The organism is Candidatus Solirubrobacter pratensis (genome assembly GCF_000425945.1).
In the GTDB taxonomy this organism is placed as follows: Bacteria; Actinomycetota; Thermoleophilia; order Solirubrobacterales; family Solirubrobacteraceae; genus Solirubrobacter; species Solirubrobacter pratensis.
This window is the reverse complement of the sequence record NZ_AUEK01000020.1, coordinates 1-56,551: the sequence shown is the minus strand read 5'-3', so window position 1 is coordinate 56,551 and position 56,551 is coordinate 1. Positions and strand designations below refer to the sequence as shown.

Below are 56,551 nucleotides of genomic sequence, written 5' to 3'. Positions count from 1 at the left end.
CGGGGTTCAGATTCTGAATAACACGTTCATGGATATGCATCAGACGGATGGGGCGTCGGGGGTGCATGTCGATGGGATTCAGTTGTATGGGTCGAAGAACACGGTGATTCGCGGGAATTTCTTTTATAACGTGCCGGATTCGGTGGCGGCGTGGGATGGTTCTGATCATGAGATGATCGAGGACAACGTTGTGGTCACGGATGGGTATCCGTATGCGATGGCGGTGATGTCGGATACGGGGTCGGTGATCCGCAATAACACGTTGCTGACGTCTTCGGCGGATGGCGGGGCGTGTGATTACAGCTTGCCGTGCGGGATCTTGCGGCTGGGGAGCAAGACGGGGTCGCCGGGTGGTACGGGGACGGTGGTCAAGGACAACATCGTGTCGCGGATCGATGTGCCGGAGGGCAGTCAGTCTTATGGTGAGGAGAATTACAATCTGTTCACCAAGGCGAAGGGTTCGGGGGCTTTTGACGTGCTCGGGACGCCGACGTTTGTCGGTGGGGCGCGGCCGGCTTCGCTGGATGGGTTTGCGCTGACGGCGACCTCGTTGGGTAAGGGCTCGGCGTCGGATGGCGGCGACCGTGGCGCCGCGGTCAACGCGTCCACGACCCCCACGCCGACCCCGACCGCCACGCCGACGCCGACCCCGACGCCGACCGCGACGCCCACGCCCACGCCCACGCCGACCGCAACGCCGACGCGTACGCCCACTCCGACGCCGACCGCGACGCCCACGGCGACCGCGACGCCGACGCCCACTGCGACGCCGACGCCGACGCCGACGCCGACGCCCACGCCGACGGCGACGCCCACGCCGACGGCGACGCCCACGCCGACGGCGACGCCGGCCGGCACGCCGGCCCCGACGGCCACGCCCGCCCCGGACGCACCGGCGCGCGCGGTCTGGACAGCGCCGTCGAACGTGGTGGTCGGGACGCCGGTGGTGCTCGACGGCACGCGGTCGACCGGTGACCCCGCGCTCTCGTGCACGTGGTCGTTCGAGAACGCGACCGGCTCGATCGTGTGGGACACCGCGAAGGGCTGCAAGCTCTCGAAGGCGTTCGAGTCGGCCGACACCAAGTACGTCCGCCTGATCGTCCGCGACATCGACGGCGACACGAGCTCGCAGGTCCGCTCGTTCGCGGTCAAGCCCAAGCTGAGCGGGCGCAGCGCCCGCGCGATGAGCTCGGCTCCGAGCGCCGAGGAGACGGACGGGCTCGTCGCCGCGTACGCGTTCGACGAGGCGAGCGGCACCACGGTCCGCGACGCGTCGACGGCCGACAACGACGGCCGGATCCACGGTGCCAAGCGCACCAAGGTCGCCAAGGGCGGGCGTGCGCTGCAGTTCGACGGCACCGATCGCGTGTCGCTCGATCGCCCGCGCGGGCTGCGTGAGGACTCGCCGGTCACGCTCGAGGCGTGGCTGCGCCCGGCCGCCGGAAGCCGTGCCGGAACGCCCGTCGTGTTCGACGGCGTCGGCGGCGCCGCGGCCGCGGAGGTCTCCGGACGCGCCTTCGGGCTCGCGTTCGCGTCCGGCGCGAGCCGCGACGCGATCGGCGTGCGGGCGTCAGCGGCGGCCAACCGCTGGACGCACCTCGCGCTCACCTACGACGGCGCGCAGGTCCGGGTGTACGTCAACGGTGTGCTCGATCGCGCGTTCGCGCCGGGTGGCGCGCTGCCGGCCGGCAAGTCGGCGCTCAGCATCGGCGGCGCGGTGGGCACGGGCTTCCGCGGCGTGATCGACGACGTGCGCATCTACTCCCGCGCGCTGAGCGCGCAGGAGCTGCGCGGCGACATGCTGACCCACGTGGGCATGGCCGGCCCGGGCAGTTGATGTAAAGAGGCCGCCGCACGTGACGGCGGCCGACCGGCCGATCTGCTTAGATGCGCCACGCCACTATCCGGCGTGGCGCGTCCAAGCGGTCATGGACTGTCGACTGAGGAAGATCCTCGCGCTCCGGTTGCCTGGGCGCGGTCGTATGATCGGCTTCGCCCCGATCGTGGCGGTGCTCGCGTCGGCCGCTCCCGCCGCCGCCGCGAATCTCCCCGCGACGCCGGCCAACTTCGTGCAGGTCTTCGCCTCTGCGACGGCCGGAGACGTCGTCGTGCTCGGCCCCGGCAGCTACGGGCGCTTCACGGGGGCGCAGAAGCCCGGGAACGTGACGGTGCTGGCGCCGCCGGGCGTTACGGCGTCCATGTCGGTCGACTTCCAGCCCGCGTCGAACATCACGCTCGACGGGCTCGCGATCACGGGTCTGACGATCGGGAACGCCGCGTCCAAGAACCTGACCGTGCGCAACAGCCGCTTCGACGGCTCGCAGGCGGTGCTGCGGACGGGAGAGCTGAGCGACGCGAACATCCTGTTCGAGCGCAACACGCACAGCGGGTTCGTCGCGTGCAGCACGTGCTACGAGGGCCGGGTCGAGCTGGCGGGCAAGACGAGCCGGCCGGCGGGCGTGACGATCCGCGACTCGTTCTTCTCCGGCGGCAACTCCGACGGCATCCAGAACGGCGCGCGCGGCGCGCAGATCATCGGTAACGAGTTCACGGGGATCAATCAGCTCGACGGCGCGTCCGGGGTGCACGCCGACTCGATCCAGCTCTATGGATCCTCGGGCACGGTCGTCCGGGGCAACTACTTCCACGACGTCGCCGTCGGCATCATGGCGGCCGACGGTGCCGATCACGAGACGGTCGAGGACAACGTGTTCGCGGTCACCGGCTCGCCGTACGCGATCACGTTGCTGTCCGACAACGGCTCCGTGCTGCGCCATAACACGCTGCTCGACAACGGCACGTGCGACTACAACCAGCGCTGCGGCATCCTCTTCCTCGGCAACAAGGCCGGCGATCCGGCGAGCACAGGGACGATCCTCGTCGACAACATCCTCACCCAGATCTGCCTCTGCGACGGCACCTCGCGCGGCCTGGCCCAGGAGGACCACAACCTCCTCACGAACGCCACGGGCACGGGCGCCGGCGACCTGCGCGGCAAGCCGGCCTTCGTCGGCGGCGCCCGGCCGGCGACCTTCGCCGGGTTCGCGCTCGCCGCCGGCTCGCTCGGAAAGGGCAGCGCGAGCGACGGCACCGATCGCGGCGCGCGCGTCACCGGGACGGCCGGCGGCAGCGCTCCGGGCGGCCCGGGAGGCTCGGCGGGCTCGGGCGGCTCAGGCGCATCCGGGACGCCGGGAGCTGGAACGGGAACGCCGGGGGCAGCGCAGCGACAGGGCAACTCCCTCGCGCCCGGCGCCGGCGGCTCCGCGTCCTCGTTTGGGCTCGTCGCCGCATACGGATTCGACGAGCGGAGCGGCGCCAGGGTGCGTGACGCGTCCGGGATGGGCAACGACGGGCGCCTCCGCGGCGCCGCACGGGTGCGGCCCGGGCGCCGCGGCGGTCGCGCGCTCGCGTTCGACGGCCGCAACGACTCGATGGTGGTGGCCGACGCCTCCTCGCTGCGCCTGACGACCGGCATGACCCTCGAGGCTTGGGTCCGCCCGGCCGGCGGCGCGCGCCGGTGGAGCCCCGTCATCGCCAAGCGGAGCGGGCGCTCGTCCTCGTTCGCGCTTTACGCGGGCGACGGATCGGGACGGCTCGCGGCCCTCAGGCTCGCCGGCGGCAAGGTCGTCCGCGCCGCCCGGCGGCTCGCCGGCGGGTGGACGCACCTGTCGACCACCTACGACGGCATGTGGGCGCGGCTCTACGTGGACGGGCGGCTCGTCAGGCGCGTCCGCTCGAAGCCGCTGGAGCCTGGCCCCGGGGCGCTGACGATCGGCGCGGCCGCCGGCCGGCATTTCAAGGGCCGCATCGACGACGTCCGGATCTACTCGCGCGCGCTCAGCGCGGCGGAGCTGCGCAGCAACATGCGCCAGCCCGTCGAGTGAGCCGCGATCAGGCGGGACGGTCCCAGGCGGCGGGCCCCGCGGGCCGCCGCTCAGCCCATCCGTGACGGGGACCCGCCACCTCGGGCGCGGGCCCGACGTCAGGCGCGGGCTCCTCGGAGGCATCGCCGTCCACCGCGGCGGGGAGCTCGAGCTGGCGAGGGTCCTCGATCGGAAACGCCTCCCACTCCTCCCACTCAGGCCTCGCTTGCGGGGCCGCCGAGGCGGCCCGCCACGCGCGCAGGACTGCCATGGTCGCGAGCAGCAGGCCGCACTGGAGCAGGAAGAGGATGATCGTCACGGCCATCGCCATCGCGGACGAGGGCCCACGCTGCTGATTGCCCGCGCGAGCGGTGCCCAGCCGTTTGAGGACGATCTGGCGATCCGACGGGACGTTCCCGCCGGCCAGTAGCGAGGACAGCTGTGACTCGAGCACGTCCATCGCCGCGTTTGCAAGCCGCGCCGCGGTCTGCGGATCCGGCGCCTGCGTGTTGACGGTGATCAGCGGGAGCGACTCGTCCGTGTGCGCGGTCAGGACGTTGGCTTGCGGGTCGGTCGCCTTGACGCTCGCGCCCGTCGTCAGCTGGTTGTCCACCGGCGCGCCGTCTGTCGGGGTGTCGGCGATCGCGATCAGCCGGTCGGCCGGCACGTTCGCACGCTTGGCCGCCTCGTCCTTGAGCGGCGACGAGACCAGCAGGTTCGCGAGCAGGACGGCGCGCGCGGGCAGGACCCCGGCGTTCGCGTCGTCCTTGACCCCGAGATCCACGACCTGCGAGTTGGGCGTGTCGACGAGCGCACGGGCCGATGCGATGCCGACGCTGTACTGGCGGCTCTTCGGCGGTAGTCCGGGGCGGTATGCGGTGAGCCCGCCGAGCACCACGGCGAGCACCGCGGCGATCGCCACCAGAAGGCGCAGGCGCCAGAGCTGTTGAAGGATGGTGACGAGTTCCATGCGGCTGACTCAGCTGCTCCCTGCCTGAGAGATACACCCTAAGAACGGGGCGGGGACGTGACGTCTTCCGCGAGCGCTCGAAGGTATCGGAGAGCGGGCTCGAGCGGCCGCGAGAACGAAAAAGGCCGTCCGGCGAGAGCCGGACGGCCTGAGACCCGGCGGACGGCACCGGCGCAGGGCCGGTGCCGTTCGTCGGGTGAAGCTAGGCGGCGACCCGCAGCGGGACGTTCTCGACCGCGATCGGCTCGCCGTTGCGGCGCAGCGACTCCTCGGCGGCCTCCATCGCCAGCACGATCTCCAGCCCGAGCTGCGCGTTCGAGCGCGGCTCGGCGCCCGTGCGGATGGCGCGCGCGAAGTCGGCCAGCTCCAGGCTCAGCGGCTCGGCGGCCTCCAGGCGCGGGACGACCATGTCGCCGCTGCGGTAGGTGAGCTGGTACTCGCCGAACGTCTTCGGCGGCGCGAACTCCATGCCGCGGTCGAAGACGCGCACCGCCTCGTCGGCGGCCGTGTCGTCGTACTGCACCATGCGGCTCGAGCCGACGATCGTCATCTCGCGCACCTTGCGCGGAGCCAGCCAGGAGACCTGGATGTTCGCGTTCGCGCCGCTGGCGAAGGTGAGGGTGATGAACGCCGTCTCCGGGACGCCGGCCTGGAAGACGCTGCGGCCGGTGGCGGCGACCTCGACGACCGGCTCGTCGAGCCAGTACAGCAGGATCGACAGGTCGTGCGGCGCGAGGTCGCAGATGACGCCGTCGGCCTGGTACTTGCCCAGGTTCATGCGCGACGAGGTGACGAAGTACACCTCGCCGAGCGTGCCGGCGGAGATCAGCTCCTTGATCTTGTTGACGGGCGGGCTGTAGACGAACGTGTGGCCCGGCATCAGCGTGCGGTCGTGGCGGGCGGCGGTCTCGAGCAGGTCGATCGCGTCCTCGGACGTCGTCGCGAGCGGCTTCTCGACCAGCACGTGCTTGCCGGCCTCGAGCGCGGCGCGGACGATCGCGTGGTGCGTGCGCGGCGGCGTCGCGACCACGAGCGCGTCGATGGCGTCGTCGGCCAGCACGTCGTCCAGGTCGCTGAAGACCGGCTGCCCGTGGTAGCGGGCCGAGAACGCGGCCGCGCGGCCGGCGTCGCGGTCGCACAGGCCGGCGAACTCGAGCTCGGGCCGCTCCATCACGTTGCGGACGAGGTTGGGACCCCAGTAGCCGTAGCCGACGACCGCCGTCCGGAGGGGAGCGTTATTGACTGAGACGAACCTTCGGGCCATCTTGGCTCACTCCTCGGAATCGAAGGACGCCACGGCCGCGACCACGCGAGCGACGTCGTCTTCGGACATGGTCGGGAACAGCGGCAACGTGCAGATCTCCTCCGCCAGCCGCTCGGCGACCGGCAGGCTCCCCTCGGGCAGCGGCCCGTAGGCCTCCGTCCGGTGGATCGGGAACGGGTAGTGGACGGCGCTGGACACGCCGTGCTGCTCGAGGTGCGCGCGCAGCGCGTCGCGCTGCTTGCTGCGCACGATGAACAGGTGGTAGACGTGGTCGCCGCCCTCGAACGCGGGCGAGGGCAGCTCGACGCTCGTGCCCGCCAGGCCGGCGCGCAGCGCGGCGCCGAGGCGGCGCCGGTCGGCGTTGCGGTCGTCGAGGTGGCGCAGCTTGACCCGCAGCAGGGCGGCCTGCAGCGCGTCCAGGCGCGCCGTCGTGCCGACGATGCGGTGGTGGTAGCGCGGTGACTCGCCGTGCGAGCGCAGGAGCTTCACGCGCGCGGCCAGCTCCTCGTCGTTCGTGACGATGCCGCCGCCGTCGCCCCAGCCGCCGAGGTTCTTGGTCGGGTAGAACGAGAAGCACCCGACGTCGCCGAGCGAGCCGACGCGGCGTCCGCGGTGGTAGGCGCCGTGCGCCTGCGCCGTGTCCTCGATCACCCGCAGGCCGGCCTCGCCGGCGAGGTCCAGGATCGCGTCGAGGTCGACCGTCGACCCCATCAGGTGCACGGGGATGATCGCGCGGGTGCGGGGGCCGATCGCCGCCGCGACGGCCTCGGCCGTCAGCAGGTGGCTGTCCGGGTCGACGTCGACGAGCTTAGGCGTCGCGCCGACCCAGCTCACGGCCTCGGCCGTGGCGATGAACGAGTTCGTCGGCACGATCACCTCGTCGCCGGGGCCGATCTCGAGCGCGCGCAGCGCGAGCGAGATCGCCTCCGTGCCCGAGGAGACCCCGACGGCGTGCTCAGAGCCGCAGTAGGCGGCGAACTCCGACTCGAAGGCCTCGAGCTCGGAGCCCATGGTGAAGGCCCCCTTGCGCGCAACGGCCCCGACGACCTCCAGCAGCTGCTCGAGCAGGATCGGATCGGCCTGATCGAGACGGGTGACGGGGATCGGTGCGAGCCCGGTGGACGTTTCAGTGAGGCTCACGCGGCAACCTTTCGAGCGATAGTGGGGGCGCACTCCATCTCGGAGAGCGCGGTACGGAGGGCGCCACGGCCGCGGTGGTGCAGGCCGTGGATCGAGGGCTCGGTGCGGCCGAGGCGGCCGGCGATCTCGCCCGGGGTGAGTCCGACGAGGTGGCGCATGACGACGACCTGCCGCTGCTCCTCCGGGAGCGTGGCGAGGGCGTCGCGCAGCCCGAGGGTGCGCATGCGGCCGGCGTCGTCGTCCTCCTGGCGGGTGTCGAGCTCGCGCACCTCCTCGCAGGGGATGGCGCGGCGCTGGCGCATGTGGTCGACCGCGACGTTGCGGGCCACGCGCAGGATCCACGCCGAGAACGGAACCTCGCGGGGCTCGTACTTGGGCAGCGCGGTCATCAGCTTCGCGAACACGTGCTGCGTGACGTCCTCCGCCTCATAGTCGTCGCGCACGATCGAGGCGACGTAGCCGTAGACGTGGTCGGCGTAGTGGACGTACAGGTAGCGGAGCGCCTCTCGGTCGCCCTGCTTGGCGCGTGCCACGGCCTGGGCGACGGCGCGGTTGCCGGCTTCATCGTCCGTGAGGCGGCCGGCGCGGCGGAAGCGCCCGGTCAGCACTCCCGCCTGTCCAGGATCGCTGCTCTTGAGATACGCGTGGGCTGACATCGTGTCCTCCTGCCTGTCGTCCGTGCGACGTCCTGCGCCCCGGGGAGGGCGTTCACAGGCCGGCGTACTTGGTGCCGGCCTGGTCAGAGCCGGCGAAGCTTGCTGGCGCGGGTCCGGGTCGCTTGGTCTGGCGTCGGAGTCGCGCTGTTTGGTGCGGTGCGGCGGCGGGTGGTCTTAGACGGCTCGCCGTCGCCCTAACCGCACTACGGAGTCTGGTTTTCGGAGGACGCTGCTGGAAGGGGAACCTTGTCTGGGCCTCGCGGGAACTCTTCACCCCGGTACGGGTGAGGGTTGAGCCGTGCGGGGGACGCCGGTGCCCCACGGTGGGGGAGGTCGCTACCCCATCAAGCCGCGTTGGTCGCCTATCCGAACCAACGCGGTGTGGGTAGCCGCACTTGCGCGGTCAGGCGAATGAGGAATCAGGGACGCGGGCGGGCACTCCCGCCACCGTCGCCCCCGCGGGCACGTCGCGCGTCACCACGGCGCCGGCGCCGACGATCGCGCCCGCCCCCACCGTCACGCCGCCGAGGATCACGCTGCCGGACCCGAGGCTCGCGCCGTCCTCGATCGTGGTCTCCAGCAGCTCCCAGTCGTCCTCGGTCTGGAGCGCGCCGCCGTCGGCTGTCGCCCGCGGGCGCTTGTCGTTGATGAACATCACGCCGTGGCCGACGAATACGCCGTCGCCGATCGTGATGCCGTCGCAGATGAACGTGTGGCTCTGGATCTTGCACGCGGCGCCGATCCGGGCGCCTCGCTGGATCTCGACGAACGTGCCGATGCGCGTGTCGTCCCCGATGCTGCACCCGTAGAGGTTCGTGAACGAGTAGACCACGACGTTCTCGCCGAACTCGACGTCGTCGATCAGCCGGTACGGCGCGTCGTTGCTGGGGGCGTCGGGCATCCGCGCAGGGTAGTCCGAGTGGATGGCGTCAGCCGCCGTGGTGGCCGGGCTGTGCGACGTCGATGCTTCCGAGGCGCTCGTGCAGGCCGCCCATCAGCTCGGCGATCTGCTCGGACTCGGCTTGGCGCAGTCCTCGGAACAGGCGGGCGACCTCCGGGTGCCCGTCCTGCGAGGCCTCGAACTCGAACACCCGATAGCGCGCGCGCAGCTCTAGGTTGAGCGTCAGCGCGCGCAGCAGGTTCTGCAGCGTCTGGTCGATCCCGTCATCTCGCAGGTCTCGCAGGCTCGCGCTGGTCGCAGGGTGGCCCGGATGGTTCGGCACGCCCTCCAGGGTGGCGCGTTCGCGTGCCCTGCGAAAGGTGGTGTTCTCCCTCGCCCCTCGGGCCTTTTCCTCCCATGCGTGGGTGGCTGAAGTCACCCGCTGGCCGGATGTCCGATGACGCTGCGGGAGAAAAATCCCCCGAGCGGCCGATCACATCCCTAGGATCTCGCCAAGCAGGGAAGCCGCGGACCAGGAGGATCCGGACTTGATCGACAGGGATGACAACGAAGAGAATGCGCTGCGGACGATCGTTGCGGACGATGATCCGCTCGTTCGCCGCCTGATTCGTGACACGCTCCAGCGTGCCAGCGTGACCGTGATCGCCGAAGCCTCGACCGGCCGGGAAGCCGTAGAGCTGGCGCTCTTCTATCGCCCTGACGTCGTGGTGATGGACTTCATGATGCCCGAGATGGACGGCATCGAGGCGACGCGCCGGATCTACGAGAACGACCCCTCGATCCGCGTCGTGCTGCTCACCGGCGCCGGCGACGACGAGCTCGGGCTTCGCGGCCTGCGAGCGGGCGCGGCCGGCTTCCTCTCCAAGGAGGTCGAGCTCGACGCGCTGCCGCGCGCGCTGCGCGGCGCGATCGAGGGCGAGGCCGCGATCTCGCGCCGGCTCGCGATGCAGCTGATCGAGCAGTACCGCGCCGCGCCGCGTGGCGGCGCCGGCCTGCGCCCGGTGCGCTCGCGGCTGACAGACCGCGAGTGGGAGGTCCTCGACCTCCTGGCGACCGGAGCGACGACCGACGAGATCGCGCGCACGCTCGTGCTCTCGCCCGAGACCGTGCGCTCGCACCTGAAGAACCTCTATCGCAAGCTCGAGGTCAACTCGCGCGAGGACGCCGTGCAGGCCGCTTCGCGCCTGCGCACGCTGTCTGGCCTCGTCGCGTAGGGCGATCCCACCCGCCCCTGTAGCGTTCCGGCGCACATGGGCCTACCGCGCTGGATGGAGCCGCTGCTCGAGGCGGGCGAGACGAAGGAGCTCGACCGCTGGGCGATGCAGGAGAAGGGCATCCCCGGCTCCGAGCTGATGGAGCGCGCCGGCGAAGGTCTCGCCGGCGTCGTGGCGCGACGGGCGCCGGCGGGGCGGATCGCGATCGTCTGCGGCAAGGGCAACAACGGCGCCGACGGCGTCGTCGCCGCGCGCCATCTGCGCGCGGCCGGCCGCGACGTCGAGGTGCTGCTCGTGTGGCCGGCGGAATGGATGGGCGAGGACGCGCAGGCGCAGCTCGAGCGGCTGCCCGGGGCGAAGCCGCTGCCGTTCGAGGCAGGCCGGCTCGACCGCGCGCACGTGATCGTGGACGCGCTGCTGGGCACCGGCTCCTCCGGCTCGCCGCGCGAGCCGGCCGACAAGGTGATCGAGGCGATGGAGGCGGCCACGGCGCCGGTGATCGCGTGCGATGCGCCGTCCGGCGTCGACGCCTCGACCGGTGAGGTTCCCGGCCCGGCAGTGCACTGCGTGGCGACCGCGACGTTCCACCGCCCGAAGCTCGGGCTGTCCGTCCACCCGGGGAAGGCGTACGCGGGCGACGTCGAGACGATCGACATCGGTATCCCGCGCGGCGGGCCGGTGCAGCCGCAGGCGGGGCTGATCGGCGCCGGCGTGCTGCGCGAGATGCCTCGGCGCGGCGCCTCGTCGACCAAGTTCTCCTCGGGCAACGTCTTCATCGTCGGCGGCTCGCGCGGGCTGACCGGCGCGCCCTCGATGTCCGCCCTGGCCGCGATGCGCACCGGCGCAGGCTACGTGACGGTCGGCGCGCCGGCGAGCCTGGAGCTCAGTTTCACCGTGCGGCTGCTGGAGGCGATGATGGTCGGGCTGCCCGAGGACGGCGCCGGGCACCTCGACCCGGCGGGCGTCGAGCCCGTCCTGAAGGCGACCGCGCGCGCCGACGCGGTCGTGCTCGGGCCGGGGCTCTCGAAGGACCCGGACGCGCAGGCGCTCGTCCGGGCCGTCGTCCCGCGGATCGACCTCCCGCTGCTGATCGACGCCGACGGCCTCAACGCGCTCGCGGGGCACCTCGACGAGCTCCTCCCGCAGCGGCGCTGGCCGACGGTCCTGACGCCGCACGCCGGGGAGCTCGGCCGGCTGCTCGAGGTGGATTCCAAGGAGGTCGAGCGCGCGCGCCTGCGTCACGCGCGCGAGGCGGCGGTACGCTCGAAGGCGTTCGTCGTGCTCAAGGGCGACGACACGCTGGTCGCCGCGCCGTCGGGGCGGGTGGCGGTCTCGCGCGGCGGCGCGCCGGGCCTGGCCACGGCCGGGACGGGCGATGTGCTCTCGGGCGTGATCGGGGCGATGCTCGCCAAGGGCATGCCGGTCGCCACGGCGGCGTGCGCCGGAGTCTACGTGCACCTGCGCGCGGGGCAGCTCGCGGCGGCCCCGCACGGGCCGGATGCGGTGATCGCGTCGGACGTGATCGCGGCGCTGCCCGCCGCGCTGAGCGCCTAACCTTCCCGCTCTCATGGCGACGGTGCGCGAGATCATGCAGACCGGCGTCGCGACCGTGCACCCTGACGACACGATCGAGTCCGTCCTGCGCGCGCTGCGCGACCACGAGCTCCCGGGCATCCCCGTCGTCAACGAGGGGCAGCGGTGCGTCGGCATCATCACCGAGGCGGACCTGGTCATGGCCGGCGAGGAGGAGGATCTCCACCTGCCGCACTACTTCGAGCTCTTCGGCGGGATCGTGTTCCTGGAGTCGACCAAGAAGTTCGAGGCGCGGCTGCGCAAGGCGACGGGCTCCCTCGCGCGTGACCTGATGACCGCGAACCCGATCACGATCTCGCCGGACGCGAGCGTGGAGGAGGCCGCGCGCGTGATCGCCCGGCGCAAGCACAACCGGCTGCCTGTCGTCGAGCACGGGCGCCTGGTCGGGGTCGTCACCCGCGTCGACGTCCTCGACGCGCTGATCGCGGACTGATGCCGCTGCGGGCGCTCGCGCGCGTCGACCTCGGCGCGATCTCCGCGAACTGCGCGCGGCTGGCCGCGCTGGCTCCGCTGTGCGCGGTCGTGAAGGCGGACGGGTACGGGCACGGCGCCGTCGAGGCCGCGCGGGCGGCGCAGACGGGCGGCGCTGCCTGGCTCGCGGTCGCGACCGCCGGCGAGGCGGCGGAGCTGCGTGCGGCGGGGATCGGCGGGCCGCTGCTCGTGATGGGCGCGCTGTCGCCGGAGGAGCTGGACATGGCCGTCGCGGCGGGGGCCGACATCGTCGCGTGGCGCGAAGAGTTGATCGCCGCGCTCGCCGCCCGCGCGCGCGCTCCCCGCGCATCCTCCCCCGGCGACATCGGCGTGCACGTCAAGCTCGACACGGGCATGGGTCGTCTGGGCACGCGCGATCCTGACGAGGCGACGCGCGTCGCCGAGCTCGTCGCTGCGACCCCCGGCCTCCGCCTCGCGGGCGCGATGACCCATTTCGCGACCGCCGACGACGACCCCGCGTTCATGGCCGAGCAGCTCGGGAGGTTCCTGCCCTGGGCCGACGCGCTCGCGTCCCGCCACCCGGGCCTGATCCGCCATGCGTCCAACTCCGCCGCGGCGCTCGGCAACCCCATCGCGCGGCTGGACATGATCCGCTGCGGCATCGCGATCTACGGGATGGATCCGTTCCACCGCGACCCCGCCGGGCGCGGCCTGCGCCCAGCGCTGGAGCTGGTGTCCTACGTCGCCGAGATCAAGCGCGCGCGGCCGGGGGAGAGCGCGGGCTACGGGCGCCGCTTCATCGCCGAGCGCGACACGTGGCTCGCGACGATCCCGGTCGGGTACGGCGACGGCATGCCCCGCGGGCTCACCAACCGCGCGGACGTGCTGGTCGGCGGCCGGCGCGTGCCCGTAGCCGGAACGGTCTCGATGGACAACATCACGGTCGACCTCGGCCCGGGCGAGCCGCCGCCGGTCGGCACCGAGGCGGTGCTGCTCGGCGCGCGCGGCGGCGAGCGCATCCTCGCCGAGGAGTGGGCGGCGGCGCTCGGCACGATCAACTATGAGATCACCTGCGGCATCACGCCTCGGGTCCCGCGCGAGTACGGCGCCGCGCCGGCCGCCGCTGGAGGCCGGTGAGCGGCGAGGCGATGGCCGCCGTGCGCGAGGCGCTGGCCGGGGAGCGGGCGTGGCTCGTGGGTGGCGCGGTGCGTGACCGCCTGCTGGGCCGGCCGACCGACGACATCGACGTGACGATGGCCGGCGACCCGCGCGCCGCGGCGCGGCGGCTGGCGAAGGCGACCGGCGGCGCGTCCTTCCGCCTCTCCGGGGCGTTCGGCACCTGGCGCGTCGTCGGGCCCGGGCACAGCTGGCACGCCGACCTCGTGACGCTGCGCGACGGCGAAATCGAGGCCGACCTCGCCCACCGCGACTTCACCATCAACGCGATGGCCGAGCCGATCGGCGGCGGCGAGCTGCTCGATCCCCACGGCGGGCGCGAGGACCTCGCCCGCGGGATCGTGCGGATGGTCTCAGCGCAGGCGCTCGCCGACGACCCGCTGCGCTCGCTTCGCGCGGTCCGGATCGCGGTCGAGCTCGGGCTTGAGATCGATCCGGAGACCGGCCGCGCGGCCGCCGCGCACGCGCGCGAGATGGAGCGCGTCGCGCCGGAGCGCGTGTTCGGCGAGCTCAAGCGCGTGATCAGCGCCGACGACGTCCGCCGCGGGCTCGAGCTGATGGAGGCGTACGGGCTCACGGCCATCGTCCTGCCCGAGCTGCAGGCGCTGCACGGCGTCGAGCAGAGCGTCTTCCACCACCTCGACGTCCACGACCACACGCTCGAGGTGCTCGACGCCGTCGCACTGCTGCAGCGCGACCCGGTCGCCGCGGGCCTGGGGGAGGACGTCGCCGCGCTGCTCGCCGAGCCGCTCTCGGACGAGCTCACGCGCGGCGGCGCGATGCGCTGGGCGGCGCTGCTGCACGACGCCGCCAAGCCCAGCACCCGTGGCGAGACGCCCGAAGGGCGCGTGACCTTCATCGGGCACGACGCCGAGGGCGCCAAGCTTGCGCGTGACGTCCTCGGCCGGCTGCGCTCCTCGACGCGCCTGCGCGACTACGTCGCCACGCTGATCGAGCACCACCTCGACCTCGGTTTCCTCGTCCACCGGGGCCCGCTCGACCGCCGCACGATCTGGCGCTACCTGCAGGCGACTGCGCCGTTCTCCGCCGACGTGACGATCTTCACCGTCGCCGACCGGATCGCCACGCGCGGCCGCAACGCCGGCGCCGCGATCGCCGCCCACCTGGTGCTCGCGCGCGAGATGCTGTCCGCCGACGCGCCGGCGCCGCCGCTGGTCCGCGGGGACGACCTGATGCGCACCCTCGGGATCCGGCCGGGCCCGCAGCTCGGCCGGCTGGTCGCCCAGCTCGCCGAGGCCCAGTACGCGGGGGAGATCTCCACGCGCGAGGACGCGATCGCGCGGGCACGCGAGCTGCTCGGCTGATCAGGCGCCGGCGCCCGCGTCGCGCCCCCGCGCCGCATCGAGCAGCACGCGCGCCGCCGTCGAGGCCGCGGCGAGGAACTCGCGCGCTTCGTAGAGCTCCTGCTCGGCGAAGCGCTCCGGCGCCGGCGCGAGCGGGAGGACGACCTCCTCGCCGCTCGCGGCGACGAGCCACACCGACATCAGGTGGAGGTCGGGGATGCGCAGCATGCGCGGCTCGAACGCCGTGTGCGCGAGCCGCGGCCGCTCGTCGATGTGCTCGAGCGCCGACTCGGTCGCCTCGACGAACGGACTCGTCTCGATCTGCGTGTGCCCGCCGCGATCGCTCACCTCGATCGCCGCGTGCCGCGCGGGGCCGGCGGTCAGGAAGCGCCAGCCGACCGCCTCGGCGAGCTCGCCGACGCTGTCCGCGGACTCGCCGAGGCTCGCCAGCGGCGTCAGCTGCATCACGAACAGGCGCAGCGGGGCGGTCACGTATCCGGCCTCGCCCCGGCGCAGGCGCGGCAGCCACGCGAACGGGCCGCGCACGGCGGCGGTCGCGGCCTGGACGGCGGCGCGCGGCGGGTGCGGCTCTATCGAAGGCATCTCACGGCACGGTCTCGTACGTGTGCGTCCACATGCCGCGGTGGTCGTAGGCGTCCCGGAGCGCGTCCAGCGTCAGCTCGACCGTGCGGGGATACGCCGGATCGTGCACGCGGATCCGCCACGACCCCCACCAGGGCCGGTACCCGTCGACCACAAGGAAGTGCCCGAGCTCCAGCTTCACGCGCACGACGACCGGCCTGCCGCCGTTGAGCTCGCGCACCAGCCGGCGCCGCCGGACCGGCGCCGCGAGCCGGTCCCCGAGGTTCGCGGTGTGCATGAGCGCGTCGTAGACGTTCGCCGTCCGGACGCAGTCAGGGTCGCCCTGGCAGCAGGTGGTCATCGCCAGCGTGGCGTTCGCGACGCCGCACTGGGTCCACGCCGAGGCGGGGTCGTAGAACTTCGACACCGCGGTCGCGCAGGCGGCCCAGCACCAGAGCTCCCGGCGCTGGCGCGCGACGTCGACGTCCAGCATCCGCCCCGCCAGGCCGGCGCGCCTGGCGACCGCGACGGCGAGCTCGCGAGCGATCACGGGCTCACCTCGGCGGATAGCGCTTGGTCAGGCCGTCGGCGAAGAAGCCGAAGAAGATCCCCAGCAGCGCGGCCACGATCGCCACCGCCGCCTGGTTGTCGCTCACGACCGACCAGCGCTGCCAGCCGCTGAACGGCACTGAGAGCGTCCAGAGGGAGAACGCGGCGGCGGCCAGCCCGGCGGGGAGCCAGGTCCGGCGGGGCACGCTCCCGGTGGACGCCCACGCGGCGGCGGGGACCCAGAGCAGCGCACCGACGGCGAAGGCGGCGAGCAGCACCACCGAAGGGCGGGCGTCCTGAGCGGCCGCGAGCGCCGTGACTCCGGCGACGTACAGCGCGAGGACGTCACCCGGAATCCACTTCGTGAGCCGGTCGACCGCGTTCTGCAACGCACGTCCGCCGCCGCTCGTGCCCTGCGCGTCGGCGGCCGGGGCTGGAGGCGGTGACGCCGGGGGCGCAGGCGCGGCCTGCGGCGCCTGGGGCTTCTGGCCGGCCGCCTTGTCGGCGCCGCCCTCCTCGTTTTCCCCCGCGAGCGTCCGGCGCCGTTCTCGCACGCGCTCCGCCGCCATCCCTGTATCCGCTCCGACACGCCACACGCTCACGGGATCTCCTTCCCGAGGCTGAATACCGTCCGGCGCCGAACATACAGGAGGATCGCTGACCGCGGCGAGAACTCTTGATCCGGCAGTGGGTTGCTACACCCTTCTGCATGCGCGCACCGATCACGCTGGACCTCCACCTCCCCAACTTCAACTACCCCGATACGCCGCCAGATCGGCTGTTCAAGAAGCTGGCGGAGATCGCCCAGACGGCCGAGAGCTCCGGCTTCAGCTCCATCACGGTGATGGATCACGTGCACCAGATCCGCGGGGTCGGGCCGCGCGAGAACTACATGCTCGAGGGCAACACGATCCTCGGCGCGCTCGCCGCCGTGACCGAGAAGGCGAGCCTGGGCCTGCTCGTCGGGGGCGTGATCTACCGCAACCCCGCGCTGCTCGCCAAGCTCACGACGACGCTGGACGTCATCTCCGGCGGCCGGGCGGTCCTCGGCATCGGCGCCGCGTGGAACGACGAGGAGTCGCACGCGTACGGGTTCGACTTCCCGCCGCTCAAGCAGCGCTTCGAGGAGCTCGAGGACGCGCTGAACATCGCGCGGCTGATGTTCACGCAGTCGGAGTCCTCCTACGAGGGCAAGCATCACAGCATCAACGGCGCGCTCAACAACCCGCAGCCGCTGCGCGGCGACATCCCGATCCTGATCGGCGGCAGCGGCGAGCGCAAGACGCTGCGCATGGTGGCCCAGTACGCCGACGGCTCGAACGTCTTCGGGGACGTCGAGCGGGTCAAGCACCTGATCTCGGTGATCGAGCGCCACTGCGAGGACGTCGGCCGCGACCCCGCCGAGATCACCAAGACCCGCAACGGCAGCTTCGTGGCCGGGCGCACGCAGGAGGAGGCCGAGCGCAAGCGCGACCGGCTGCTCGAGTCGGGCCAGCTGACCGAGGAGCGCCTCCCGAACACGCTGATCGGCGGCCCCGACGAGCTCGCACGCCAGGCGCAGGAGTTCAAGGACGCCGGACTGGACGGGCTCACCGGGTCGATCCCGGACGTCTACGACCTCGAGGCGATCGAGATCGTCGGCCAGGCGATCGGCCCGGTGTTCGCCTAGCGGCGATCGTCGTCCTGCGCCTGCACGGCGCGGGGCGGGTCATGTTCACGCTCGCGGCGACCGCCGGAGCGTGAACGGTGACCCGCCGCGTGAGCGTGTCCTACGGGTTCGTCGTCGACAGCGTGAACGTGAGCGTCTTCGAGTAGCTGCCCGTCCGCAGCGCGTCGTTGGCGTCGATCCGCTGCTTGAACGCGATCGCGACCGTGTCGTTGGACACCGGCTCGGTCCACGCGCTCTTGGACAGCTCGACCACGAGCGGCTGCGGCAGCGAGAAGGCGCCGTTGGTCATGTGCCCGGGGTCGGAGTAGGACAGCGTCGCGTCGCCCGCCGTGGAGATCACGGTGGCCTTGGTGGACGCCGTGTAGTCGCCCCCGACGCCCGGCGTGAACGCGCCGAAGGACGCCGGCGCGCCGAGCGCGAGCGACAGCGTCGCCGGCACCGTGCCGCCGGCCGTCCCGTCCTTCGCGTCGAGCTTGCCGACCTTCACCTGCGCCTTGGCCGCCGCCATCGCCTCGGGCGTGTTGTCCTGGCCCGGCGTCGCGCCGCCCACCGGCACGTCGCCGTTGGCGAGCCCGAGCGACTCGACCCCGCCGGGCGGCGCGCACGCCGCGCTGCCGGCGATGTTGGCCGCCGTGACGTTGTAGCCGCCGACGCTCACGACCGGGCTGCGAGCGCCCAGCGCGGACGCCGCGTAGGTCTCCGTCACCGTCTGGGACTGCCCGGGCCACAGCGTCACGAAGTTGTCGCTGTAGGTCGCGGGGCGGACCTGGTTGTCGCCCGCGTCGGGCGTCGACCCGGTCCCGCGCCGCACGTCGACGCGCGCGAGGAACGCAACCGTGCTCGAGCGGTTCGTGAGCGTGACGTCGGTCGTCGTCGCGCCGCCGGCCGTGCGCGTCGTCGCGCAGGCGTCGAGCGTCGTCATCGGCAGCAGGCCGTTGATCGGGTCCTGCGCCGGCGTCTGCAGGTTGCGCAGGTCGCCGTAGGTGGACAGGTTGGGGTAGGCGCTGCCGCTGTAGGCCGGCACGTCGTTGACGGTCGACAGCCAGTAGACGTTGCGGTCGATCACCTTCGTGCCGCGCTTGAGGAGCAGCTCGAGGAAGTACGTCCGCTGGGGCACGCCGTTGACGTCGGGCAGCGTCGGGTTCGGGATCGTGAACAGCTGGTTCATCACGCCCTGGCTCGGCAGGTGGATGTTCCAGGCGTCCTTGCTGTCGAGCACCTTGCCGGTCATGTCGTAGGTGCGCGCCGTCACGGTCAGCCCGTTCTGGGGGTGGCCGGTGAGGTTGGCGACGTTGACCTGGCGGTTGCCCGGGTCCGACTCAGGCGCCGCGTAGGAGTAGTACACGTGCAGCGCCGAGTTGGCCTTCTTGGCGCCGAAGTACGTGCCCGACTGGTCGTAGTCGTAGTTGTAGAGATTCCAGAGCAGGCTCGGCATCGGCTTGTTCATCATCCAGTAGACGAGGCCGGTCGACGGCGAGTCGGTCCGCGTCGAGTGGTCGATGTAGGCCTCGAACTGCGCGCGCACGGACTCGTAGTTGAGCGCCTGTCCCTTGCGCACGAAGTCGTTGATGCTCGGGCTGTTGGCGTACAGGCCGGTCGCCCCCGGCGGGTTCGTCGGGCACGTGACCGGCGCCGCCGTCCAGGTGCCGTAGCGCCGGCAGACCGCCGTCGCCAGCACGCCGATGTGCTGGAAGCTCGAGTAGCTGGTGCCGCTGTCGCGCGAGCCGGTCCCGGAGTTGAACAGCCGCAGGTTCGGCGAGGTGACCATCTGCGTCTGCGCCGCGGGCGGCATGAAGCGGTCCAGTGAGTCCTTCGTCGGGACGGTCGAGCCGGGGCTCGCCTCGGTCTCGAACGCCCACGCGCCGCCGCGGTTCACGAACGCCCCGCTCGTGCACGGGTTGGCGCCGCTCGAGCCGGAGCAGTTGAGGCTGTACGCGTAGCTCGGCGGGAACCAGTTGTACGGGCCCTCCTTCATGCCCGACGGCCCGAGCGTGGACGTCGACTTGTACTCCGCCGAGGCGATCAGCGGGATGTCGAAGTCGGCGTCCTTGAAGCCCTGGATGGCGCCGGCCTCCTGCGCCGGCGCGGGCGTGTTGTCGCTCCAGCTCCAGAAGATCACGCTCGGGTGGTCGCGCTGCTGGCGCCCGAGCGTCAGCGCCGTGCGGTAGTTGGTCTCCTGGTCCTTGGCCGTCCAGCTGGAGCCTTCCTCCCAGAAGTTGCAGCACAGGTAGCCGCCATAGACCAGCAGGCCGGCCTTGTCCATCTCGTCATAGAACGAGTCGGGCTGGTCGTCGCCCTCGAGCCGCAGGCCGTTGAGGCCCATCGCCTTGATCAGCGCGATCTCGTTCGACAGCCGCTCCTTCGAGTAGCGAAGGAACATGTCCTGATCCATCATGCCGCCGCCGCGGAAGACGAACGGCTTGCCGTTGACCGAGAACCAGCGCGAGCCGTTGTAGGCGCGCGTTCCGGGCGCCGAGAGCCACGTCTTGACCGTGCGGATGCCGAACGTCTTCGAGACGACGTCGGAGGTGGCACCGGACTGCGAAGCCTTGATCGAGAGGCCGTACAGCGGCTGGTCGCCCATCTGGTACGGCCACCACAGCTTCGGGTGGTCGAGGTGCACCGGGTCGAACGTGACGGTCTTCGTCTCGCCCGCCGCCAGGCTGAGGGCCTGGTGGAGCTTGATGTCGGCGCCGCCGCCCGGCGAGCTGATCGTCGCGTCGACGTCGCCGGCCTGCGGGCTCTGGGTCGTGTTCTCGACCGTGCCCTTGACCGTTAGGTCCGAGCTGGACATGTCGTCGGCGTTCTTCTGGTTGACGTGCGCGTCGCTGAGCTGCAGCGCGTTGGCGACGTGCAGGCGGACCGGGTACTTCAGGCCCGTGTTCTGGTCGCGCGCCGTCTGCGTCCAGTCGTTGAAGTCCTGCGTGAGCATCGCGCCGGGGTCGTTCGGATAGAGCTTGAGCGCGAGCGCGTTGGCGCCGGGCTTGATCAGGCTCGTGATGTCGAACGTGTACTCCGGCTCGGAGCCCTGAAGCTCCGCACGCGTGGCGACCTGGGTGCCGTTGACCCACAGGTCCGCCTGACCCATGATCCCGCGCACCTCGAGCGTCGCGGCCTGGCCGGGCTGGAGGTTCGGCGTGAACTCGGTGCGGAACCACCACGGCACGTTGTACGGCGCGCCGGGAAGGCCGTGCGCGTCGCTGGGCTGGGGCCCCTGGCACGCGGTGATGTTCTCGCCGTAGAAGATGTTGTCGGCACCGCACTGCGCGCTCGCCGGCGTGTTCTGCAACTGGGCGGCGACCTCCGTGCCGACGGCGTTGGCGTCGTTGGTCTTGACGGGCAGCCAGCCCGTCGTCGAGTACCCGGGCTGGGAGAGGCCGTCCCCCGGATCGGTCGCGATCGCGCTGCTCACCACCTGCCAGTCCGGTGCGAGATCGACCGTCGAAGCCGATGCGACGGGTGCCGGGAACGCGCACAGCACCGCCGCCGCGAGCACTGCGCGCAGCGTGGGTCTAGACATCCTGCTCCTTCCCCTCGAATCCGTGGCAATTCGCAAGGATGCTTTCCGAACACGCCCGACCCGCCCGCAGAGCAGCTGATCGGTGACATCTATTCGTTAAGTTCCTTGCTATTTGACCCCGCGGGGAACGTACCACCAATCAGCGCCGTGGGCAATAGAACGGGCCCCGCTTTCGCGGGGCCCGTGCACGTCGAGGTATCGGGATTCGGCTAGATCGGAGACGAGGGCCGCGCGAGGCCCTCGGCGAGGTCGCCGAAGCCCGGGGCGACGATCGCGCCGGGCTGCGCGATCAGCTCCTCGGCCACGAGCGCCTCGGTGGTCAGCAGCAGCGCCGCGACAGACGCCGCGTGCTCCAGGCTCAGGCGCGTGACCCGCACCGGGTCGATCACGCCCTTCTCGAACAGGTCGCCGAACTCGCCGGTCAGTGCGTCCAGGCCGTGGCCGTCCGGCATCGCGCGCACCTGGTCGACGGTCGCGTGGCCGTCGTAGCCGGCATTGGAGGCGATCCAGTACAGCGGCTCGTCGAGCACGCTGCGCACGACCTCCACGCCGCGGGCGTAGTCGCCCTTGAGCTGCAGGCGGTCCAGCGCCGGCGACGCGCGCAGCAGCGCCGTGCCGCCGCCCGGCACGATGCCCTCCGAGACCGCCGCCTGCGTCGCCGCCAGCGAGCCCTCGGTCCGCCGGAAGCGCTCGGCGCGGACCGTATCCGTCGCCGCGCCGACGCGGATCACCGCGAGCTTGGACGCGAGCCGGGCGATCCGCTCCTGCATGATCTCGACGTCGCGCTCATGCACCGCGCGCGCCAGCTCGGCGCGGATCTGCGACAGCCGCGACTCGACCTGCTCGTGCGTGCCGCCGCCTTCGACAAGCGTGGTCGAGTCGGCCGTCACGATCACCCGTCGTGCCGTGCCGAAGTGCTCGCGCCGCACGCTCGTCAGCGACAGGCCGGCCTCCTCGGCGATCACCGTGCCGCCGGTGAAGGCGGCGATGTCGCCCAGGTGCTGGATCCGCCGGTGCCCGAAGCCCGGCGCGCGCGCAGCGACGGCCTCGATCGTCTTGTGCTGGTTGTTGGCCACCAGCATCCCGAGGGCGCCGCCGGAGACGTCCTCGGCGAGGATGAGCAGCGGGCGCTGGTCCTTCATCACCGCGTCGAGCGTCGGCAGCAGGTCGTTCGGGTGCTTGAGCGGCTTGTTGGTCAGGAGGATCAGCGGGTTCTCGAAGACGGTCTCCATCCGATGGGTGTCGCGCACCATGTACGGCGACACCCAGCCGTTCTCGACCACGACGCCCTCGGCGTACTCGACGCCGATGCCGGGCGTGTCGGACTCCTCGAGCGTGACGACGCCCTCGGGCCCGACGCGCTCGAGCGCCTCGGCGACGGCCTCGCCGATCACCTCGTCCTCCTTGGCGGCGATCGTCGCGACGTGCTTGAGCTCCGCACGGCCCTGCACCGGCCGTGCGACGCGCCTCAGCTCGGCAGAGATGCAGTCCATCGCCTCCTCGATCCCGCGCCGCAGGAGCATCGGGTTCGCGCCTTCGTCGAGCGCGCGCATGCCCTCGCGCACGATCGCCTGGGCGAGCAGCGTGGCGGTCGTCGTGCCGTCGCCGGTGAGGTCCGACGTCTTGTTGGCGACCTCGCGCACGAGCTGCGCGCCCATGTTGCGGTACTGGTCGGAGAGCTCGATCTCGCGCGCGATCGAGACGCCGTCGTTGGTGATCGACGGCGGCCCGGCGAGTCTCTCGAGCACCACGTTGCGACCCTTCGGGCCGAGCGTCACCTTGACCGTGTTGGCCAGCGCGTCGACGCCATCCTGGAGCAGGCGGCGGGCCTCGTGGTTGAAGTACAGGCGCTTGCCCATGGGTAACGTTGCCTCCTGGTTAGGCCGGGACGAGAATGCCGCGGCCCTGCAGCCGCCCTTGGTCGAGGTCCGCCATCGCGTCGTTGATCGCGTCCAGCGGATACGTGCTGGTGTGCAGCGTGACCTTGCCCTGCGCGGTCAGCGTCATCAGGTCCTGGAGGTCGACGTAGGTGCCGACGAGGTTCCCGATGAAGGAGATCTCGCGCGAGATGATGTCGATCGTCGGCACGTTGATGTTCTCGCCGTAGCCGATGACGTAGTAGAAGCCGCCGTCCTGCAGCATCGCGACGCCGTCCTCGATCGCGCCCTTCTCGCCGACGAAGTCGATGATCGCCTCAGCACCCATCCCGTCGGTGAGCTCGGCGACCGTGTCGCGCTGCGAGCCGTCGACCTTGACCGTGTGATCGGCGCCGAGCTCCTTCGCGAGCGCGAGCGCCTTCTCGGACGGGTCGACCACGATGATCTCGGTCGGCGTGTAGGCCTTCAGGCACTGGATGCCGATGTGGCCCAGGCCGCCGGCGCCGATCACGACCGCCTTGGTCCCGGCGCCGAGCACTCCGATCGCCTTCTTGACGGCGTGGATCGCGGTCAGCCCCGCGTCGGCGAGGGCGGCGATCTGCGTCGGGTGCAGCGACGGATCGAGCTTGACGACCGAGCGCGCGCTCGTGTGCAGGAACTCGGCGAAGCCGCCGTCGCGCCCGATGCCGGGGAACTCCCCGTTGACGCAGTGCATGTCGTCGCCGCGCCGGCACGGCCGGCACAGCCCGCAGGAGATGAAGGGGTGGACGATCACGGTGTCGCCGACCTCGACGTTGGTCACGCCGGAGCCGACCTCGTGGATCCAGCCGGCGTTCTCGTGCCCCGGCACGTACGGGAGCGCCACGCCGGACTTCTCCGCCCACTGGCCCTCCTGGATGTGCAGGTCGGTGCGGCACAGCCCGGCCGCCCCGATCTTCACGACCACGTCGAGCGGGCCCAGGATCTTGGGCTCGTCGATCTCCTCGACCTTCAGCGCCTCGTGATAGGCGTGCAATCGCGCGGCCTTCATGCAGCCACTCCCTCTTTGTACCGGGTTCTCAGCAGATCGCGGCACATGCCGCCGTTGGTCTCCAGCGACAGCGCGGTGAGGCCGGCGAGCCGCTTGAAGCGCGGGAGCTCGTCCGCGCTGACCGGGTCCCCGTCGCCCTTCACGAACGCCGGCGCACCGTCGCTCGCGTCCAGCCCCAGGGCGCGCCGCAACTCGCGGCAGCGCTCGGCATCGGGCCCCGAGAGCTGGCCGAGCGTCGCGCTCGCGGGGTCCGCGACGGTGGCGAGCAGGCGCCCCTCGCGCGCCACCAGCGCCTTGCGCTGGAACAGCCGGCGCAACGCGTCGAGCTCGCCCTGCGTCTCCCCCGGGAAGGCCTCCGAAAAGCCCTCCCCGCGGCAGACCGCGGCGTTGATCTCATCGCCCGTGTAGTGGTCCTCGAGCTCGATCACCACGCCTCGGACGCCGGCGACGTGCCCCACGGCGGAGCGCGCGTCGGCGGCCATCAGGAACGCGAAGTTGGGCGCGCACTGCGGCGTCGGAAGCCGCAGGCGCACCTCCACGTCGCCGTCTGAGGTCACGACGCAGGAGCCGACGAAGCCGAGCGTGGTGATCGGCTCGTCGAGCTCCGGGTCGTAGACCGTCCCGAGCTGCTCGAGAACTCGGGAGCGGAGACTCACCCCCCGACTCCCACGGCGCTCTCGGGGGAGGCCGGCTCCTCCGCCGACACCGGGATCCGCAGCTCCTCCGGCACCTCGACGCCGTACAGCCTGGCGCCGTTGAGCCCGAGGATCTTCTTCTTGCCCTCGACGCCGAGGCGCGGGTAGTCCGCGAGCTCGGAGTCATCGGGCATCTCCCAGTCGAGGAAGCCCTCGATCTGCCACTTCGGCTCCCAGATCGCGTAGTCGGAGCCGAACAGCATCTTGTCCTCGCCGACCCAGAACAGCAGCTCGCCCATGACCTTCGCGAAGAACTTCGGGCGGGCGTGCATCAGACCGCCGATGACCACCGACAGGCCGGCGTAGACGTTGGGCTCCTGCGTCGCCATGAAGCAGAAGTCCTCGATCCGCGGCAGGCCGACGTGCTCGACGATGAAGTTGAGCTTGCCGTTGTAATCGGTCGCCACGTGATCGATGTCGGAGACGTCGAAGGCGTCCTTGTCCAGCGGCCAGATCGTCGGGCCCTTGTGGACGTGGATGTTCTTGATCCCCAGCTCGACGCACTTGTCGAGGAACGGGCGGGCCTCTGGATCGGTCAGCTTCCAGCCGCGCGAGCCGTTGTGCCACTCGGCCGTGTAGAGCTTGACGCCCTTGAGGTCGTACTTCTCGTTGTCGGCCTCGAGCTGGCGCAGGCCGGCCTCGCCCTCGCGCGGATCCCAGCGGCCGTTGAGGATCAGCTTGCCGGGGAAGCGCTCGAGCAGCGACGCGTTCTGCTCGATGTCATTGAAGCCGTTCTTGTACCACTGCTTGAGATACGTCGACTGGAACACGGCCTTGTCGACGCCGCCGTTGACGAAGACGTCCTTCTCGAAGTCCTCGACCGAGTACTTCTGGAAGTGCTCGATCGACCAGTGCGTCTCCGGCGGTCCGAGCCCCTGATAGGCGTGGAAGCACTCGATCCAGCCCTTGGCGTACTGCTCCTGTCCCTTGACCCAGTTCTCCGGACTGGCGTCCCAGAAGTGGAGATGGCTGTCGAAGATGAAGTACTTCTCGCCGTTCTTCTCGTACATGCAGGACCTCCTAATCGACAGGCTGCAGGTCGAACCCGATGTACTCGGCGGCGTCCTCCGGGTTCGCGAAGAGCACGACCCGATCGTCAAGGACAACCATACGCCCGTAATGGGTCGACATGATCTCCTCGAAGTCGTCGTTGCCGAAGTCGTCCCAGCCGAGCGCCTCCGCGATCTCGGCGTAGTCGAAGTCGATTTTGCCGACGCCGTCGACGCGGATCATCGACGGCAACTCGCTGACGGTGACGTTCTCCTTGCCGCGCATCACGTTCGCGACGACGTAGCCGACCTGGTTGTTCATGAGCGTGACGCCCGCCTTGTTCGAAGACGAGCGGTCGGACGCGAACTGCGTCATGCCTTGACCTCCTTCGGGGCCTCGAGTCCGATGTCGCTCAGCAGGCTCTCCATCCGCGCCCGCGAGCGCTCGAACGAGTCCTCGAAGCGAATGATCTTCTCCGACAGCTGCGACCAGATCGGCTGCAGCTGGCGTCCCGCGTCGACGGCCTGCGGGACGTACTCGGCCAGCCAGCCCTCCATGATCTCGCGGTTGTCGGCGCCGTGCTCGGCGTCGTCGGCGAGCATCCGGAACAGCGCGCGGCCCGAGCGCTGATCGCGCGCGGCGTCGGACTCGCCGGCGCCGATGATCGTCGGCGTCACGAAGTCGCCGTGCGGCGCCGCGACCTGCATCACGAAGCCGGAGCGGAACAGCTCGCCCACGAGCGGCTCGAAGACCGCCGTCGTGGCGAACAGCGCCTCGCCCCAGTCGCGGATGCCGGTGAGCCGCTCGACCAGCTCGCGCGTCGGCTGCCAGATCGGGTCGTTCTGCCACGCCTCCTTGTGCACCGAGCCCTGGAAGCCCTCGATCTCCTCCGACAGCGTGAGGTTGTAGAGGATCAGGTCCTGCGCGAAGCGCAGCTTATGCGCGGCCGCGACGGCCATCGCGTTGTTGATCATGTTCGTCGGCGCGTCGCGCTGCGCCGGCGTGTAGACGTGCAGGCCGAGGCCGTGCTCGGCGTGCGCCCACGCGAAGACGTGGCGCTCGAGCACCCGCACCCACGCGGAGTTGAAGTTCGCGAAGGCGTGCGCGAGGCGGCCCTGCTCGATGTTCTGGGAGATCTGGCGGACGACGTTCGCGTTGTTGCGATAGATCGTCTGCTCCCACTCCTCGTTCGGATCGAGGTACTCGTGCCAATTGGACGACTTCAGCGCCGTCCACTCCTGCGGGTAGCCCGCGTCGCCGTTGGCGAACGCGTAGACCCACCCCTGCGTCAGGTGGCGCGCGGGGTCCGGCTGGACGTCGACCGTGACGTCCTCATAGACGGTGGCCCGGCGCTTGCGCGGGGTGAAGTAGTTGTAGCTGCGGCTGGTCCAGGACGGGAACTCCTGGGCGCCGGCCTCGGCGTCCGTGAAGACCGGCTTGGGGACGCTGCGCTCCTTGGCCTCCGTTGCCATGGGTCTCCTCTCTCACTCGTCGGCGGTGGTGGTGAACTTGTCGAAGTAGATGTGCGCCTCGGGCACGCCCTTGGCCTCAAGGAGGGCGATCGCCGCCTCGACCATCGGCGGCGGCCCGCAGACGTAGGCGTCGACGTCGGAGATGTCGTCCTCCAGGCGCTCGACGACGTCCGTGATCAGCCCCGTCTCGCCGTTCCAGCCGTTGCTGTCCTCCGAAAGCGCGGGGACGAAGGTCCCCGGCAGGGCGGCGAGCTCATCGAGGTGGAATAGGTCTGCCTCGGTGCGCGCGCCGTAGTAGTAGGTCGCTTCTCGCTCGCTCCGGGTCTCCTCGAGCGAGCGCAGCAGGGAAAGGATCGGCGCCATTCCGGCGCCTCCGCCGATGAACAGCAGCCGGCGCGGGGAGCTGGCCCGCAGCGTGAAGACGCCGTAGGGCCCGGTGACCTCCAGCGCGTCGCCGGGCTTGATGGCGCCGTCCGCGAGCAGGCCAGAGAAGCGGCCCCCCGGGTACAGCTTGATCATGAACTCGAGCTCGCCGGGCGCGCTCGAGTGGGTGTTCGCCATCGAGAACGAGCGGTGCGCGTCCTCGTGGCCCGGGACGTGGATGTCCACGTACTGCCCCGGCCTGAACTCGAACGGCTCGTCGTCCTCGACGCGAAGGTGCAGGCGCCGGATGTCGCTCGTGAGCGACTCGACCGCCTCCACGCGGGTCTTCACAGTCCGAGGCGGAGTCCCGCCGTGGAGGATCTCCTCGTCGTAGTTGATCAGCTCGACCTCGAGATCCGAGTACGGGTGCGCCCGGCACAGCAGCGTCCAGCCCTCGGCCTCCTCGAAGTCGGGCAGAGCGAACGTCGAGTAGCGGTCGAGATCGACCTCGCCGTCGAGCAGGAACGACTTGCACGCCGAGCACTGCCCCTCCTTGCAGCCGTGCATGAGCATGATGCCCTGCCGGAAGGCGGCGTTGAGGACGGTCTCCTCCTCATCGACCTCGATCTCGATGCCGACGGGCTCGAAGCGGACGGTGTGCGTGTTCCCCATGGCTGTGTGTGGGGGAGCCGGCGCGCCGCCGGCCCCCGTCGTACTTCGGCTACGCCGCCGCCGGACGGCCGGCCGGGCCGCCGCGCTTGTATTCGGCGATGTGCGCCTCGCGGTCCTCGGGCGACATCGCGTTCAGGAGCACGTTCGGGCTCTGGAGCGTGATCCCGCGGACCTCGTCGAGCGTCCACATCGCCTTGGGATCGAGGTTCAGGTGCGGCTGCGGGACGAGGGTGTGCCCGTCGTCGCGGACGAACCCGCTGTCCTCCATGATCTCGGCCACGTCGCGGCCGTGGTGCAGGGTCTCCCACTCGCGCATGCCGGCGAGCCGGCCCATGCTCGGGGTCGGCCGGCCCTCGTACTCAGGCCGGAAGGCGACCTTGTCGGTCCAGTGGCAGGTCTCCGAGCAGTACGTGCGGACCTGGCCGTCGACCTCGTCCACGACCGTGTCCTCGCGGATCAGGCATGGGACCATGCACGTCCAGCAGCGGTGCGGGTACTGGTAGTCGGCCTCGGGCTCGAAGGCGATCGGCTTGTGGCCGTTCTTCTTCGAGAGCTCGGTGTACTTCTCCCACCACTTGCCGTACTTGTCGTACCAGCCCGGGTACTTGTACTCGAACCACTCGAAGTCCTCGTCGTCCATCCCGTCGATCCGCCAGTAGTTGGCGAACCAGCCGGTGGCGAAGAACTGCGCGACCTCGTGGATGTAGCCCTTGTTGATGATCCGGTTCCACGACTCCTCGACGAGGTCGTGGGGGACCGTCAGGCCGTACTTCTCGAGCGGGACCAGATACGACCGGTAGTAGTCGTCGTAGATCCAGCGGCGCCAGGCCTCGGCATAGGACTCGCGATCCTTGCGCCGGTCCTTGGTGCCGTACTCGATGAACGTGCCGATCGCGGCGTCCACGACGGCGTGGTTGTTCCACCACGCGTAGCGGAGGTCGCGCTCGAGCAGTTGCCGGTTGCGCTCGTCCGCGAGCGCCATGAGGATGATCGAGTAGCCGTTGGAGATGTGCCGGCTCTCGTCGGACTGCACCGAGTGGAACACGGTCGGCAGCAGGTAGTCGCCGTTCGCCGCGGCCTCGCCGGGCATCGCGACGAAGAGGACGTTCGTGAACGCCGTCTCGGCCACGATGGTGAGGTAGACGTTGGCGGCCGTGATCGCGTCGCCGGTGATGAACCCCTCGCCGAACTGGCGGCCGATCGTGCCGGCGTAGCAGTTGGCGAACCCCTTCTCCGTGATGTCGAAGCCCGCGGGGTCGATGTAGTGGTTCATGTACAGCCGCTTGAGGTTCATCTGGATCGTCGAGTGGCGAACCTCGTCGATCATCTGGATGGCCAGCCCGTTGTGGACCTCGGGGTTGGGCACCGCGTTGATCGCGAGCGGCATGGCGCGGGCGGCCGAGATCTCCGGGAACGGGATGATGCTCAGGAACAGCTTCTGCCACTCCATCCAGCGCTGCTGGACCTGGCGGAACATGTTCCCGCGGATGGCGCCGTCCATCGCCCCGAAGACGCGGTTGTCCTTCTCCTCCTCCATCGGGAAGTAGGAGCGCAGGACCTGCTTGAGCGGGTCCTTCTTGGGAGCCTTCTCGAACGTGTAGTCGGTCGGGTACTTGTCGACCGGCTCGATGAAGGTGGGCTCCCAGGAGAGCTCCTGGATCTTCTGATGGGCCTTGGTGATGCTGGCTCGGCTCAAAGCCTTACCTCCTCTGTGACGTCGCCCGACGTCCGGTGAGCGGGGACACCGGGGCGAAACACTCTTTTCACCGCGTCAGCGACGCTAGGCGGCGCTCGGAGTCGGGTGCAAGAACGGTCCGGGCATCCGCAGATGCCTGGAATCTGGAGACGTCGCGAACCGTCTCCTGCAGGGCGACGTGCTCCTCGTCGTAGGCCCGCCGCGACATCGAGATGCCGACGGCGGCGACGAAGTGCCTGCGCGCGTCGAGGACCGGAGCGGCGATGGAGCAGAAATCGCCGTCGAACTCCTCGCGCTCGACCGCGATCCCGGTGCGGCGGATCGACCGGAGCTCCGCCAGCAGCTCCTCGCGCGTCGTGATGGTGTTCGGGGTGAAGGGGCGCAGGCCGAGGGCGAGGTACCGGTTCAGCGCGTCGGCGGGGGAGAGGGCGAGCACGACCTTGCCGAGCGCGAGCGCGTGCGCATTGTCGCGGATCTCGGAGCTCAGGCCGGGCAGCTTGGGCATGCCCTGCAGGCCCCGCTCGATCGCGACGCGCAGCACGCCGTTGCGCACGACGGCGGCGTAGGCGCGCTTGTGCGTGCGCGCCAGCAGGTCCTCGACGATGCCCGAGAGATCCTGCGGGTCGGAGTCGCCGCCGACCGCGCGGCGGAACTCCGGGGCGAGTTGGTAGATGCCGCCGGGGCGCCGCACCGCGACCGTCTCGTCGCACATGCTGGCGAGCACGTTGTAGGCCGTCGAGACGCTCTTGCCGAGCCGCACGGCGACCTCGTCCGCGCGCACCCCGTCCGGCGTCTGCGCCAGCAGCCAGGTGACTTCGAGCGCGGAGCGTGCGGTGCTCAGACCACGGTGGTGCACGACACGAAGTGCACCACCCGGGCGTTACACCGGCGTTGCAGCGGCGCGGCGCAGCTCGCCGACCCGGGCGGCGGCGCGCGAACGGCGCGGATCGTGGAACTGCAGGCGCGTCAGCAGGCGCTTCCAGGCCGGCAGGTCGCGCTCGCCGCCGGGCGTCTGGACCCAGGCCCACAGCGCCTCGGGATCGTCGCCGGTCATCACCGCCTGGCGCAGCCACGCGTCCAGGTGCTCGCGCTCGCGCACGACGCCCGGCGCCTCGGAGGACGGCAGCAGCGGGCCGGGATAGCGCTCGGCGGCGTCGCGCACCCGGCCGCCGGCGAGGAGGCCCTCGACGTGGCGGACGTCGGAGTCCACATCGCACGTGAGGCGGTAGAGGTCGGTGTCGATCCACGGGCCGAGCAGCTTGCGCAGGCGCGAGACCTCGACGCGCACGCTGCCGGGGCTGCCGCCGTCGCCGTGCAGGTCGGCGCACAGCGCCTCGGCGCTGTAGCCCTGCGGATGCGCGCACAGCAGCGCCAGGATCTCGGCCAGGCGCGGGCGCACCTCGGTCGCGGCGCCGTTGAGCTCCAGCAGCGCGCGGTCGCGGCCGAGCAGCGCGAGCTTGAGCAGCGGGCGCGCGGTCCGCGAGCGCCTGGCCTCCAGCGCGTGCACGACGAAGGCCTCGTGCGCGCTGCTGACCGGCTCGGCGACGGCATGCGCGCCGGACGGCAGGAGCAGCTCGCCGCCGCCGGCCGGGACCGCGAGGCGGCCCTGCGCGCGCCAGCTCTTCGGCAGCTGCGTGATCGCGCGGCCGGAGGGCGCGACGAGCGCTTTCCCGGGCGCCACGCGGTCGCCATAACGCGCGCGCAGGCGCGCGTCTATCTCCTGCAGCTCGAGCCGCAGCGTCGCCTCGACGGCCTTCGCGGTGGCGGTCGCGACGGCGAGGCTGTGCGGGTGGACCGTCGAGAAGTCTCCCGTTAGATCGATGACGCCGAGCAGCTCGCCGGTGTCCGGGTCGTGGATCGGGGCGGCGCTGCACGTCCAGCGCTGCACGGGCTCATTGAAGTGCTCGGGGCCGAAGACCTGGACGGCGTGATCGGCGGCGATCGCCGTCCCGATCGCGTTCGTGCCGGCGCCCGGCTCGCTCCACAGCACGCCCTCGGCGAAGTTCATCATCTCGGCGGCGCGGCGCCTGACGGCGCCGGCGCCCTCGATGCTCAGCAGGACGCCCTTGGCGTCGCTGATCACGATCAGATAGCCCGCCTCTTCGGCCATCTCGGCGAGGCAGGCGTGGACGAGCGCGGCATGACGGCCGAGCGGGTGCTCCTCGTAGAGCTCGTGCACCTCCTCCTCGTCGGCGATCACCGGCGCGAGCCGGCGGCCCGTCGGGTCCACGCCCGCGGCGAGCGAGCGGCGCCAGGAGTCGGCGATCGGACCGCGAACGGACGGCTCGCCTTCGTCATCCTCGCCGAGGAAGCGCTCCCAGGCGAACCGGAGCTCCTGGGCCCGCACCGTCGGCGCCGTTGCGGCGTCGATCGCTAGCCACGTATTCGAGCCGGTCTGGCTCACGTCCACTCTCTCCTCTCGGACGCTTCCACACTAGCGCCTGTTCGCAGCATGATGGATCTTCTTGACCCGAGGCTAAGGAAGCTGGAGTTTGCGGCACCATGGCGGCACCGGTCCGTTCGATCTCGCAATCCCTGAGGCACTATCGGATGCTCATCGGCGGTGAGTGGGTGGAGTCCCGCTCGGGTGAGACGTTCGAGAGCGTGGACCCGTTCACGGGGCGCCCGTGGGCGATCGTGCCGCGGGCGGGCGCGGAGGACGTCGACGCCGCGGTCGCGGCGGCGCGGGCCGCCTTCGACGGCGGGCCGTGGCGCCGGATGCCCGGCGCCGAGCGAGCGCGCCTCATGCGCCGGCTGGCGGAGCTGATCGCCGTCAACGCCGAGCGCATCGCGGTCGTCGAGACCACCGACAACGGCAAGCTGATCCGCGAGATGGAGGGGCAGCTGCGCGGGCTGGCCGACTACTACCACTACTTCGCGGGCGCGGCGGACAAGATCCACGGCGAGACGCTCCCCCCGGACCGGCCGAACTTCTTCATCTACACCCTGCGCGAGCCGGTCGGCGTGGTCGGCGCGATCACCCCGTGGAACTCGCCGATCCTGCTGATGAGCTGGAAGCTGGCGCCGGCGCTCGCGGCGGGCTGCACGTTCGTCGTCAAGCCCGCCGAGCAGGCGCCGGCCTCCACCCTGGAGTTCGCGGAGCTGGTGGAGCAGGCCGGCTTCCCGCCGGGCGTCTTCAACGTGATCACCGGCTTCGGCGAGGACGCGGGCGCGCCGCTGGCCGCGCATCCGGGCGTGGACAAGGTCGCCTTCACGGGCTCGACCGCGGTGGGGCGGCACGTGATGAAGGGCGCGGCCGACCACCTGGCGCGGGTGTCACTCGAGCTCGGCGGGAAATCGCCGAACATCGTGTTCGCCGACGCGGACCTCGAGGCGGCGGCGAACGGCGTCGTCGCGGGGATCTTCGCGGCCACGGGCCAGACCTGCATGGCGGGCTCGCGGCTCTTCGTCGAGGACGCGGTCCACGACGAGCTCGTCGAGCGGCTCGCCGCGCGGGCACGCGAGATCCGGCTGGGCGATCCGCTGGAGGCGGCGACCGAGATGGGTCCGGTCGCCTTCCGCGAGCACCGCGACAACGTCGAGGCGCGGATCGGCGTCGCCGTCTCGGAGGGCGCGCGGCTCGTGACCGGCGGCGGCCGGCCGGGCGACGCCGCGCTGCGCGAGGGCTTCTTCGTCGAGCCGACGATCTTCGCCGACGTCTCGCCGGCGATGGACATCGCGCGCGAGGAGGTCTTCGGCCCCGTGCTCGCCGTGCAGCGCTTCGCGGGCGAGGACGACGTCGTCGCGCGCGCGAACGCCTCGGCGTACGGCCTGGCGGCGGGCGTGTGGACGCGCGACGTGCAGCGCGCGCATCGCATGGCGCGCGACCTGCGGGCCGGGACGGTCTGGGTCAACTCCTACCGCGCCGTAGGCCCGATGGCGCCGTTCGGCGGCTTCAAGGCGAGCGGGATCGGGCGCGAGAACGGGCTCACGGCGCTGGACGAGTACACGGAGATCAAGACCGTGTGGATCGAGTTGACGGGCGCGACCCGCGACCCGTTCCAACTGGGCTGAGCGCTCACCGGGAACCTCTCACGTGGTCGCGGGCGTAACACCCGTATGCGACGCGTCACGCTCCTCATCGGCTTCGCGCTCCTCGTTCCGGCGTCCGCGCACGCCGCCGGCGGTCCCGTTCCGCCGGCGTTCGGCGGCAAGGAGGTGAGCGCGCCCGGCGGCCCGGACAACCTCGTGGCCGTCCGGGCCGGCGCGGACCGGACGGTCGTGCTGCGCCTGAACCGCGCGGACGCCTCGGTCATGCGCTCGCGCTCGCTCCCCGGCGCGTTCGGCGTCCCCGCGGCCACCTACGACGGCATCAACACCGGGCTGTCCGCGGACGGCCGCACGCTCGTCCTCGCGGAGGGCGCGAACCGCTTCCCGGTGCGGTCGACCAGGCTCGCGGTGCTCGACGGCCTGAGCCTGCGCCCGCGCCGGATCGTCACGCTCCGCGGCATGATCGCCGTCGACGCGATCTCGCCGGACGGCCGCCGGCTGTACCTCGTCGACTACAAGGACGGCAACCTCGCCCGCTACGACGTGCGCGCGTACGACCTCGTCCGCGGCCGCCTGGAGAGCAAGCCGGTGATCGACCCACGTGAGCCCCAGGAGAAGCTGCAGGGTGTCCCGGTCACGCGCGTCCAGAGCGGCGACGGCCGCTGGGCGTACACGCTCTACTCCGGCGAGGAGCCGTTCATCCATGCGCTCGACACGGAGGGCAGGACGGCCGTCTGCATCGACATGCCGAAGACGATCGGCGCCGATGCCGGCTCGATCAAGCTCGGGCTCGCCGCGGGCACGCTCACGGTCGAGCGCCGCGGCATCCCGGTCGCGCTCGTGGACCTCAAGACCTACAAGGTCAGCTCTCCGAGGCCCGCGGCGGCGCCGCGGCCGGCGATCGCGGCGTCGCGCACGACAGGACGCGACGGCCGGCCATGGGTCCTGTGGACGGTGCCGCTGCTCGCGCTCGCCGGGCTGATCGTGCTCGCCCGCCGGCGCGGTGTCACCCTGACGGGCCGTGATCGCTGAGCTGACGGAGATGATCAACGCGGCCTACGCGGCCGGCGAGGAGGGCCTGTGGCGGCCGGGCACGCCGCGCGTGTTCGAGCAGGACGTGCGCGCGATGCTCGAGGCCGGCGAGCTGCTCACCCTCGAGCGCGACGGCGAGCTCGCGGGCTCGGTGCGGGTGCGGCAGCTCGACGCGCAGACCGCGGAGCTGGGCATCCTCAGCGCCGCGCGCGACGGCAGTGGCGCCGGCCGTGAGCTCGTCGCGCGGGCCGAGGACTGGGCCCGCGGACGCGGCCTGACGGGGATGCGGCTCCAGCTGCTCGTCCCGCGCGAGGGCACGCATCCGTTCAAGCAGCGCCTGCACGACTGGTACCGGCGGCTCGGCTACCGCGTCATCGGACGCCGCGACTTCGCCGAGGTCCTGCCGGAGCCCGCGACGTACCTGCTCGCGCCGTGCGACCTCGTGGACTACGAGAAGGCGCTGTAGGCGCCGTCAGGCCGGTCCTCTGAGCGCGGCGACGGTCGCGCTCGCCGACACCGCGCCGATCTCCTCCGGGACCTGGTCGAGCTTCATCCCGCGCGCCACCCGGAGCCCGCGGTCGAGCGGGCGGAAGAAGTTGTCGTAGTGCGTCGGGACGACGACGCGCGGATCGAGCTTCGGCAGGATCCGGCGCCAGTAGTGCGGCGTCCAGCCGCGTCCCGCGATGCCCGCGAGGAAGACGTCGACGGGCTCGCGAGCGAGTGCCTCGTCCACGAGGTTCGCGCTGCCCTGGTGGTAGAGGGCGATGCCGGCGACCTCGATCCGGATGCCCCAGACCTGTCCGCACTTGTAGGCGGAGGGGGAGAGGCCGTGCACGTGCTCGCACGTCAGCTCGCCGTCGAACGGCACGCGGCGGCCCAGGATCAGCTTCGCGTGGCGGCTGGGGACGAAGCGCACGACGAACGGGCCCAGCTCGTACGGCCGCCCCGGCTCGACGACGACGCTCCCGAGCCCGTACAGCCGCATCAGGCGCGCGAGCGACTCCGAGCCGTAGGCGGCACAGCCGAAGCGCCGCGCCAGCGCGGGCGCGTCGATCGCGTGATCGAAGTGGGTATGGCCGACCAGCACGCCGGCGACCGGTCCCGGCGCGTGGATGTAGCGGTCCACCAGCGCCGGATCCGACAGCGCCGGCCGGCGCAGGAGCAGCCGCCGGAGCGGGGCCCGCGAGACGTACGGGTCGATGAAGATCGACACGCCCTCGTAGGTGAGGCGGTAGCCGGACACGCCCAGCCACTCGACCTCGAGCCCCGGCGGCAGGCCGAGCGGAACCGTCTCGAGCTCGGTCAGGATGTCCATGGGTACTCGTAGGGTCCCAGCTGGCGGCACGCCGCGACGGTTGCCGGTTGAGTGTTGGCGCGCCAGGGTTGATACTGCGAACATCCAGTCCGGGCGTGAATCCATGCCGCTGCGGGGGTACCTGGCGGGGCTCGTGGTCCTGTTCGCGCTCGGCGCGGGCGCGGCCACGCTCTACGGCCGCGCCCAGGCCCAGTCCGACGCGCGCGACGCGGCACGGGCCGACGCGCGGTTCGGCGCCCGGCTGGCGGCCCGCGAGACGGGCGCGGGCGTCAAGCTGCTGCAGGACACCGTGGCCGGGGCGGCCGCGAACCCCGGCGTCCCGCAGGCGTACGCGCATCCCGAGCAGTGCGCTCTGGCCTTCGGCGGCACCGACGCCTACACCACCGGCCACGTCGACCTCGTGCGCACCGACGGCTCGATCGCCTGCTCCTCCTCGAAGCGCCGCGGCGGCTACCAGCACGCGCCCTGGCTCGGCCGCGTCCTGCGCGGCCGCGCGCTGGTGGCCCCGGCGCCGGATCCGACGACCGGCAAGCAGGTCGTGCTCGCCGGCGCGCCCGTGCCCAAGCTCGGCGCGGTCGTCGCGGTCTTCGACCTCGACGGCCTCGGGCCGAGCCTGCGCGAGACCTACGGGGGCCCGCGGCAGCTCGAGTTCGTGTTGACCGGGGGGAGCACCGTGCTGACGCGGTCGGCCGACCCGGACCGCTGGATCGGCAGGCAGCTCGCCGGCGCTCCGTCAGAGCGCGGACGCCTGTACGCCGCGGCGCCGGTCCCCGGCGTCGGGTGGCGCATGTACGCCGGCGCCGACGAGAAGGCGGCGCTCGCCGCCACGCGGGCGCTGGACCGGCGCGAGCTGACGATCATCCTCGCGGGGCTGCTGCTGTTCGCCGGCGCCGTCTTCGTCGTCCACCGCCGCATTGCGCGCCCGCTCGAGCGGCTCAGCGGCGAGGTCCGCGCCGCCGCGGCCGACGGTACGCCCCGGCCGCTGCCGGTCGCCGGGCCCGCCGAGGTCGCGACGCTCGCGCACCGGCTCAACGAGCTCGGGGAGGCGGTCGCCGAGAAGGAGCGCCTGCAGCTGCAGCTCCAGCAGTCCCAGCGGCTCGAGAGCCTGGGCCAGCTGGCCGGCGGGATCGCGCACGACTTCAACAACCTCCTGGCGGTGATCCTGGGCTACGCCTCGTTCATCGCCCGGCGCGCTCCGGAGGGCTCCGATGATGAGCGCGACGTGGTCGAGATCCGCAAGGCCGGCGAGCGCGCGACGCGGCTCACGCACCAGCTGCTCGCATTCGCGCGGCGCGAGACCGTGCGGCCGAAGGTGCTCGACCTGACCGGCGTCGTGCTCGAGATGGAGCAGCTCCTGCGCCGCACGCTGGGCGAGCATGTCAGGCTCCACACCACGCTGGCGGCCGACCTGTGGCCGATCATGGCCGACTACGGCCAGCTCGAGCAGGTGCTGGTCAACCTCGCCGTCAACGCCCGCGACGCCATGCCGGAGGGCGGGACGCTGACGATCGACACCGAGAACGTCAGCGCCGACGAGGCCTATGCTGCGATGCGCCCAGGGCTCGCGCCCGGCCGTTACGTCCGCCTGCGGGTGAGCGACACCGGCGTCGGCATGACGCCCGAGGTCGTGGAGCGCGCCTTCGAGCCCTTCTTCACCACCAAGCCGAAGGGTCACGGCACGGGCCTGGGGCTGGCGACGATCTACGGGATCGTCACCGGCTCCGGCGGGCACGTGCAGGCGTATTCGGAGCCTGGGCTCGGCACCACGTTCACCGTCCTGCTGCCCGCGACCGACGCGCCGGTGCCGGCGGCCGCCGACCCCGCCCGCGAGCCGCGGCGCGGCGGCGGCGAGACGATCCTCGTCGTCGAGGACGAGGCTCCGATGCTGGAGGTGACGCGGCGGCTGCTCGAAGGCGGCGGCTACCGCGTGCTCACCGCCGCCGGCGGCGAGGAGGCGCTGCGCGTCGCGAGCGCGCACGCCGGCGCGATCGACCTGCTGCTGACCGACGTCGTGATGCCGGTCATGCTCGGCAAGGAGGTCGCCAAGCGCGTCGCCGAGCTGCGGCCCGGGATCGCCGTGCTCTACATGTCGGGCTACGCGCAGTCGGTCATCGGCCCGATGGGCGACCTCGCGAACGGCAATGCCATCATCGACAAGCCGTTCACCGAGGCCGCGCTGCTCGACCGCGTCGCCGGCGCGCTCACCGCGACCCGGACCTGAGCAGCAGGACCGCCTCGTTCGGGCCGAGCACGGCGGCGCCGTCCGCGCGGCCGGGGTCGGTGGAGAGCAGCAGCCGCCCGGTCTCGGGGAGCGGCGCGGGCGAGCCGGTGAAGTTGACGGCGGCGAGGATCCGCTCCCCGCGTGTCCACGCCAGCACGCCCGGCGCGGCGTCCAGCAGCCGCTGCGCGCCGTCCTGCAGCTCCCGCGTCCCCGCCCGCAGCGCGGCGAGCCGGCGGGTGAAGCTCAGCGTCGAGCGCGGGTCGGCGGCCTGGCGCTCGGCGCTCAGCTCGTCGGCCCCGTCCACGAACGGCAGCCACGGCTCGCCGCCGGTGAACCCGTGGCCGGGGCCGGGCGTCCACGGCACCGGCGCGCGCGAGGGGTCGCGGCCGTCGACGTCGACGACCCGCTCGGGGGGGATGACGGCATCCGGGAGCCCGAGCTCCTCGCCCTGGTACACGAACGGCGTCCCGCGCAGCGCGTACAGCAGCAGCAGCGCGGCGCGCGCGGCGTGCGGCCCGAAGCGCGATGCCGGCCGCGGCATGTCGTGGTTGCCGAGGAACCACGCCGGCCAGGCGTCGCGGGCCTCGGCGTCGAACTCCTCGATCGCGCGCCGGAACGCGGCCGCCTCCCACGGCAGCTGTGCCGCGACGAAGTTGTGCGCCATGTGCAGCTGACCGGCCCCCACGTACGCCGCCAGGCGCGCGGTCTCGAACAGGTACACCTCGCCCACGAGCATGCGGTCCGGATAGGCGTCGACGAGCCGGCGGATCGAGGCGAGGCGGTCGTGGACGGTCGGCCAGTCCTGGTCGTGCGAGCGGTCCGCGCCCGCGTTGGAGCGCAGCTCCGGGTCCTTGGCGAACTTGGTGATCGCATCGAGCCGGAAGCCGTCGACCCCGCGCTCGAGCCAGAAGCGCAGCACGTCGTGCATCGCCGCCTCGACCTCCGGGTTGTCCCAGTTGAGATCCGGCTGCTGCGGGGTGAACGAGTGCAGGTACCACTGGCCGGTCGGGGCGTCGAAGCTCCACGCGCCGCCGATCGCCGGGAACGCCGAGATCCAGTCGTTGGGCGGCCCGTCGCCGTCGCCGTCGCGCCAGACGTACCAGTCGCGCTTGGGGCTCTCGCGCGAGCGGCGCGACTCGACGAACCACGGGTGCTGGTCGGAGGTGTGGCTCGGCACCCAGTCGAGCACGACCTTCAGCCCGCGCGCGTGGCAGGCCGCGACGAGCCGGTCGAAGTCCTCGAGGCTGCCGAACAGCTGGTCGACGCCGGTGTAGTCGGCGACGTCATAGCCGAAGTCGGCCATCGGCGAGGGGTAGATCGGGGAGAGCCAGATCGCCTCGGCGCCGAGCGAGGCGATGTGCCCGAGGCGCTGCTCGATGCCGCGCAGGTCGCCGACGCCGTCGCCGTCGGAGTCGTTGAACGAGCGCGGGTAGATCTGGTAGATCGCGCCGCGCTGCCACCACGCGACCGCCTCCGGCGGCTCGGCCCGAACACCGTCGTGCGCTTCGAGCGTCACGTGGTCCTCCTTTCGATCACGGTCAAGGGCTCGATCGCCTCCACGGGCGCCTTGACGCCCTCGATCGCGGCCAGCAGCAGCTCGGCGCCGCGCCGCCCGCTCTCGCGCAGCGGCTGGCGGACGGTCGTCAGGCCGGCGACGGCGGCGAGGTCGATGTCGTCGAAGCCGATCACGGCGAGGTCGCCGGGCACGCGCAGCCCGGCGCGCTCCGCGGCCTCGATCACGCCGATCGCCTGGACGTCGGAGGCGGCGAAGACGGCGGTAGGCGGCTCCGGCAGCTCGAACAGCGGCGCCGCGACCTCGCGCGCCTCCTCGCGGTCGTGGCCGCCGAGGCGCTCGTACGCGCGGGGCGCCTTCAGCCCCGCCCGGCGCAGCGCGCGCCGGTGGCCGCGCAGGCGGCGCTCGCTGGAGGTGAGGTCGAAGGGCGCCGGGAGGCGGTCGCCGACGAACGCGATCCGCTCGTGCCCCTTGGCGATCAGGTGCCCGGTGGCGAGCTCGCCGCCGAGCACGTCGTCGGTCGCGACGTGGGGGAGGGCGCGGTGGGCCGCGTCGACCAGCACCGTCGGCCTGCGCTCGCGTGCGAGCGCGGCGAGCTCGGCGTCGGTCGGGCGGATCGAGATCACGATCAGGCCCTCGACCGCGTGCCGGCTCGCGAGGTCGGTGAACGCGGCGGCGCGCTGCTCCGGCGTCTCGACGTCGGCGAGCAGGAGCAGGTAGCCGCGCTCCGAGAGCCCGGTGGACAGGCCGCGCAGCCGCTCGGCGCTGGAGGGACTGGTGAAGAAGGGGGCGATCACGCCGATCGCGTGGCTGCGCCCGGTCGAGAGGCTGTGGGCGGTGGGGTTGCGCACGAAGCCCAGCTCCGCGATCGCGGCGTGCACGCGCTCGCGCTTGTCGGGCTTGACGAGGGGGCTGTCGTTGAGCACGCGCGAGACGGTCCCGACACCGACGCCCGCCTGGCGGGCGACGTCGCGGATCGTCGGCGCGCGCGAGGGCAGGGGCGCCCTGTCGGCGGTCGCCGGCGCGCGGGACAGCGCCTGGGGCGCCTGGTCGTCGTTCTCCGGCGCTCGGCGCGGCATGGGCGACTGAGCGTAGTCGTGGGGGCTTGACACGGGTTGGATCATTGGAACCGGTCCCAGTGGGACCGGTTCCAGTATGGCAGCTAGGGGAGGAGGAGCACTAATGAGAATCCGCATCGGATTTGCGCTCGCCACGGCATGCGCGATCGCCGTCGCGGCGTGCGGGAGCGACAACGGAGGAAGCTCGTCGCCGGGGAACGCGTCGAGTGCCGGCAAGTCGACGGGGGCGACCAAGGGCGCGAAGGCGATCGACCCCGGCTTGATGAACGGTGCGAAGGGGACGATCAACTACTGCCAGGGCAAGGACACGTCGGGCAACGTGGTCGCGGCGGTGAAGAAGTTCAACGCGATGAACACGGGCGTGACGGTCAAGCTGATCGAGTTCTCGACGTCGGCGGACGAGCAGCGTCAGCAGTTCGTGCAGCGCCAGGAGGCCAAGTCGGGCGAGTGCGACGTGTTCGACGCGGACGTGATCTGGACGGCGGAGTTCGCGTCGCAGAAGTGGATCTATGACATGACGCCGTATATCAAGAGCCGCGAGTCGGAGATCATTCCGGCGACGCTGCAGACGGCGACCTACGACGGCAAGATCTGGGCGGTGCCGCAGACGACCGACGCGGCGTTCCTGTATTACCGCGACGATCAAGTCAAGACGCCGCCGACGACCTGGCAGCAGGTCTACGAGGAGGCCAAGGCCAACGACGGCATCGTCTATCAGGGCGCGCCCTATGAGGGCCTGACCTGCGACTTCCTCGAGCTCGCGTTCGCGGCGGGCGGCAAGGTGCTCTCCGACGACGGCAAGAAGTCCGAGATCAACTCGCCGGCCAACGTCAAGGCGCTGCAGTTCATGGTCGACGGCGTCAAGGGCGGAATCGCCGCCAACGGCGTCACGACCTACATGGAGGAGGAGTCGCGCCGCTACTTCGAGAGCGGCAAGGCGACGTTCATGCGCAACTGGCCCTACGCCTACAGCCTCGGGGAGAAGAAGGGCACCAAGGTGGCGGGCAAGTTCAAGGTCATGCCGTTCCCGACCTTCGAGGGCGGCGGCAAGGCCGGCATCCTCGGCGGCCACAACAACGTCATCAGCGTGTACAGCAAGAACCCGGGCGCGGCGCTGAAGTGGATCGACTTCTTCACCGGCAAGGAGTGGCAGACCGAGTCGTTCGACCAGTTCTCGCTCGCCCCGACGATCGCGTCGGTCTACGACGATCCCGCGATCCAGAAGAAGTACCCGTTCGCCTCAGAGCTCAAGGCGGCCGTCAGCCAGGCCAAGGCCCGCCCGGTCAGCCCGGTCTACCCGCAGATCTCCCAGGCGATCTACAACAACGTCAACGCCGCCCTCGCGGGCAAGGTCACCCCCGCTGACGCCATGAAGGCGGCCGACGCCCAGATCACGAAGGCGCTCGGCACGTTCTGAGCCACAAGCCAGGCCCGCGCCGCACCCTGCCGCGGCGCGGCCCGCACCCCTCGCTCCCGATTCGGCAACCCCGGGGTCTGCCCGGTTCGGCAACGCCCCGGGGTCTGCCCGATTCGGCAACGCCCGGGTCTCCGCGCGGCCGCGCCACGGGTCCGGCGAACTGCGCTGGTAAGGGAGCAAGTCAGCCTGTCGGCGCGGGCCGGATGATCGTTTGAGGCGGCCACGCGAGGGGTGCCCTACGAAACTTCGAATAGTTCGAAGGTTCGTAAGGCACCCCGTGGCGCCCGTGCGCGGCGGTGATCGTTCGTGCGCGAACCGCGCCACCGCGATGATCGCTCGTGACCGCGGCGTCACCCGGCGGGCGAGACAGACCCGCATCCCCTCACCCGCGCAGTTCGCGGAGCCCGCAACGCCCGCCGGGTCTCCGCGCGGCTGGCCCGCAAGTCGGGCGAACTGCGCTGGTAAGGCAGCGAGTCAGTTTGCCGGCGCGGCCGGATGATCGTTTGACGCGGGGATCGTCGTTCGCGCGCGAACCGCGCCGCAGGGATGATCGCTCGTGACCATCACGTCGCCGGGCAAGACAGACCCGCATCCCCTCACCCGCGCAGTTCTCCGGGCCTGCCTCGAACGCGTGGAGGAGGCGTCGTGAGTGGACGGCGGCTCCGGAACGCGTAGCCTGGGCCCATGGCCGCCGATCCCGATTGCCTGTTCTGCAAGATCGTCGCAGGGGACATCCCCGCCACGCGCGTGTACGAGGACGAACGCACGATCGCGTTCATGGACATCAACCCGGGCACCCGCGGACACCTGCTGGTGGTCCCCCGCGAGCACGCCGTCGACCTGCTGTCCGTCGCTCCGGAGGATCTCGCCGCCTGCACGCGGACCGCGCAGATCATGGCCGCGCGCGTCAGCGACAAGCTCGGCGCGGATGGCGTGAACCTGCTCAACTCGTGCGGGGCCGCGGCGTGGCAGACGGTCTTCCACTTTCACGTGCACGTGATCCCGCGCTACGTGAACGACCCGCTGCAGTTGCCCTGGCAGCCCGCGCCGGGCGATCGGGACGAGATCGCGGCGGCCGCCGCGCGGCTGAGTGAGTAGACATCTCCACGCACTCGGTGGTCTTTGGTCCTTGCGCGGGAAGGCGCCAACTGTATACGGTCTCCGTTCGTTGGGACCGGCGCACCGGCCGGTCGAAATGAGTGCGGCGTGCTTCGCGCGCCGAAGCAGCAAGTGGGGTCATTCGTGGGCACCGGTACGGTCAAGTGGTTCTCGGACGAGAAGGGCTTCGGTTTCATCACGCCCGACGGGGGAGGTCGTGACCTCTTCGTCCACTTCAGCGGCATCATGGGCGATGGCTACAGGTCGCTGAGCGAGGGCAGCAAGGTCTCGTTCGAGGAGGAGAACGGCGACAAGGGTCCGAAGGCGGTCAACGTCACCAAGCTGTAGACCCGAAGCGCGTCAGGAAGCCCGGGGTACCGCACCCCCCGGGCGTCCTTGGTGTTCAATGGCGCGATGCTCAAGTCCACGCTGACCGCCGGCGCGGCCGTCGCCGTCACGCTTGTCTGCGCCGCGTCGGCGTCGGCGAAGATCGTCGAAGTCGGCCGCACCGACGCCGCCCCCGCCTGCCCGGACAGCCCGTGCCTCGCTGTCTCGCGCACCACCGGCTACCAGGTCAAGGTCGCCGACGAACGCAACACCTTCGCCGCTCCGGAGGACGGCAAGATCGTCGCCTGGACGATCACGCTCGGCAAGCCCACCGACGAGCAGACGGCCTTCTTCAACAAGAGCCTCGGCGGGGTCGCCTCGGCGCGGCTCACGGTCATCCGGCTCGGCAAGAAGCTATCCGCGCGCACCATCACGCAGAGCCCGGTGCAGCCGCTGCAGCCCTTCTTCGGCCAGACGGTCCAGTTCCCGCTCAGTCGCGCGCTCAACGTCAAGAAGGGCGACGTGATGGCGCTGACCGTACCGACGTGGGCGCCCGCGCTCACGCAGCTGCTCACCGACCACTCGAGCTGGCGCGCGTCGCGCGCGCTCGACAAGTGCACGGACACGAGCTCGCAGACCGCGCAGCAGCGGCTCGACACGCAGGTGCAGTACCGCTGCCTGTACAAGGCGCGGCTGACCTACTCGGCGACGCTGATCACGCGCCCGGTGCCGAACGCGGCGGCAACGCCGACTCCCACGCCGACCGCGACGCCGACTCCCACTCCGACGCCTACCGCCGGCCAGTAGGCGGCCGCGGCGGCGCCGCCGCGAGCCTCACGTTGCGCGCGCGGTCCGGGACCTTGGGGGCGTTGTGGCCGAGCAGGTCCAGCAGCGCGTCGACGACGTCGGGATCGAACTGGGTCCCGGCGCCGGCGCGCAGCTCGGCGACCGCCTGCTCGGGGGGCAGCGCGGCGCGGTAGGGGCGCGCGGCGGTCATCGCGATGTAGGCGTCGCAGGCGAAGATCACGCGCGAGCCGAGCGGGATGCGGTGCCGCTCGAGCCCGTCGGGGTAGCCGGTGCCGTCCCAGTGCTCGTGCTCGTGGCGGACGATCGGCGCGAGGCCGGACAGGTCCTTGGTCCGCATCAGGATGCGCTCGCCGACGACCGGGTGCTCGGCCATGACGTGCCACTCCTCGCGGGTGAGCGGGCCGTTCTTGTCGAGGATCTCGGCCGGGATCGCCAGCTTGCCGACGTCGTGCAGCAGCGCGGCGTGGGCGATCCGCTCGACGTGGTCGGTCGCCAGCCCGAGCATCATCGCGACGCCGCGGGAGAGGTGGACGACGCGCTCGGAGTGCTCGTGCGTGCGGCCGTCGCGCTCCTCGATCGCGGCCGCGAGCGCCTGCACGGCGGCGGGGGATCCGCTCTGGGACTGCAGCAGGGCGAGCTCGCGCTCGACCTCCGCGTTGGCGACCGCGACGCGGCCCTTGCCGGTGCGCTTGGCGAGCATCAGCGCGCGGTCGGCCTGCTCGAGCAGACCGTCGGCGTCCAGTCCGTCGTGCCATGCGGCGACGCCGATCGAGCAGGCGCCGCCGATCGAGTCGCGGCAGCGCTCGGCGACGGCCGCGGTGGTCGGCTCGTCGGAGCCGGGGAGCAGCAGGACGAACTCGTCGCCGCCGTAGCGGGCGACCTGGTCGTACGGGCGCAGCTCGGCCTGGAGCAGGCGCGCGACGCGGCGGAGCAGCTCATCGCCCGCGGCGTGGCCGCGGGTGTCGTTGACGCGCTTGAAGTCGTCGAGGTCGAGGATCACGCAGCCGAGCGGATGGCCGTCGCGGCGGGCGCGGGCGATCTCCTCGCGGATGCGCATCTGCATCGCGCCGTGGTTGAGGACGCCGGTGAGCGCGTCGGTGCGGGCGACGTGCTGGACGTGCTCGTAGGCCTCGGCGTTGCGGCACGCGACGGCGGCGAGGCCGGCGATCGCCTCGACGGTCCGGATCTCGTCGTCGAAGAAGTGGCGGTGCGACTTCCAGCCGAGGCTGACGGCGCCGCGCAGTTCCTCGTCCCACACCATCGGCACCGCGAGGGCGCTGCGGAAGCCGGTCAGGCTCTCGTGCCCGGCGGGCTCGACGTCGCGGTCGTAGTCGTTGGTGCGGAAGGGGCGGCCGGTGACGAGCACACGGCCGGCCACGCCCTTGCCGGGCGCGAGCGCGACGCCGGTCCAGCTCTCGGCGACCCCGTAGCCCGCGGTGGCGATCGCGCCGGTCTGGGCGTCGCCGAGATAGACACCGGCGGAGTCTGCGCCGAGCGCCTGCGCGACCTCCCGCGCGAGCGTCAGCAGGACCTCCTGAAGGTCGAGCGACTCGTTCAGGGCGCGGCCGGCGCGCACGACCGCCTGGTCCTGCTCGGACGCCGCGGAGCGGCGCTCGGCGGTCTCCAGACGCGAATAGCCCGGCGCGGCCTGGGTCGCGAGCAGCTCGGCGAGCTCGAGCGTGGCGGCGTCGAGCGGGTTGGGCGCCTCCCAGGTGGCGATCGCGACGCGCCGTACGGCGCCTTCCCAGCCGACGGGGATGAACAGGGCGCAGGCCGCCGCCGACCGATCGGCCATGCTGCGCATGACCTCGGTGCTCGAGGGCAGGTCCGAAACGGGGAACGGGCGGCCGGTGGCGATCGCCGTCGCGGTGGCGGACGGGCCGCTGCCGAAGCGCAGGTGCTCGGTGCCGCGCTCGGCGACGAGCTCGCCGTCCGCGCTGGTTCCGTCGTGGCTGACGGCGAGCACGTGCAGCTCGCCGGCACCGAGCAGCTCGGCGACCGCGTCCTTCAGCGCCGCATCCAGCTCGCCGGCGGTGCCCGCCTCCGCCGCCGCGCGCGCGAGGGACATCAGGGGTGAGCGGACGTTCGCCGCTCTGGATTCCGATGCAATATGCAGAGCCGAACGCTTTCCGTGAAGGATGGCCCGGTGATCGGCCTCCCCGGGGCGAGCTTTAGGGCGTTTCGACGGGCCCCGCGGGCGGGCGCGGCGGGGCGCGGAATCGCCGGGGCGAACATGCGTCCAAGGGCCTACGAGGGCCCCCCGCGGCGTCACCGCGCCGCGCGCCTCAGCAGGCGCCCGGGTTCTGCTGGCAGAACGTCTCGAACTGCTGCGCGTCGCTGCCCGGGGCAGGCGTCGCCTCGGGTGCTGCGGCGCCGCCTCCGGCGCTCGGCTGCGGGGTGCTCTGCTGCGTGGGCGTGGTGTTCTGCGGCGTCGTGCTCTGCTGCGTCTGCTGCTGTTGCTGCGTCGTCGCGCCCGACGTCGTGTCGGCCTCCGGCGTGGCGGTTGCGGAGACGGTCGGCGTCGCGGTCGCGGTCGGCTTCGGAGCGAGCGCTTCGCCGCCCTTGACGGTCACGTCGGACGCGCCGCCCGGGACCTCCTGGACGGCGACCTTCGAGCCGCCGCCGCAGCCGGCGAGGGCGAGTGTGAGCACGGCGATCGGGGTGGCGAGGCGCGCGAGGCGCACGGGGCCTCCTCTCAGCGGGGCAGCGCGGCCATCCGGCGGCCGCACGTCGGGCAATCGTTGAGGTCCTTCTGCGCAGGCTGATCGCACCAGTTGCAGAACCTCAGCGTATCGACGGCCCATGGCAGGCTGGAGTTCGACGGCGCGAGTGGAAGGACCTTCCCGACCACCTCGAGCGGCTCGCCGGTGTCCTCGTCCACGTAGACCTTGCCCGGCTCCGCCGGGATCAGGACCTCGCGCCCGGTGCGGGGCGCGCGCAGTCGATACAGCTGACGCACGGGCATCGGCGCAGACCCTAGCAGCGGCAACGGCGTCCTACTCTTACGCGGCTCGTGCGGATCCTCATCTTCCACGGCTACCTGCTCCAGGGCACCGGCTCCAACGTCTACAACGCCGAGCTGGCCGCCGCGTTCGTCCGGGCGGGCCACGAGGTCCACCTGCTCTGCCAGGACCGCGAGCCGTTCGCGCTCGACTGGGTGGACGCCGCCGGCGACTGGGACGGTGGCGAGCTGGCCGTCACCGAGCGCCGCACCCCGCCGCGCGCGACGGTCTACCGGCCGGACATCGCCGGCCTGCTCCCGCTCTACGTCGCCGACCGCTACGAGGGCGTCGAAGCGCGCCCGTTCTACGAGCTCGACGACTTCGAGCTCGACCGGTACCTCGGCGCCAACGTCGCCGCGGTGCGCGACGTCGCCGCGCGCGCCCGTCCGGAGGTCGCGCTCGCGAACCACCTCGTGATGGGCCCGGTCATCCTCGGCCGCGCGCTGCGGGACGTCCCGTACGCGGTCAAGGTCCACGGCAGCGCGCTGGAGTACGTCGTCAAGCCGCATCCCCGCTTCGCGCCGTACGCCGCCGAGGGGCTGGCGCGCGCCAACGGCGTGCTCGTCGGCTCCCGCCACACGGCGGAGAGCCTGTGGGCCGCGATGGCGGATCCCGGGCTGCCCGGCCGGACGCGGCTGGGCCCGCCCGGCGTCGACGTGGCCCGCTTCACGCCCCGCCCGCACGACGAGGCGAGAGCCGGCCTCGAGGCCCTCCGCGCCCGCCTCGCGGCCGTCGCCGAGGCTCCCGAGGGCCTGGACGCGCCGGTGACGTCGGCGGGCGCCGACGCGTCCCTGGGCGCCGCGTCGTCCCCGCTCGCCGCCGGCGCATCGCCCACCGCGGCCATCCCGTCCGCGTCATCGTTCTCCCGCCGCCCCGGCGAGGCCGCGGCGGCGCTGGCGGGCGTCGGGCCCGGCGACAGGCTCGTCGTCTTCGTCGGCAAGCTGATCGCGTCCAAGGGCGTGGAGCTGCTGATCGCGGCCTGGCCGCTCGTGCTCGCGCGCGAGCCGCGCGCGCGGCTGGTGATCGTCGGGTTCGGAGCGTTCCGGGAGGGGCTCGAGCGGCTCGCGGAAGCGCTTGCGGCCGGCGATCTCGCCGCCGCGGCGGCGACGCGCGGCGAGAACGGGAAGGAGCTTCCGCACCTGCGCGCGTTCCTCGCCGGCCTCGAGGATCGGGAGAGCTACGTCGCCGCCGCGCGCGGCCTCGGCGAGCGCGTCGCCTGGGCCGGGCGGCTCGATCACGACGAGCTCGCCGACCTCCTGCCGGCCGCCGAGGCGATGGCGGTCACGAGCACGTTCCCCGAGGCGTTCGGCATGGTCGCCGCGGAGGCGGCCGCATGCGGCGCGTTTCCGGTCGTCGCCGACCACTCAGGGCTCGGGGAGGTCGCCCGGACGCTGTCCGCGTCGGTTCCCGAGCCGGCCCGCGCATGGCTGTCCTTCGAGCTCGGCGACGACGCCGTCGCGCAGCTCGCCGCCGCGTTGTCGGGCTGGCTCGCGGCGCCCGGCGATCTTCGCGCGGCCACCCGCGAGGCGATCGTCGCGACGACCCGCGCCCGCTACTCGTGGGACGGCGTCGCCCGCACCGTAATCGCCGCCGCCAACGGCGACCTCGCGGATCTGCCACGTCCCTGAGCCGCCGGGCGGCGATCTCGCGAGCGGCGCGCTGCGCCGACCCTCAGACTCGCTGCCGGCCGGTCCTCAGGTGCCAGGCCGCGGTGGCGATGAGGACGGCGCTCATCGCGGCAGCGAAGGCGGTGACCGCCGTCGAGAGCGAGACGGTGAGCGTGAGCAGGCCCGTGCCGATCACGCCGATCGCGACGCCGAGGTACGTGCACGTGTAGAACGCGGCGTTGACCTCGCCGCGGCGGTCCGCCGGCGCGGCGACGTTGATCTCGCTCTGTGCGGCGAGGAACGCGATGCCGTGGCCCGCGCCGGCGAGCAGGGCGGCGATGAGCAGGCACGCGAGCGAGTGCAGGGGGAAGGCGGCGACCAGCGCGGCGAGGCCCGCCGCGGCGAGCGCGAGGCCGGCGGCCTGGGCCTGGGCGAACGCGGTGACCCGGCGGGCCGCGAGCTGCGCCGCGCAGGAGCTCGCGAGGATCAGCCCGCTGACCGCGCCCAGCAGCGCGAGGTTGCGGGTGCCGAGCAGCTCGGCCGCATAGGACGGGACGACCGAGAGGAACAGGGCGCAGATCGCCCACACCGCCGCCGAGGTGATGCTCAGGCGCGCGAAGCGCGCGCGCATCGGCCGCGGCACGTATGGACGCTGCACCCGCCAGGGGCCTTCACTCACGATCGCGGGCTCGCGGATTCGAAGCACCGCGACCGCCCCGATGGCCGTGATCGCGAGCACCACGACGTAGCAGAGCACGCGCGGCGCGGGCGCCCACTCGGCCAGCACGCCCGCGAGGATCGGCCCCGCCGCGCTGCCGCCGGCCTGCGCCAGCGCGGCGACGAGCGCCGCGACGTGCTCGGCCGGCCGCGGGTCGAGCTCTACGAGCGCCGCGCTCGCCGCACCCCCGAGCATCCCGACGGCGAGCCCCTGGACGGCGCGGGCGGCGAAGAGCCAGGCGATGCCCGAGGCGAGCGCGAACAGCAGCAGCCCGAGGCTCGCGGTGGCCAGGCCTGCCGACATCATCCGGCGCCTTCCGATGTGGTCCGAGAGCTGGCCGAACACGAGCAGTGACGAGGCGAGCACGAGCATGTAGGTCGCGAAGACGATGGTGAGGGCGGCGTGCGAGAAGCCGAAGCGCCGCTCGTAGACCGCGTACAGCGGGGTCGCGAGGTTGGCGCCGGCCATCGTCGCCAGCCAGAAGCCGCCGACGGCGAAGAAGGCCGCGGACGAGCGCGTCCGGGTGTGACTGACCTCAGTCACCGCGTCCAGGTTAGGGATGTGGCGCTTCGGCGCGGGGCGAAACGTGGCGGACCTGACTGCCAGGGGCCGATCACGGACGCGCGGGTGCGTCGCGGACGGCCCGGGTGCTGACACCGTCGGGGGTGACGATGCGCACCAGCCGCCCGCTTGTCGGCCCGGGCAGTTAGGATTCCGCGCCATGAGGAGAGGCGGGTACGCGCCGGTGGTCGTGGGCTTGGCCGCGGTGGCCCTCGGGCTGTCCGGCTGCGAGCTTAAGAGCAGCGGCACCGACGTGGTCAACGGCAAGACGCTGTTCGCCCAGAAGTGCGGCGCATGCCACACGCTGGCGCGCGCGAACACGACCGGGACGGCCGGTCCGAACCTCGACGAGGCGTTTGCCCAGTCGCGCGCCGACGGCCTCGGGCAGAGCACGTTCAGGGGCGTCGTCTACCGCCAGATCCTCAACCCGAACATCAACTCGCAGGTCGACCCGGCGACCGAGAAGGACATCGCCTCGATGCCCCCCAAGCTCGTCACCGGCGACGACGCGCGCGACGTGGCGGCCTATGTCGCCCAGGCGGCCGCAGTGCCCGGCAAGGACACGGGCAAGCTCGCCGCGGCGGGCGCCAAGAAGGCCGAGGGCACGGCGACCGAGAAGAACGGCACGCTGGCGATCCCCGTCGCGGCGGCCGGGCTCGCGTACCGGTTCGCCGACGCCACCGCGACGGCGGGTCAGGTCAAGATCGAGTCCAAGAACGGCCAGCCGATCGCGCACGACATCGCGATCGAGGGCAACGGCGTGAACGCCAAGGGCCCAGTTGTCCAGAGCGGCGGCACGTCACAGTTCTCGACCGACCTCAAGCCCGGCACCTACACGTTCTTCTGCTCGGTCCCCGGCCACCGCGAAGGCGGCATGGAAGGCAAGCTCACCGTGAAGTGAGCGGCCGCCCATCGACGGGCGGTCACGAAAGCCTCGGCCTTCCGCCCAACGATGGGCGAGCAGCGGACCGGCGCTCAGAGCGCCTGGATCACGAGCGTGATGATGATCGCGACGATGAAGAACGCGACCACATAGAGCAGGGCGCGGAACGCCTCGCGCTCGGATCGCAGGGGGTTCAGCACAACGGACCCCTAGAGGATGTAGACCGTGAAGTAGACGATGATCCACATCACGTCGACGAAGTGCCAGTAGATCCCCGGCACCTCCATCCCCAGGTACCCGCCCGACGAGTAGTGGCCGCGGAAGGACCGGATCGTGACGAACGCGAGCAGCATCAGGCCGATCGTCACGTGCGCGCCGTGCAGACCCGTCAGCCCGTAGAACACCGACGCCTGGGCCGAGTCCGCCGGCGAGAACCCGATGTGGACGTACTCGTTGATCTGGATGAACAGGAACGTCAGGCCGAGCAGGAAGGTCGCGACCATGCCGACCTTCAGGCCCAGCCGGTTGTCGCGCTTGAGCGACTCCTGGGCGAAGTGGATCGTGAACGAAGAGGACACGAGGATCGCGGTGTTGAAGCCCGCGATCAGCTTCGGCAGCTCGGTCCCGTGCGCCGGCCACGGCGCGCCGCCCACGACCCGGATGAAGAAGTAGGCCGTGAAGAACGCGCCGAAGATCATCACCTCGGAGATGATGAAAAGCAGCATCCCGAGCACGGCCGGATCCACCCGCGACGACTGGTGCGCAGGGGGCGGACCGTGGTGCTCGAGCTCGTGGCCCGTGGCGGCGTGCGCGGCCATGCCTACGCCTCCACGCCTGCGGTGGACTCGATGTGCTCGACCGGCAGGTTCGTCGCCGCACGCACGCGGTCCACCAGCTTGTCGGCCACCCACTTCGACGTGTCCTCAGGCAGCGTCGAGATGACGATCTCCGAGAGGTGGAAGTACTGGACCGCGTTCATCACCGCGGTGTACGGATCGGGGTCGCCGATCATGCCCGCCGCGACGATGTCGGCATCGTCGAGCGAGCGCAGCAGCGTCCGCAGCCGGTCGCGGGCCTCGCGCACCGCGTGCCCCTGCACCGAGCTCTGTGGGACGACGACGATGAAGCGCCGCGGGCCCTCGTCGGCCAGCGCCTTCAGGCGCTCGACCAGCTCCGGCGCGGCGACGGTGAGGTTCGCGACGACCAGCGTGACGCCGAACGGCAGGCCCTCGCCCGCGAGGTCCACGACCACATGCTCGACGGGAAGCCCGGTCTCGTCCTGCAGCCGGCCGATCAGGTCGCGGTTCAGCCAGCCCGACGACGACGCCGGCAGCGTGGAGACGAGGATGTCGTCGATCGGCCGCTCGCGGATCGCGTCCATCGCGGCGTTGAACGGGTCGGCGTCGCCGACCTCGCCCGTGCCGTCGACGCCGAGGTCGCGCATGAACTCGAGCGCGAGGTCGACGCGGACCTGCGCCGAGTCGCGCACGACCTCGTCATAGACGACGTTGCCGTGCCGCGGCCGCGCCTGCGGGACGACGACGTGGAAGTGCACGTCGCCCTCGTCCGCGCGCTCCCGCACGCGGTCGAGCAGGCGCTTGCCCGCGATCGTCTCGTTCGCCAGCAGAAGGACGTTCCGCACCCGCTAGACCCCCTCGTGACCCTCGGCCGACTGGGCACCGGCCGGCTGCTTGGGCCGGGCCTCCTCGGCCGGCTTGAAGATGCCGTGCACCGCGTCCGGCACGCCGTACTCGTACGGGCCGCCGACGACCGTGGGCACGTTGTCGAAGTTGAAGATCGGTGGCGGGGAGGAGACCTGCCACTCGAGCGTGAGCGCCCGCCACGGGTTCGCCTCGGCGCGCGGACCGCTGCGCCACGACGAGACCATGTTGTAGACGAACACGAGCGTCGAGAGCCCGAGCACGAACGAGCTCAGCGAGATGAACAGGTTCCAGCCGGCGAACTTGTCCGCGTAGTCGGCGACGCGGCGCGGCATCCCCTCGACGCCGATCAGGTGCATCGGCCCGAACGTCGCGTTGAAGGAGACGAACGTGAGCCAGAAGTGCAGCTTGCCGAGCCGCTCGTCGAACATCCGGCCCGTCATCTTCGGGAACCAGTAGTAGACGCCCGCGTAGATCGTGAACAGCGAGCCGCCGTAGAGCACGTAGTGGATGTGGGCGACGATGAAGTAGGTGTCCGAGACGTAGATGTCCATCGGCACCATCGCCAGCACGACGCCGGAGATGCCGCCGAGCGTGAACATCGTCAGGAACCCGAGCGCCCACAGCATCGGCGTGTCCACGTGCAGCACGCCCTTCCACAGCGTGGCCAGCCAGGAGAAGATCTTGATGCCGGTCGGCACGGCGATGATCGCCGTCGTGACCATCATCGGGATCCGGATCCAGTCCTGCATGCCGGACACGAACATGTGGTGCGCCCACACCGTGAACCCGAGCAGCACGATCGCCAGCAGCGAGAAGGCCATCATGCGGTAGCCGAAGATCGGCTTGCGCGCCTTGACCGACAGGACCTCGGAGATGATCCCGAAGCCGGGCAGCATCATGATGTAGACGGCCGGGTGCGAGTAGAACCAGAAGACGTGCTGGTACATCAGCACGTCGCCGTCCTTCTCCGGCACGAAGAAGTTGAAGTGCAGCGCGTAGTCGAGCAGGACGAAGAACTGCGACGCGGCGATGAACGGCGTCGCGATGACGACCAGCAGCGACGTCGAGAAGTTCGCCCACACGAGCAGCGGCATGCGCCAGAACGACATGCCGGGCGCGCGCATCGTGATGATCGTCACGAGGAAGTTCAGTGCCGTCGCGATCGATGACGCCCCTGCGAACTGCACGCCGATCGTGAAGAACATCTGCCCGATCGGCGCGTCCGTGGACAACGGCGCGTAGGCCGTCCAGCCGGTGGCGAACGAGCCGCCCGGCGCGAGGAACGAGCAGGTCATCATGATGCCGGCGATCGGCAGCATCCAGAACGACAGCGCGTTCAGGCGCGGGAACGCCATGTCCGGCGCGCCGATCATTAGCGGCAGCACGAAGTTCGCCAGCCCGGCGAAGACCGGGATGATGAACAGGAAGATCATCAGCGACGCGTGGACGCTGAAGAGCCCGTTGTACGCATCCGCGTCGACGAACTGCTGGCCCGGGGCGGCGAGCTCGGCACGCACCATCATCGCCAGCAGGCCGCCGATCAGCATGAAGAAGAACGACGTGCAGACGTACTGGATGCCGATGACCTTGTGGTCGGTGTTGACGCGGAAGTAGTCCTTCCACGAGCGCGCACCGTGGCCCGAGTGGTCCTCCGGCCGCGTCTTCTTGCCCGCCGCCCAGTAGAACCAGTAGTCGAACGCGCCGAGGCCGATCAGGAACCAGATCGGCGCGATCAACAGCGAGATGAGCAGGATGCCGTTCTGTGCCTTGACGGTCAGTCCGCCGTCGAACGTGGGGTAGCCGTAGAGCTCCCGCACGCCGATCACGATCGCCGCACAGAACAACACGCCGAGGACGAGGAAGATCCCCGCCCTGAGTAGTCCGGGTGCGCGCAGTCGAGCCGCCATCAGCCCCCCTTGGTCACGTCCGAAAGGTACTTCACGATCGCATCGATCTGAGCAGGCGTCAGCTGCTGGGAGAAGTTCCCGGGCATGATGCCCGGCTGGTACCCAGGAGCGATCTGCGCGTCGGGATTGACGATCGACGTCTTGATGAAGGCCGGGTCCTTGCCCTTGAGGACCTTGTCGAGGTCAGGCCCGACGGTGCCCTTCGCGTTCGCGTCCGCCAGCGTGTGGCACGCGGCGCAGCCCGAGGACGTGAAGAGCGCCTTGGCATCCGGCGCCGCCTGGGCGGGCGCCGCGGGCTTGGGCCCGGCCGAGAGCTTCTGCAGCCACGCGGCGTACGCGCGCTGGCTCATGACGTGCGCGGTGCCGCGCATCGTCGAGTGTCCGAGTCCGCACAGCTCCGCGCACACGATCGGGTAAGTCCCGATCCGGTTCGGGGTGATGCGGTAGGTCGTGTCGATGCCCGGCACCGCGTCCTTCTTGATCCGGAACGCCGGCACCCAGAAGTCGTGCAGCACGTCCTTGGACTGGAGCGTGAACTCGACCTGCTTGCCGACGGGCACGTACAGCTGGGGCGACGCGGCGGCGATCTCCTTGCCGTTCGCGCCCATGTAGTGGAACGACCAGGCGAACTGCTGGCCGACGACGCGCACCTTGACGGGCTGCCCGGCGTCGGCCTTCTCGACGTCGCGCAGCACGAGGAACGCGTAGGTGCAGAGGCCGACGAGCACGATCGCCGGGATCGCGGTCCACACGATCTCGAGACGGGTGTTGCCGTGGATCGGCGGCCCGTCCAGGAACTCCTCGCCCGGCCGCATGCGGAACTTCCAGACCGAGAAGAGCACGACCGTGACGACGAGCACGAAGATCGGCACGGAGAAGATGATCAGGACGTCCCACAGCGTGTCGATCGGCTTCGCCTCGTCGCTCGCCGCCATCGGGAACCAGTCGATCAGCAGCCCGGCGGCGATGCCGAGCGCCGAGACGATGACGCCGATGACGAGCATCTGACGCCAGTCAGCGTGGGCGAGCGGACGGTCCGGTCCGGGACCGCTGCTCACAGAGACCTCTCCTCAAGCCCCATGGAGGCGGCATCCTATGCGAGCGGGGCGACGAACGCCTCCGCGCCGTCGTCGCCCGGACACCCTTAGGCGTCCGTGAGAGCAATTCAGGCCGCTCGGAATACCGGCCGCAGGCCGTCCGAGCGGTTGGCCGTCGACTGCGCGTGCCCGCCGGAACGGGCGCTTCCGTTGGCGCGGAAGTCCGAGGGCGCGACACCCTGGTAGCGCCGGAACGCCTTCGCGAACTGGGCCGGCTGGCGGTATCCCACGCGGTGCGCAACCTCCCGGACCGTCAGCGCCCGGGTGGCGAGCATCTCGGCCGCCTTCTGCATCCGGACGCGCGTCAGGTGATCGCGGAACGTGGTCTGCCCGATCTCGGCGTAAGCACGCTGGAGCTGCCGGCGCGACGAGGCGACGCGGCGGGCGATGTCGTCGAGCGAGAGGTCCGCCGCGTACTCGCGATCGACGATCTCAGCCGCTTCTTGGAACAGCGAGGTACGGAGACGGACGGTGCTGGGGCGCTGGGTGGGCACGCTTATTTCTACGTGACTGACCTGTACCAGGATGAGGTTTTGAGGGCTTGCGCGCCAAGACTGGCGCATTCGCGCTCTCTGGAAACGGGCGAAGCCTCGCCCTGCGGGCTCGTTTCGCTGCGAGTGTTCGCCCAGGGGGCGAAACTCGCCGGCGCGAGGTGCCGGGGCGAAGCCTCGCCCTGCGGGCTCGT

51 protein-coding genes and 1 pseudogene are annotated in these 56,551 nt (G+C 71.5%); 19 read left to right on the top strand and 33 right to left on the bottom strand.

Annotation, left to right across the window (positions count from 1 at the left end):
- Window positions 1-28: 28 nt before the first annotated feature.
- Window positions 29-292 (top strand): annotated as a pseudogene (locus tag H958_RS49180) (NosD domain-containing protein); the annotation flags it as partial.
- A 140-nt stretch (window positions 293-432) separates the two neighbouring features.
- Here H958_RS49180 and H958_RS48445 read toward each other — a convergent pair.
- The gene (locus tag H958_RS48445) at window positions 433-876 is read right to left on the bottom strand and encodes a hypothetical protein (RefSeq protein ID WP_231379351.1); all 444 of its coding nucleotides are present in this window, start codon (window positions 874-876) and stop codon (window positions 433-435) included.
- Window positions 877-928: 52 nt separating this feature from the next.
- Here H958_RS48445 and H958_RS48440 point away from each other — a divergent pair, with 52 nt between their 5' ends.
- Together H958_RS48440 and H958_RS43940 are read left to right on the top strand one after the other, a co-directional pair.
- Window positions 929-1,837 carry a LamG domain-containing protein gene (locus tag H958_RS48440; RefSeq protein WP_231379350.1) on the top strand — a complete coding sequence of 303 codons (909 nt, stop codon included), beginning with the start codon at window positions 929-931 and terminating at the stop codon, window positions 1,835-1,837.
- A gap of 145 nt (window positions 1,838-1,982) precedes the next feature.
- Window positions 1,983-3,884 (top strand): LamG-like jellyroll fold domain-containing protein, encoded by a 1,902-nt coding sequence (locus tag H958_RS43940; RefSeq protein ID WP_051324711.1) that lies wholly within the window; start codon window positions 1,983-1,985, stop codon window positions 3,882-3,884.
- A 7-nt stretch (window positions 3,885-3,891) separates the two neighbouring features.
- Here the strand turns inward: H958_RS43940 and H958_RS0123080 are convergent, their stop codons facing one another.
- The 6 genes from H958_RS0123080 to H958_RS0123055 form a co-directional block, all read right to left on the bottom strand.
- Window positions 3,892-4,833: a hypothetical protein gene (locus tag H958_RS0123080; RefSeq protein ID WP_028060381.1), complete on the bottom strand. Its 942-nt coding sequence runs from the start codon at window positions 4,831-4,833 to the stop codon at window positions 3,892-3,894.
- A 202-nt stretch (window positions 4,834-5,035) separates the two neighbouring features.
- Window positions 5,036-6,097 carry a Gfo/Idh/MocA family protein gene (locus H958_RS0123075; RefSeq protein WP_028060380.1) on the bottom strand — a complete coding sequence of 354 codons (1,062 nt, stop codon included), beginning with the start codon at window positions 6,095-6,097 and terminating at the stop codon, window positions 5,036-5,038.
- Between the two features lie 6 nt (window positions 6,098-6,103).
- Window positions 6,104-7,237, bottom strand: coding sequence for a DegT/DnrJ/EryC1/StrS family aminotransferase (locus H958_RS0123070; protein WP_196807505.1), 1,134 nt, complete (start codon window positions 7,235-7,237; stop codon window positions 6,104-6,106).
- A complete protein-coding gene (locus tag H958_RS43935) occupies window positions 7,234-7,893 on the bottom strand; it encodes an RNA polymerase sigma factor (protein WP_081686187.1) in 660 nt (219 codons plus the stop codon). The genes H958_RS0123070 and H958_RS43935 overlap by 4 nt, the downstream gene beginning before the upstream one ends.
- A 403-nt stretch (window positions 7,894-8,296) precedes the next feature.
- Complete coding sequence (locus H958_RS48925) at window positions 8,297-8,794, bottom strand: acyltransferase (RefSeq protein WP_037411232.1); 498 nt, start codon at window positions 8,792-8,794, stop codon at window positions 8,297-8,299.
- A 28-nt stretch (window positions 8,795-8,822) separates the two neighbouring features.
- On the bottom strand, window positions 8,823-9,116 hold the full coding sequence (locus H958_RS0123055; RefSeq protein ID WP_028060377.1) for a ferritin family protein: 294 nt from the start codon (window positions 9,114-9,116) through the stop codon (window positions 8,823-8,825).
- 205 nt (window positions 9,117-9,321) lie between these two features.
- Between H958_RS0123055 and H958_RS0123050 the strand changes: the two genes are divergently transcribed.
- Genes H958_RS0123050 through H958_RS43930 form a run of 5 tightly spaced genes read left to right on the top strand, consistent with a single transcriptional unit; the run spans window position 9,322 to window position 14,534 of the window.
- Window positions 9,322-10,008, top strand: a complete 687-nt coding sequence (locus H958_RS0123050) for a response regulator (protein ID WP_028060376.1) — start codon at window positions 9,322-9,324, stop codon at window positions 10,006-10,008.
- A gap of 36 nt (window positions 10,009-10,044) precedes the next feature.
- Window positions 10,045-11,562, top strand: a complete 1,518-nt coding sequence (locus H958_RS0123045) for a bifunctional ADP-dependent NAD(P)H-hydrate dehydratase/NAD(P)H-hydrate epimerase (RefSeq protein WP_028060375.1) — start codon at window positions 10,045-10,047, stop codon at window positions 11,560-11,562.
- Between the two features lie 13 nt (window positions 11,563-11,575).
- Entirely contained in the window at window positions 11,576-12,034 is a 459-nt protein-coding gene (locus H958_RS0123040; RefSeq protein WP_028060374.1) for a CBS domain-containing protein, read from the top strand.
- Entirely contained in the window at window positions 12,034-13,170 is a 1,137-nt protein-coding gene (gene alr, locus H958_RS0123035; RefSeq protein ID WP_028060373.1) for an alanine racemase, read from the top strand. Before H958_RS0123040 ends, alr begins: the two co-directional genes overlap by 1 nt.
- Entirely contained in the window at window positions 13,167-14,534 is a 1,368-nt protein-coding gene (locus H958_RS43930) for a CCA tRNA nucleotidyltransferase (protein ID WP_051324709.1), read from the top strand. Before alr ends, H958_RS43930 begins: the two co-directional genes overlap by 4 nt.
- On the opposite strand, the gene H958_RS43925 is transcribed toward H958_RS43930, so the two are convergent.
- The 3 genes from H958_RS43925 to H958_RS0123015 are packed head-to-tail and all read right to left on the bottom strand — an operon-like array spanning window position 14,535 to window position 16,246.
- On the bottom strand, window positions 14,535-15,116 hold the full coding sequence (locus H958_RS43925) for a hypothetical protein (RefSeq protein WP_028060372.1): 582 nt from the start codon (window positions 15,114-15,116) through the stop codon (window positions 14,535-14,537).
- A 1-nt stretch (window position 15,117) separates the two neighbouring features.
- Complete coding sequence (locus H958_RS0123020) at window positions 15,118-15,645, bottom strand: C39 family peptidase (protein WP_028060371.1); 528 nt, start codon at window positions 15,643-15,645, stop codon at window positions 15,118-15,120.
- A gap of 4 nt (window positions 15,646-15,649) precedes the next feature.
- Complete coding sequence (locus H958_RS0123015; protein WP_156028192.1) at window positions 15,650-16,246, bottom strand: hypothetical protein; 597 nt, start codon at window positions 16,244-16,246, stop codon at window positions 15,650-15,652.
- A 107-nt stretch (window positions 16,247-16,353) separates the two neighbouring features.
- On the opposite strand from H958_RS0123015, the gene H958_RS0123010 reads away from it, so the two are divergent.
- Window positions 16,354-17,313, top strand: coding sequence for an LLM class F420-dependent oxidoreductase (locus tag H958_RS0123010; protein ID WP_037411224.1), 960 nt, complete (start codon window positions 16,354-16,356; stop codon window positions 17,311-17,313).
- Between the two features lie 100 nt (window positions 17,314-17,413).
- Here the strand turns inward: H958_RS0123010 and H958_RS39715 are convergent, their stop codons facing one another.
- From H958_RS39715 to H958_RS39710, 11 genes are all read right to left on the bottom strand, one after another.
- The gene (locus tag H958_RS39715; RefSeq protein ID WP_081686186.1) at window positions 17,414-20,833 is read right to left on the bottom strand and encodes a glycoside hydrolase family 2 protein; all 3,420 of its coding nucleotides are present in this window, start codon (window positions 20,831-20,833) and stop codon (window positions 17,414-17,416) included.
- A 209-nt stretch (window positions 20,834-21,042) separates the two neighbouring features.
- Complete coding sequence (gene groL / locus H958_RS0123000) at window positions 21,043-22,692, bottom strand: chaperonin GroEL (protein WP_028060368.1); 1,650 nt, start codon at window positions 22,690-22,692, stop codon at window positions 21,043-21,045.
- Window positions 22,693-22,711: 19 nt separating this feature from the next.
- Complete coding sequence (locus tag H958_RS0122995) at window positions 22,712-23,740, bottom strand: NAD(P)-dependent alcohol dehydrogenase (protein ID WP_028060367.1); 1,029 nt, start codon at window positions 23,738-23,740, stop codon at window positions 22,712-22,714.
- Entirely contained in the window at window positions 23,737-24,396 is a 660-nt protein-coding gene (locus tag H958_RS0122990; RefSeq protein WP_028060366.1) for an iron-sulfur cluster assembly protein, read from the bottom strand. Before H958_RS0122990 ends, H958_RS0122995 begins: the two co-directional genes overlap by 4 nt.
- The gene (locus tag H958_RS0122985) at window positions 24,393-25,445 is read right to left on the bottom strand and encodes an amidohydrolase family protein (RefSeq protein ID WP_028060365.1); all 1,053 of its coding nucleotides are present in this window, start codon (window positions 25,443-25,445) and stop codon (window positions 24,393-24,395) included. The genes H958_RS0122990 and H958_RS0122985 overlap by 4 nt, the downstream gene beginning before the upstream one ends.
- A gap of 10 nt (window positions 25,446-25,455) precedes the next feature.
- Window positions 25,456-25,800 carry a propane 2-monooxygenase effector subunit MimD gene (gene mimD, locus H958_RS0122980; protein ID WP_028060364.1) on the bottom strand — a complete coding sequence of 115 codons (345 nt, stop codon included), beginning with the start codon at window positions 25,798-25,800 and terminating at the stop codon, window positions 25,456-25,458.
- A complete protein-coding gene (locus H958_RS0122975; RefSeq protein ID WP_028060363.1) occupies window positions 25,797-26,897 on the bottom strand; it encodes an aromatic/alkene monooxygenase hydroxylase subunit beta in 1,101 nt (366 codons plus the stop codon). Before H958_RS0122975 ends, mimD begins: the two co-directional genes overlap by 4 nt.
- A gap of 12 nt (window positions 26,898-26,909) precedes the next feature.
- Window positions 26,910-27,932: an NADH:ubiquinone reductase (Na(+)-transporting) subunit F gene (locus H958_RS0122970; protein WP_028060362.1), complete on the bottom strand. Its 1,023-nt coding sequence runs from the start codon at window positions 27,930-27,932 to the stop codon at window positions 26,910-26,912.
- 49 nt (window positions 27,933-27,981) lie between these two features.
- Window positions 27,982-29,628, bottom strand: coding sequence for a ferritin family protein (locus H958_RS0122965; protein WP_028060361.1), 1,647 nt, complete (start codon window positions 29,626-29,628; stop codon window positions 27,982-27,984).
- Between the two features lie 67 nt (window positions 29,629-29,695).
- The gene (locus H958_RS0122960; RefSeq protein WP_028060360.1) at window positions 29,696-30,484 is read right to left on the bottom strand and encodes an IclR family transcriptional regulator; all 789 of its coding nucleotides are present in this window, start codon (window positions 30,482-30,484) and stop codon (window positions 29,696-29,698) included.
- 24 nt (window positions 30,485-30,508) lie between these two features.
- The gene (locus H958_RS39710) at window positions 30,509-32,032 is read right to left on the bottom strand and encodes a GAF domain-containing protein (protein ID WP_156028191.1); all 1,524 of its coding nucleotides are present in this window, start codon (window positions 32,030-32,032) and stop codon (window positions 30,509-30,511) included.
- A 146-nt stretch (window positions 32,033-32,178) separates the two neighbouring features.
- Between H958_RS39710 and H958_RS0122950 the strand changes: the two genes are divergently transcribed.
- Genes H958_RS0122950 through H958_RS39705 form a run of 3 tightly spaced genes read left to right on the top strand, consistent with a single transcriptional unit; the run spans window position 32,179 to window position 35,116 of the window.
- Window positions 32,179-33,642 carry an aldehyde dehydrogenase gene (locus tag H958_RS0122950; protein ID WP_231379349.1) on the top strand — a complete coding sequence of 488 codons (1,464 nt, stop codon included), beginning with the start codon at window positions 32,179-32,181 and terminating at the stop codon, window positions 33,640-33,642.
- Between the two features lie 45 nt (window positions 33,643-33,687).
- Window positions 33,688-34,650 (top strand): YncE family protein, encoded by a 963-nt coding sequence (locus H958_RS0122945; RefSeq protein WP_028060358.1) that lies wholly within the window; start codon window positions 33,688-33,690, stop codon window positions 34,648-34,650.
- A complete protein-coding gene (locus H958_RS39705; protein ID WP_051324706.1) occupies window positions 34,640-35,116 on the top strand; it encodes a GNAT family N-acetyltransferase in 477 nt (158 codons plus the stop codon). Before H958_RS0122945 ends, H958_RS39705 begins: the two co-directional genes overlap by 11 nt.
- Before the next feature lie 6 nt (window positions 35,117-35,122).
- Here the strand turns inward: H958_RS39705 and H958_RS39700 are convergent, their stop codons facing one another.
- Window positions 35,123-35,965 (bottom strand): MBL fold metallo-hydrolase, encoded by an 843-nt coding sequence (locus H958_RS39700; RefSeq protein WP_051324705.1) that lies wholly within the window; start codon window positions 35,963-35,965, stop codon window positions 35,123-35,125.
- A gap of 103 nt (window positions 35,966-36,068) precedes the next feature.
- Between H958_RS39700 and H958_RS43920 the strand changes: the two genes are divergently transcribed.
- Window positions 36,069-38,186 (top strand): ATP-binding protein, encoded by a 2,118-nt coding sequence (locus tag H958_RS43920; RefSeq protein ID WP_051324704.1) that lies wholly within the window; start codon window positions 36,069-36,071, stop codon window positions 38,184-38,186.
- On the opposite strand, the gene H958_RS39690 is transcribed toward H958_RS43920, so the two are convergent.
- Both H958_RS39690 and H958_RS39685 read right to left on the bottom strand, forming a co-directional pair.
- Window positions 38,167-39,702, bottom strand: a complete 1,536-nt coding sequence (locus H958_RS39690) for an alpha-amylase family glycosyl hydrolase (protein WP_051324703.1) — start codon at window positions 39,700-39,702, stop codon at window positions 38,167-38,169. The genes H958_RS43920 and H958_RS39690 overlap by 20 nt on opposite strands.
- Entirely contained in the window at window positions 39,699-40,778 is a 1,080-nt protein-coding gene (locus tag H958_RS39685; RefSeq protein WP_081686184.1) for a LacI family DNA-binding transcriptional regulator, read from the bottom strand. Before H958_RS39685 ends, H958_RS39690 begins: the two co-directional genes overlap by 4 nt.
- 103 nt (window positions 40,779-40,881) lie before the next feature.
- Between H958_RS39685 and H958_RS39680 the strand changes: the two genes are divergently transcribed.
- The 4 genes from H958_RS39680 to H958_RS0122900 all read left to right on the top strand — a co-directional run bounded on the left by H958_RS39680 (window position 40,882) and on the right by H958_RS0122900 (window position 44,427).
- The gene (locus H958_RS39680) at window positions 40,882-42,195 is read left to right on the top strand and encodes an ABC transporter substrate-binding protein (protein ID WP_051324702.1); all 1,314 of its coding nucleotides are present in this window, start codon (window positions 40,882-40,884) and stop codon (window positions 42,193-42,195) included.
- 684 nt (window positions 42,196-42,879) lie between these two features.
- Window positions 42,880-43,293, top strand: coding sequence for an HIT family protein (locus tag H958_RS0122910; RefSeq protein WP_028060357.1), 414 nt, complete (start codon window positions 42,880-42,882; stop codon window positions 43,291-43,293).
- 144 nt (window positions 43,294-43,437) lie between these two features.
- Window positions 43,438-43,641 (top strand): cold-shock protein, encoded by a 204-nt coding sequence (locus tag H958_RS0122905; protein WP_028060356.1) that lies wholly within the window; start codon window positions 43,438-43,440, stop codon window positions 43,639-43,641.
- 66 nt (window positions 43,642-43,707) lie between these two features.
- A complete protein-coding gene (locus H958_RS0122900) occupies window positions 43,708-44,427 on the top strand; it encodes a hypothetical protein (protein ID WP_028060355.1) in 720 nt (239 codons plus the stop codon).
- On the opposite strand, the gene H958_RS0122895 is transcribed toward H958_RS0122900, so the two are convergent.
- The 3 genes from H958_RS0122895 to H958_RS0122885 form a co-directional block, all read right to left on the bottom strand.
- The gene (locus H958_RS0122895) at window positions 44,411-46,495 is read right to left on the bottom strand and encodes a diguanylate cyclase (RefSeq protein WP_028060354.1); all 2,085 of its coding nucleotides are present in this window, start codon (window positions 46,493-46,495) and stop codon (window positions 44,411-44,413) included. The two genes, H958_RS0122900 and H958_RS0122895, sit on opposite strands and share 17 nt — an antisense overlap.
- 217 nt (window positions 46,496-46,712) lie before the next feature.
- On the bottom strand, window positions 46,713-47,111 hold the full coding sequence (locus H958_RS0122890; RefSeq protein WP_028060353.1) for a hypothetical protein: 399 nt from the start codon (window positions 47,109-47,111) through the stop codon (window positions 46,713-46,715).
- An 11-nt stretch (window positions 47,112-47,122) separates the two neighbouring features.
- Window positions 47,123-47,392: a hypothetical protein gene (locus H958_RS0122885; RefSeq protein ID WP_028060352.1), complete on the bottom strand. Its 270-nt coding sequence runs from the start codon at window positions 47,390-47,392 to the stop codon at window positions 47,123-47,125.
- A gap of 48 nt (window positions 47,393-47,440) precedes the next feature.
- Here H958_RS0122885 and H958_RS0122880 point away from each other — a divergent pair, with 48 nt between their 5' ends.
- On the top strand, window positions 47,441-49,057 hold the full coding sequence (locus tag H958_RS0122880) for a glycosyltransferase (RefSeq protein WP_028060351.1): 1,617 nt from the start codon (window positions 47,441-47,443) through the stop codon (window positions 49,055-49,057).
- A 43-nt stretch (window positions 49,058-49,100) separates the two neighbouring features.
- Here H958_RS0122880 and H958_RS39675 read toward each other — a convergent pair whose 3' ends face one another.
- Window positions 49,101-50,297 carry an MFS transporter gene (locus tag H958_RS39675; protein ID WP_051324701.1) on the bottom strand — a complete coding sequence of 399 codons (1,197 nt, stop codon included), beginning with the start codon at window positions 50,295-50,297 and terminating at the stop codon, window positions 49,101-49,103.
- Between the two features lie 178 nt (window positions 50,298-50,475).
- On the opposite strand from H958_RS39675, the gene H958_RS46635 reads away from it, so the two are divergent.
- Window positions 50,476-51,216 (top strand): c-type cytochrome, encoded by a 741-nt coding sequence (locus H958_RS46635; RefSeq protein WP_196807504.1) that lies wholly within the window; start codon window positions 50,476-50,478, stop codon window positions 51,214-51,216.
- Between the two features lie 191 nt (window positions 51,217-51,407).
- Here H958_RS46635 and H958_RS39665 read toward each other — a convergent pair whose 3' ends face one another.
- From H958_RS39665 to H958_RS39655, 5 genes are all read right to left on the bottom strand, one after another.
- Window positions 51,408-52,016, bottom strand: coding sequence for a cytochrome c oxidase subunit 3 (locus H958_RS39665; RefSeq protein ID WP_051324700.1), 609 nt, complete (start codon window positions 52,014-52,016; stop codon window positions 51,408-51,410).
- A 2-nt stretch (window positions 52,017-52,018) separates the two neighbouring features.
- Window positions 52,019-52,840: a hypothetical protein gene (locus H958_RS0122855; protein ID WP_028060350.1), complete on the bottom strand. Its 822-nt coding sequence runs from the start codon at window positions 52,838-52,840 to the stop codon at window positions 52,019-52,021.
- Between the two features lie 3 nt (window positions 52,841-52,843).
- Entirely contained in the window at window positions 52,844-54,769 is a 1,926-nt protein-coding gene (gene ctaD, locus H958_RS39660; RefSeq protein WP_051324699.1) for a cytochrome c oxidase subunit I, read from the bottom strand.
- On the bottom strand, window positions 54,769-55,773 hold the full coding sequence (gene coxB / locus H958_RS48920; protein ID WP_028060349.1) for a cytochrome c oxidase subunit II: 1,005 nt from the start codon (window positions 55,771-55,773) through the stop codon (window positions 54,769-54,771). Before coxB ends, ctaD begins: the two co-directional genes overlap by 1 nt.
- A 161-nt stretch (window positions 55,774-55,934) precedes the next feature.
- Window positions 55,935-56,551, bottom strand: a 617-nt coding sequence (locus tag H958_RS39655) for a helix-turn-helix transcriptional regulator (RefSeq protein ID WP_231379348.1), incomplete at its 5' end; no start/stop codon positions are given.

Excerpts from the sequence above, each read along its gene's own strand:
- H958_RS43920 (WP_051324704.1), top strand. The coding sequence starts at position 36,069 with ATGCCGCTGCGGGGGTACCTGGCGGGGCTCGTGGTCCTGTTCGCGCTC.
- H958_RS48925 (WP_037411232.1), bottom strand. The coding sequence starts at position 8,794 with ATGCCCGACGCCCCCAGCAACGACGCGCCGTACCGGCTGATCGACGAC.
- H958_RS0123045 (WP_028060375.1), top strand. The coding sequence starts at position 10,045 with ATGGGCCTACCGCGCTGGATGGAGCCGCTGCTCGAGGCGGGCGAGACG.
- H958_RS0123075 (WP_028060380.1), bottom strand. The coding sequence starts at position 6,097 with ATGGCCCGAAGGTTCGTCTCAGTCAATAACGCTCCCCTCCGGACGGCG.
- H958_RS39700 (WP_051324705.1), bottom strand. The coding sequence starts at position 35,965 with ATGGACATCCTGACCGAGCTCGAGACGGTTCCGCTCGGCCTGCCGCCG.
- groL (WP_028060368.1), bottom strand. The coding sequence starts at position 22,692 with ATGGGCAAGCGCCTGTACTTCAACCACGAGGCCCGCCGCCTGCTCCAG.
- H958_RS43940 (WP_051324711.1), top strand. The coding sequence starts at position 1,983 with ATGATCGGCTTCGCCCCGATCGTGGCGGTGCTCGCGTCGGCCGCTCCC.
- H958_RS39665 (WP_051324700.1), bottom strand. The coding sequence starts at position 52,016 with ATGGCCGCGCACGCCGCCACGGGCCACGAGCTCGAGCACCACGGTCCG.
- H958_RS43935 (WP_081686187.1), bottom strand. The coding sequence starts at position 7,893 with ATGTCAGCCCACGCGTATCTCAAGAGCAGCGATCCTGGACAGGCGGGA.
- H958_RS0122900 (WP_028060355.1), top strand. The coding sequence starts at position 43,708 with ATGCTCAAGTCCACGCTGACCGCCGGCGCGGCCGTCGCCGTCACGCTT.
- H958_RS0123080 (WP_028060381.1), bottom strand. The coding sequence starts at position 4,833 with ATGGAACTCGTCACCATCCTTCAACAGCTCTGGCGCCTGCGCCTTCTG.
- H958_RS0122895 (WP_028060354.1), bottom strand. The coding sequence starts at position 46,495 with ATGTCCCTCGCGCGCGCGGCGGCGGAGGCGGGCACCGCCGGCGAGCTG.
- H958_RS0122985 (WP_028060365.1), bottom strand. The coding sequence starts at position 25,445 with ATGTACGAGAAGAACGGCGAGAAGTACTTCATCTTCGACAGCCATCTC.
- H958_RS0122910 (WP_028060357.1), top strand. The coding sequence starts at position 42,880 with ATGGCCGCCGATCCCGATTGCCTGTTCTGCAAGATCGTCGCAGGGGAC.
- H958_RS0122885 (WP_028060352.1), bottom strand. The coding sequence starts at position 47,392 with ATGCCCGTGCGTCAGCTGTATCGACTGCGCGCGCCCCGCACCGGGCGC.
- H958_RS39715 (WP_081686186.1), bottom strand. The coding sequence starts at position 20,833 with ATGTCTAGACCCACGCTGCGCGCAGTGCTCGCGGCGGCGGTGCTGTGC.
- H958_RS39680 (WP_051324702.1), top strand. The coding sequence starts at position 40,882 with ATGAGAATCCGCATCGGATTTGCGCTCGCCACGGCATGCGCGATCGCC.
- H958_RS0123010 (WP_037411224.1), top strand. The coding sequence starts at position 16,354 with ATGCGCGCACCGATCACGCTGGACCTCCACCTCCCCAACTTCAACTAC.
- H958_RS39685 (WP_081686184.1), bottom strand. The coding sequence starts at position 40,778 with ATGCCGCGCCGAGCGCCGGAGAACGACGACCAGGCGCCCCAGGCGCTG.
- mimD (WP_028060364.1), bottom strand. The coding sequence starts at position 25,800 with ATGACGCAGTTCGCGTCCGACCGCTCGTCTTCGAACAAGGCGGGCGTC.
- H958_RS0122975 (WP_028060363.1), bottom strand. The coding sequence starts at position 26,897 with ATGGCAACGGAGGCCAAGGAGCGCAGCGTCCCCAAGCCGGTCTTCACG.
- H958_RS0122945 (WP_028060358.1), top strand. The coding sequence starts at position 33,688 with ATGCGACGCGTCACGCTCCTCATCGGCTTCGCGCTCCTCGTTCCGGCG.
- ctaD (WP_051324699.1), bottom strand. The coding sequence starts at position 54,769 with ATGGCGGCTCGACTGCGCGCACCCGGACTACTCAGGGCGGGGATCTTC.
- coxB (WP_028060349.1), bottom strand. The coding sequence starts at position 55,773 with ATGCTCGTCATCGGCGTCATCGTCTCGGCGCTCGGCATCGCCGCCGGG.
- H958_RS0123040 (WP_028060374.1), top strand. The coding sequence starts at position 11,576 with ATGGCGACGGTGCGCGAGATCATGCAGACCGGCGTCGCGACCGTGCAC.
- H958_RS0122950 (WP_231379349.1), top strand. The coding sequence starts at position 32,179 with ATGCTCATCGGCGGTGAGTGGGTGGAGTCCCGCTCGGGTGAGACGTTC.
- H958_RS0122995 (WP_028060367.1), bottom strand. The coding sequence starts at position 23,740 with ATGAAGGCCGCGCGATTGCACGCCTATCACGAGGCGCTGAAGGTCGAG.
- alr (WP_028060373.1), top strand. The coding sequence starts at position 12,034 with ATGCCGCTGCGGGCGCTCGCGCGCGTCGACCTCGGCGCGATCTCCGCG.
- H958_RS46635 (WP_196807504.1), top strand. The coding sequence starts at position 50,476 with ATGAGGAGAGGCGGGTACGCGCCGGTGGTCGTGGGCTTGGCCGCGGTG.
- H958_RS43925 (WP_028060372.1), bottom strand. The coding sequence starts at position 15,116 with ATGCCTTCGATAGAGCCGCACCCGCCGCGCGCCGCCGTCCAGGCCGCG.
- H958_RS0122970 (WP_028060362.1), bottom strand. The coding sequence starts at position 27,932 with ATGGGGAACACGCACACCGTCCGCTTCGAGCCCGTCGGCATCGAGATC.